This window comes from Streptomyces sp. A18 (assembly GCF_059026065.1).
Window position 1 is genome coordinate 1 of record NZ_JBWLKL010000004.1, and the last position, 56,857, is coordinate 56,857.

Sequence of the window (56,857 nt, forward strand, 5' to 3'; positions counted from 1 at the left end):
CGGTCGCGTCGGCTGCGCCGATTCCGCTGCGCTCCACCCTTGACACCCGTCCCTCCACCGCGCGAGGGAAGACGACCGGACGGCCCAGGAAGCGGGGCTATGGGGAAGGTGGGCTGGGTCATCCGGCCTCGCTGCCGGGCGCGGCCCGGATCTTCTGGAGTGACCGTCAGGGGACGGGGCGCGCGGTCGCTCCAGGGGTGGACACCGGTCTCGTCAAGCGTCTGCCGACCGGATCTTCCGGGGTGGCTGTCTCGGGCTGGGGTGACGAGGGCGCACTGGGGACGGGTGTTGGTCTTGTCGCGCGTCTGCGGCCCGGACCTTCTGCCTTCTGGGGTTGGGTCCTCACGGGGAGGGTGCGCGGGAGCCCCGGAGACGGGTGCCGGTTTCGTCAGGCATCCAGCAACCGGATCTTCTTGCAGGCCCAGCCTGCACCGGCCGGCCAGCACGGCGCGGTGCTTGCAGGAAGGTCTCAGGCAAGGAGGCGTGCGGGCCGGGTTCGGTGGGACTTTGCTGCGGTCCGGGGGAGGGGACCTACTTTTGCAAAGTTGTGTTCCCGCAGAAGGGGGGCGCGCGCTTCGCGCAATGCGCCTGCGCCTTCGTGGGAACAAACGCCCCAGCCCTCACCCCTCCGCCCTCGCCCCGTTCAGCAGTCACCGCGGGGCAATCGGGGTGGGGAGGCATGTTCACGCACCCGCAGGTGCAGGGTGCCGCATCCGCCCCCCCGGCTCAGGGTCAGCGCACCGCCCCCGGGGAGCCCCAGACCCCCGGAATATGGACGCCGTTTGCGTACAGCAGTGAAAGGGTTCCACAATCCTGACAGGGTCCATTACCTTGGACGAGGCAGTCCAGGTGAATGGACTGGTCGAGAGTGGAGAAGTGGAAGGGTTGGCTGTGGACGCGTCGAGGAGTGGTCAGGAAGCCGCACCCAGCGGGCGCTGGGGTGCCCTCGGGCCCGTCGGGCTGGTGCTCGCGGGCGGCATCTCCGTCCAGTTCGGTGGCGCCATCGCCGTGAGCGTGATGCCCAAGGCCGGGGCCCTCGGCATCGTGACCCTGCGGCTCGCCTTCGCCGCTCTGGTGCTCATGATCGTCTGCCGGCCCCGCCTCCGCGGGCACTCGCGCGCCGACTGGGGGACCGTCGTCGCCTTTGGTGTGGCCATGGCCGGGATGAACGGGCTCTTTTATCAGTCCGTCGCTCGGATCCCCATGGGGCCCGCCGTGACGCTTGAAGTGCTCGGGCCTCTCGCCCTCTCCGTCTTCGCCTCCCGCCGCGCCGTGAACCTGGTGTGGGCCGGGCTCGCCCTCTGCGGTGTCTTCCTGCTCGGCGGTGGGGGTGGATTCAGTGGGCTTGATCCTGTCGGTGTCGCGTACGCCCTCGGCGCCGGCGCCATGTGGGCCACGTACATCATCTTCAGCGCCCGTACGGGGCGTCGCTTCCCGCAGGCCGACGGGCTCGCCCTCGCGATGGTCGTCGCCGCGGTCCTGTTCCTGCCGCTCGGCCTCATCGAGTCCGGGGACAAGCTCGTACGGCCCGAGGTCCTCGCGCTCGGCGCGGCCGTCGCCGTGATGTCCTCCGTGCTGCCCTACACCCTCGAACTGCTCGCCCTGCGGCGCCTTCCCGCCTCCACCTTCGCGATCATGATGAGCCTGGAACCGGCCATCGCCGCCGTCGCCGGATTCCTCGTACTGAATCAAGCCCTTTCCGTGAACGAGGCCCTGGCCATCTCGCTGGTCATCGCCGCCAGCATGGGCGCCGTCCGGACCCAGGTCGGGCGCGGGCGTGCCCGCAGTGGGCGTGGGCGTGCGAACGGGGGTGTCGTGTCGGGGGCCGCTCCCGACGCCGCCCTGCTGGTTCCCAAGGGAGAGGGCCAGGAGGGCCAGGGCGTAGACGAGCCCGTTCCGGAGACGTCCGGAAAGTAATGCAAGCACGCTTGCTTGTTTCTCCGGGCGCTGCCATGCTCCGGGGCACACCGCCGTGCCCCGAGGGGAGCGCTCCGTGTCCGAAGCTGTGCCCGTACTCGACGATCTGCGCCGTGAGAGCGAGGAACTCGACCAACTGGTCGAAGGGTTGAGCGAGAAGCGCTGGGCGCTTCCCACTCCCGCCGACGGGTGGACCATCGCCCATCAGATCGCCCATCTCGCCTGGACCGACCGCGCCGCGCTGACCGCCGTCACCGACGGCGAGGCCTTCGGGCAACTGGTCGAGGAAGCGCTCGCCGCCCCTGACTCCTTCGTCGACGACGGGGCCGCGGAAGGTGCCGCGCTGCCGGTCGGCGAGTTGCTCTCCCGGTGGCGTGCCGGGCGCGATGCCCTCCTTGAGGCCCTTGCCGCCGCGCCTCGCGGCACTCGTTTCCCCTGGTACGGGCCTCCCATGTCCGCCACATCCATGGCCACCGCCCGGCTGATGGAGACCTGGGCCCACGGCCAGGATGTCGCCGACGCGCTGGGCGTCGCGCGGGTGCCCACGGACCGGTTGCGGCACGTCGCTCATATCGGCGTTCGGGCCCGGGATTTCTCGTTCGGTGTACGGGGATTGAGTGCGCCGGGGGTTTCCTTCCGCGTCGAACTGGTGCTTCCCTCCGGTGAGTTGTGGGTCAGTGGGCCCGACGATGCCGCACAGCGCGTCACCGGCCCCGCGCTCGACTTCTGCCTCCTCGTCACCCAGCGCGCGCATCGCGACGACCTCGCCCTGCGTGCGGAAGGCGCCGACGCCGAGCGGTGGCTGGGCATCGCGCAGGCCTTCGCCGGGCCCCCGGGGCGCGGACGGCCCGCCAAGGCCGGGGAGAGCGGGCGGTGACCGCGCCGCTGCGGGTCGGGAACGCTTCCGGGTTCTACGGCGACCGCTTCGACGCCATGCGGGAGATGCTCACCGGTGGGCCGCTCGACGTTCTCACCGGGGACTACCTCGCCGAGCTGACCATGCTGATCCTCGGGCGCGACCGGCTCAAGGACCCCTCGCGCGGCTATGCGAAGACCTTCCTGCGGCAGCTGGAGGAGTGCCTCGGGCTCGCCCAGGAGCGGGGCGTCAAGGTCGTCGCCAATGCCGGCGGGCTCAATCCCGCCGGACTCGCCGACGCCGTCCGGGTGTTGGCGGGGAGGCTGGGGGTCGGAGGGCTGCGGGTCGCCCATGTGGAGGGGGATGATCTCGGGCCTCGTTTTCCTGGTGCGCTCACCGCCCATGCCTATCTCGGTGGCGCCGGGATCGCCGCTTGCCTGCGGGCCGGGGCCGATGTCGTCGTCACGGGGCGCGTGACCGATGCCGCCCTCGTCACCGGGCCCGCCGCCGCGCACTTCGGGTGGGGCGGTGGTGAGTACGACCGGCTCGCGGGGGCCGTCGTCGCCGGGCACATCCTCGAATGCGGGACCCAGGCCACCGGGGGCAACTACGCCTTCTTCGCCGAGCGCGAGCAGCGTGAGCTGCGGCACCCCGGGTTTCCTGTCGCCGAGATCCACGAGGACGGGTCCAGCGTCATCACCAAGCACGACGGCACAGGCGGGTTCGTCGACGTCGGTACGGTCACCGCGCAGCTGCTGTACGAGACCGCAGGCGCCCGGTACGCCGGGCCCGACGTCACCGCCCGGCTCGACACGGTCACCCTCACGCAGGAGGGGCCCGACCGGGTCCGGGTCGCCGGGGTGCGGGGCGAGCTTCCGCCGCCCGATCTGAAAGTGGGGCTGAATCGGCTCGGTGGCTTCCGCAATGAAGTGGTCTTCGTGCTCACCGGGCTTGATGTGGAGGTCAAGGCCGATCTTGTCCGGGCGCAGGTGGAGGACTCCCTTGAGCGGGCCAAGTCCCGGCCGCAGGAGGTGGCGTGGGAGCTCGTCCGTACCGATCGGGCCGACGCATCCAGCGAGGAAGCCGCCTCCGCTCTGCTGCGGCTAGTCGTGCGCGACCCGCAGCAGGATCCCGTCGGGCGCGCTCTGAGCGGCGCCGCGATCGAGCTGGCCCTCGGCAGCTACCCCGGCTTCCACGTGACGGCGCCCCCGGGCAAGGGCGCGCCCTACGGAGTCTTCGACGCCGCGTACGTCGGGCGCGGCACCGTCGAGCACACCGCCGTACTGCCCGGCGGTGAGCGGATCGCCGTCGGAGCCGCCCCCGGTGACAGTCTCGCACTCGAGGACCTTGACCAGCCGCCCCTTCCCCCGCCACTCCCGCCAGGTCCCACCCGCCGCGCGCCCCTCGGTCTCGTCGCCGGGGCCCGCAGCGGCGACAAGGGCGGGGACGCGAACGTCGGCGTATGGGTGCGCACGGACGACGCCTGGCGGTGGCTCGCCCATGAGCTGACCGTCGAGCGGTTTTGTGAACTCCTTCCCGAGACACGGGAGTTGGACGTTGTGCGGCATGTGTTGCCCAATCTACGGGCCCTGAACTTCGTCGTCGGCGGGATCCTCGGCGCGGGCGTCGCGTCCCAGGCCCGCTTCGACCCGCAGGCCAAGGGCCTCGGCGAGTGGCTGCGCGCCCGCCACATCGACATACCGGTCGCACTCCTCGAAGCGAGAGAAGCGAGAGAAGCGAGAGAAGCGATGCAAGCGACAGAAGCGGCCGAAGCGATCGCACCCACGGAGGTACACCCGTGACCGTCCTCGTCTCCGCGCTCGACCCCTTGAGCGCCGAGTACGCCGAGCACCGCGAGGCCATGCTGGACAAGCTCACCGAACTCGACGCCGAGCAGGCCAAGGCCCTTGAGGGCGGCGGCGAGAAGTACGTCGCGCGGCATCGGGGGCGCGGCAAGCTGCTCGCCCGGGAGCGGATCGAGCTGCTCCTCGACCCCGATACGCCGTTCCTGGAGCTGTCGCCGCTCGCCGCCTGGGGGAGCGACTATCCCGTCGGCGCCTCGATGGTCACCGGCATCGGCGTCGTCGAGGGCGTGGAGTGTCTGATCACCGCCAACGACCCGACCGTGCGCGGCGGGGCCAGCAATCCCTGGACCCTGAAGAAGGCCTTTCGCGCGCACGAGATCGGGCATGCCAATCGGCTGCCCTCCATCCACCTCGTCGAGTCGGGGGGTGCCGATCTTCCGTCCCAGAAGGAGATCTTCATTCCGGGCGGTGCGCTCTTCAAGCACCTCACCCAGTCGTCGGCCGCCGGCATTCCGACCGTCGCCGTCGTCTTCGGCAATTCGACGGCAGGGGGTGCCTACGTCCCCGGCATGAGCGATCACGTGATCATGGTCAAGGAGCGCGCCAAGGTCTTCCTCGGTGGTCCGCCGCTGGTGAAGATGGCCACCGGCGAGGAGAGCGACGACGAGTCGCTCGGCGGTGCCGAGATGCACGCCCGTACCTCCGGCCTCGCGGACTATCTCGCCGAGGACGAGCGGGACGCGCTGCGGCAGGCCCGGCGGGTCGTCAAGCGGCTCAACTGGCGCAAGGCGTATGCCGATCCGGTGGCCGCGGTCGCGCCCCCCAAGTACGACGAGGACGAGTTGCTCGGCATCGTGCCCGGCGATCTCAAGGTGCCCTTCGATCCGCGCGAGGTCATCGCCCGCATCGTCGACGGCTCCGACTTCGACGAGTTCAAGCCGCTGTACGGGGCGAGTCTGACGACCGGGTGGGCCTCCCTGCACGGCTATCCCGTCGGGATCCTGGCCAACGCGCAGGGCGTGCTCTTCAGCGAGGAGTCCCAGAAGGCCGCCCAGTTCATCCAGTTGGCCAATCAGCGCGACATTCCGCTGCTCTTCCTGCACAACACCACCGGCTACATGGTCGGCAAGGAGTACGAGCAGGGCGGCATCATCAAACACGGCGCGATGATGATCAACGCCGTGTCGAACTCGCGCGTGCCGCACCTGAGTGTCCTGATGGGGGCCTCCTACGGCGCCGGGCACTACGGCATGTGCGGACGCGCCTTCGACCCGCGATTCCTGTTCGCCTGGCCCAGCTCCAAGTCCGCCGTCATGGGGCCGCAGCAGCTGGCCGGGGTGCTCTCGATCGTCGCCCGCGCCTCCGCCGCCGCCAAGGGGCAGCCCTACGACGACGAGGCCGATGCCGGGCTGCGCGCCATGGTCGAGCAGCAGATCGAGTCCGAGTCGCTGCCGATGTTCCTTTCGGGCCGTCTCTACGACGACGGGGTCATCGACCCCCGCGACACCCGCACGGTCCTCGGCCTGTGCCTGTCCGCGGTCCACACCGCCCCTTACGAGGGCGCGCGCGGTGGCTTCGGCGTCTTTCGGATGTGAGGACCTCAATGACCCCCGTGACCCCCATGACTCCCATGAGCCGTCCCATCAGTACCCTGCTCGTCGCCAACCGCGGTGAGATCGCCTGCCGCGTCTTCCGTACCTGTCGTGAACTGGGCATCGCCACCGTGGCGGTGTACTCCGACGCCGATGCCGACGCGCTGCACGTCCGTGAGGCCGACTCCGCCGTACGGCTTCCTGGGTCGGCGCCCGCCGACACCTATCTGCGCGGCGAACTCATCGTGAAGGCCGCGCAGGCGGCCGGCGCGGACGCCGTCCACCCCGGCTACGGCTTCCTCTCCGAGAACGCGGACTTCGCCCGCGCCGTTCTGGACGCAGGGCTCGTGTGGATCGGGCCGCCGCCCGAGGCGATCGAATCCATGGCATCCAAGACGCGCGCCAAGGAACTCATGGCCATCGCGCCGATGGACGTGGACGACGTCGGTGAGGGCGATCTGCCGGTCCTGGTGAAGGCGGCGGCCGGTGGTGGCGGGCGCGGCATGCGCGTAGTACGTGAACTGAGCGCCCTGAAAGGCGAGTTGGTCGCCGCGCGCGCGGAGGCGGCCCGTGCCTTCGGGGACGGCGAGGTCTTCGTCGAGCCCTATCTGGAGGGTGGGCGGCACGTCGAGGTGCAGATCATGGCCGACGCGTACGACACCGTCTGGGCGCTCGGCACCAGGGACTGCACCCTCCAGCGCAGGCACCAGAAGGTCATCGAGGAGTCCCCGGCGCCGGGACTCGGTGCCGGTCTCGTCGAGGAGCTGCACGCGCAGGCCGTGCGTGCGGCGCGCGTGACCGGGTATCGCGGGGCGGGCACGGTGGAGTTCCTGGTCGCGGGCGACCGGGCGCAGTTCCTGGAGATGAACACCCGGCTCCAGGTCGAACACCCGGTCACGGAGGCCGTGTTCGAGGTCGACCTCGTGGCGCTGCAGATCCAGGTCGCGGAGGGCGCACGGCTCGCGGAGGAGCCGCCCGCCGCGCGCGGACACGCCGTCGAGGCCCGCCTCTACGCCGAGGACCCGGCGGCCGAGTGGGCCCCGCAGACCGGCACGCTGCACCGGCTATCGGTGCCGGGCGTGCGGCTCGACACGGGGTACGTGGACGGCGACTCGATCGGCGTGCATTACGACCCGATGCTGGCCAAGGCCATCGCGTACGCCCCCACGCGCGCGGCGGCCCTGCGCTCACTGGCGGGTGCGCTGGAGCGTGCGGTGGTCCACGGGCCCGTCACCAACAGGGAGTTGCTCGTCCGTTCCCTGCGGCATCCGGAGTTCGTCGACACCCGCATGGACACCGGTTTCTACGACCGGTACGTCACCGAACTCGCCGCCCCCGCACCCGATCCGCACGCCCCGCTGGCCGCCGCCCTGGCCGACGCTCACGGGCGCTCGCGGTTCGGCGGCTGGCGCAACCTCGCGTCGCAGCCGCAGGTCAAGCTCTTCAGGAGCGAGCCGGACGGCGCCGAGCACGAGGTGCGCTACCGGCACACGCGGGAAGGGCTCTGCGCGGAAGGCGTGCGGGTGCTCTCCGTGGCGGGTGATCTTGTCGTGCTCGAAGTGGGCGGTGTGCGGCGGCAATTCAGGGTGAGCCGGTACGGCGACGATCGCGTGTACGTCGGCAACACCGCCCTCACCGCGCTCCCGCTGCTCCCCGAACCCACCACCCGGCAGTCGCCGGGCTCCCTGCTCGCCCCGATGCCGGGCACGGTCGTGCGCCTGGCCGACGGGCTCGCGGAGGGGGCGCGGGTGACCGCCGGGCAGCCCCTCGTCTGGCTGGAGGCCATGAAGATGGAGCACCGCATCTCCGCTCCGGCCTCCGGCACGCTCACCGCTCTGCACGCCGCTCCCGGCCACCAGGTCGAGGTCGGCGCCCTGCTCGCAGTCGTAGACGTCGCACAGGAGGAACAGTCCGTATGAGCACCGTCCTCGAGACCGAAGAGCACCAGGCCCTGCGCGCGGCGGTCGCCGCACTCGGAAAGCGCTACGGCCGCGAATACCTCACCCGTGTCGTCCAAGGCGGCGGCCACCCCGACGAACTGTGGGCCGACGCCGCCAAGCTCGGCTACCTGGGCGTGAACCTGCCCGAGGAGTACGGAGGAGGGGGCGGCGGCATTGCAGAACTCTCCATCGTCCTGGAGGAGTTGGGAGCCGCCGGCTGTCCCCTGCTGATGATGGTCGTCTCGCCCGCGATCTGTGGAACGGTCATCGCACGCTTCGGCACCGAGGAGCAGAAGCAGGCGTGGCTGCCCGGCCTCGCGGACGGCACCCGCACCATGGCGTTCGGCATCACCGAACCCGACGCGGGCTCCAACTCCCACCGCATCACGACGACGGCGCGCAAGGACGCCGCGAGCGGCGACTGGCTCCTGACCGGCCGCAAGGTGTTCATCTCGGGCGTCGACATCGCGGACGCGACGCTGATCGTGGGCCGCACGGAAACTGTGTCTGACAACGGCGTGAGGACCGGCAATCTCAAGCCCTGTCTCTTCATCGTCCCGCGCGAGACGGAGGGCTTCCAGCGGCGGCAGATCGAGATGGAACTCCAGTCGGCGGAGAAGCAGTTCGAGCTGACCCTGGACGACGTTCGGCTGCCGCCCGAGGCCCTGGTGGGCGACGAGGACGCGGGGCTGCTCCAGCTCTTCGCCGGGCTCAACCCCGAGCGGATCATGACGGCGGCGTTCTCGCTCGGCATGGCCCGGTACGCCCTTTCCCGGGCCGTCGGATACGCCAAGGAGCGCAGTGTCTGGAAGAGCCCGATCGGCGCCCACCAGGCGATCGCGCACCCTCTCGCGCAGTGCCACATCGACATCGAACTGGCCCGCCTGATGATGCAGAAGGCGGCCCGGCTCTACGACGAGGGTGACGACATGGGCGCCGGTGAGGCCGCGAACATGGCGAAGCTGGCCGCTGCCGACGCGTGCGTGAAGGCAGTCGACCAGTCGGTGCACACATTGGGCGGCAACGGCCTGACGAAGGAGTTCGGCATCGCGTCGCTGATCGTGGCGTCGCGGGTGGCGCGGATCGCTCCCGTGAGCCGGGAAATGATCCTCAACTACGTGTCGCACCAGACCCTTGGCCTGCCCAAGTCGTACTGAGCCCTCGCTCGCGCCGTCAACTGCTGGAGTTCATATGGGACTTGTGAACGCGCCCCAAGAGCGCGGCATCGTGACGCTCACCCTGGACAACCCCGCCAACCGCAACGCACTCTCGGCGGGGCTCCTGTCCGGGCTCGCGCAGGCGCTCGACGACTGCGGCAAGGACCCCGACGTACGAGCGGTCGTCCTCACGCACACCGGCTCGACGTTCTGCTCGGGCGCCGATCTGCGTGAACCGCCGGACCCCGCCGTGTTCGTGGGGCTGCTCCGGCAGATGGTGGAGCTGCCGAAGCCGGTGGTGGCGCGGGTGGACGGGCATGTGCGGGCCGGCGGGCTCGGGCTTCTCGGCGTGTGCGACATGGCGGTCGCGGGGCCGGGAGCGTCGTTCGCGCTGACGGAGGTACGGATCGGGGTGGCGCCCGCGGTGATCTCGATGCCGCTGCTCGCCCGCCTGGACCCGAGCGCGGCGGCACGCTACTTCCTCACCGGGGAGCGCTTCGGCGGGGCGGAGGCGGCGCGGATCGGCCTGGTGGCGGTGGCGGGCGACGACGTGGACGCGGAGCTTTCACCCCTCGTCGAAGGGCTGCGGAAGGGGGCGCCGCAGGCCCTGGCGGAGACGAAGAAGCTGCTCACGGCTAGGGTGCTCGACGCATTCGACCACCACACGGACTCCCTCATCGCCCTGTCCGCGCGCCTCTTCGCATCGGCGGAGGCCCGGGAGGGGATGGGGGCGTTCCTTGAACGACGGGAGTGCCCATGGGTGCTGTGACGGCGGCCGACCGCGCCGACCGCTCGCCCAAGCAGGACCGCAGCCGTGCGACGCGGCAGCGGCTCCTGGAGGCGGCGGTGGCGTGCCTCGCCGAGAGCGGCTGGGCGGGGTCCACGGTGTCCGTGGTCGCCGAGCGGGCCGGTGTCTCGCGGGGTGCGGCCCAGCACCACTTCCCGACGCGGGAGGACCTTTTCACGGCGGCGGTGGAGTACGTGGCCGAGCAGCGGTCCACTGCGCTGCGGGCGCTTCCCGCGCAGGACCGGGGGGCTGTAGTGGCTGCCCTGGTCGATCTCTACACGGGTCCGCTGTTCCGGGCGGCGCTGCATTTGTGGGTGGCGGCGTCGAATGAGCCCCAACTCGGCTCCCGGGTGACGGAGCTGGAGGCGCGGGTGGGCCGCGAGACGCACCGGATAGCGCTGCAGTTGCTGGGCGCCGATGAGTCACGCCCCGGGGTGCGGGAAACGGTCCAGGGGCTCCTGGACATGGCGCGAGGCCTGGGCCTCGCGAACCTGCTGACGGATGACGCGGCTCGGCGGGAGCGGGTGGTGCGGGAGTGGGCGAAGCTGGTGGAGGGGGCGCTGCGCTGAGCGGCCTCGAACGCCGGCCGGGCTGATTGGTTTCAGCCCGGCCGGCGTTCGAGGACGAACTCGGCGAAGCCGGTGATGACGGCGCCCAAGGCCCCCCTAGCGCGCGATGTCCCCGTACCCCTCGACCGCACGCGGGTCCCGCGTCCCGGGCCCGATGTACCGCGCCGAGGGGCGGACAAGCCGCCCCGTCCGCTTCTGCTCAAGAATGTGCGCCGACCATCCCGCAGTCCGCGCGCACGTGAACATCGACGTGAACATGTGCGCCGGCACCTCGGCGAAGTCGAGGACGATCGCCGCCCAGAACTCCACGTTGGTGGCGAGGACGCGGTCAGGGCGGCGGGCGTGCAGCTCGTCGAGCGCGGCCTTCTCCAGCGCCTCCGCCACCTCGAAGCGAGGAGCGCCGAGCTCGCGCGCCGTACGGCGCAGGACCCGCGCCCGCGGGTCCTCGGCCCGGTACACCCGGTGGCCGAAGCCCATCAGGCGCTCGCCCTTGTCCAGCGCCTGCTTCACGTACGCGACCGCGTCCCCCGTCCGCTCGATCTCCTCGATCATGCCGAGGACACGAGAGGGCGCGCCCCCGTGCAGGGGGCCGGACATGGCGCCCACGGCCCCGCTCAGCGCCGCCGCCACGTCCGCGCCCGTCGACGCGATGACGCGGGCGGTGAACGTGGAGGCGTTCATGCCGTGCTCGGCGGCCGACGTCCAGTACGCGTCGACGGCCTGGACGTGCTTGGGGTCGGGCTCGCCGCGCCAGCGCTTCATGAAGCGCTCGACGACCGTGTCCGCTTTGTCGATCTCGCGCTGCGGCACCATCGGCAGGCCCTGGCCGCGGGCGGACTGGGCGACGTACGAGAGGGCCATGACGGCGGCGCGCGCGAGGTCGTCGCGGGCTTCCTGCTCGCTGATGTCCAGGAGCGGTTTCAGGCCCCACACGGGGGCGAGCATCGCGAGCGCGGACTGGACGTCGACGCGGATGTCCCCGGAGTGCACCGGGATCGGGAACGGCTCGGCGGGCGGCAGGCCGGGGTTGAAGGCGCCGTCGACCAGCAGGCCCCAGACGTTGCCGAAGGAGACGTGGCCGACCAGATCCTCGATGTCGACGCCGCGATAGCGAAGCGCGCCGCCTTCCTTATCCGGTTCGGCGATCTCCGTCTCGAACGCGATGACTCCCTCAAGTCCGGGTACGAAGTCGGACATCAGGCGGCTCCTCGTGATGTGTACGACAGATGGTGGTGACAGACAGCTCGTGACCATGTGTCAGAAGTGGGCATTCTCGGTCCGGTTCCGCGGTCTGCCGGTACCTCTCTGGCATCCGGTTTTCGACTCGCGGTCCGGATCGGTCACCCCGGTGATGCCCCGCCCGGCTGGTGGTCACCCAACCGATTCGGCAGCGGAACGATATCCCTTGGTGCCACCCTTGGCGATGGTATGCGGCACTCAGTGCCACACGTCACCCTCCATGGTGCACGACCGCCCGTCGACCGTCCCTTCGTATACGGCAGGATGACCGCGTGACCGATCGAGCCGCCGCCTCCGCAGCAGCCTCCTCAGATGCCGTGCCCGCCTCCTCCGCGTCCTCTGCCTCCGATCCCGCCGCGATCCGTGCCCACTACGGCATCGACGGACTCGTCGAGACGGAGCTGCCCGCCACGCCCGTCGAGATGTTCGCGCAGTGGTTCGCACAGGCGCTCGGGGCGGCCGGTGACGGCCTGCTCCACGAGCCGAACGCGATGGTCGTCTCGACGGTGGACGCCGGAGGCCGCCCCAGCTCGCGCACGGTCCTCCTGAAGGGCTTCGACGAGCGCGGCTTCGTCTTCTTCACCAATTACGAGTCCCGCAAGGCCCGCGAGCTCGCCGCGAACCCGAACATCGCGCTGCTCTTCCCCTGGCACCCGATGGCACGCCAGGTCATCGTCACGGGCACGGCGATGCGCGTCGCCCGGGAGGAGACGGTGGCGTACTTCCGCACCCGCCCGCACGGCTCCCAGCTCGGCGCCTGGGCCAGCGCCCAGTCATCGGTCATCGCCACGCGCGATGAACTGGACCGTGCGTACGCCGACTTGGCGGAGCGCTATCCGGAGGGCGAGCAGGTGCCCGCGCCCCCGCACTGGGGCGGCTTCCGGGTCGAACCGGAGAGCGTGGAGTTCTGGCAGGGCAGGGCGAACCGCCTGCACGACCGTCTGCGGTACGCACGCGCCGAGCAGGGCCGCTGGTCCGTGGAACGGCTCAGCCCTTGAAGGCGGCTCCTGGTCGGTCCCTGGCGGTCCCTGGCACCCCCTGGTAGTCCCCGAGGGCCGTGCGCTAGCCCGTCAGGACCCCGTCCAGGAACGGCTGGATCGCCTCGCGCCAGGCCTCCGGCTGGTCGTAGTGCACCAGGTGGCCCGCGTCGGCCACCTCCGCGTACGCCCCGCGGGGCAGCACGCGGACCATTTCCTGGGACTCCGCGCGGCCCAGCTCGCCGTCCAGGCCGCGGACGACCAGGGCGGGGCACTGGACCTGGGTGAGGTCCTCCCAGTGGGCGTCGTACACCCACGTCTCGCGGGACTTCAGCATCTGGTCGTGGTCGAAGACGGGGCGCCAGCCGTCCGGGCCCTCGGCCATGACCTCGGCGAAGAACTCGCCGCGTGAGGGGTTGGGGCGCTCGACCCAGGGATCGTCCTCGCCGAACCACTTCCGTACGTCGGCGAGCGTGGCGAAGGGCACGGGCCAGGCCTTGAACCAGTCCTCCCACTCGCGCTGCGAGGCGGCGCCGAGCGCGGAGGCCCGCATGTCGCAGATGATCAGGGCGCGGACGAGGTCGGGGCGCTTCGCGGCGAGCTGCCAGGCGGTGAGCGCTCCCATGGAGTGGCCGATGAGGACGGCGGGGGCGAGACCGAGCTGGACGAGCGCGGCCTCGGCGTCGTCCACGTAGGCGTCGCGGGTGAAGGGGCCCTCGGGGGGCTTGTCGCTCTGCCCGTGCGCGCGCTGGTCGAGTGCGACCGCGCGATGTCGTTCGGCGAGCCAGCGGGCCGTGCCCGCCCAGTGGGATGCCCGGCCCATCAGGCCGTGCAGTAACAGGACACCTCCGGGCGGCCCGTCGGCCTCCCTGGACTTGGGAGGATCGGCGAACTCCCAGGCGGCGAGGCGTACGCCACCCGCGCCCGTCACGTCAATGCGCCGCACCATGGTTCCTGGCACCCCCCTTGAATCCTCTCGGGCTGAACGCCTGGTTCTGTCTCGCACCCCCGCACGCTATCGAACTCCCTTTCGAAAGCGGTCTGATCGCCGGCAACACCCCTCGTTCGAGTGACCACGCTCAAGGATTGGCCGCCGCAGCCGAGGGGAGATCTTCATCGGGAGGCGGGCCGCTCGGGGAAAACGGTCCGAGGGGGATGACCCTGGGAGCTCGGGGCTCCGGGTCAGAACAGGGGAGGACGGGCCCCGGCGCTCAAGGGCGCCGGGGCCCTCAGTGTGTAAGGGGCGTGCGGATACGCCCCGCTTGCCCACGCGCTCCCGCTCACCAGATGGGCACATCCTCCTGCCCCCTCCCACGGCCGTGACGGCCAGACCCGGCGCCGACACGGACAAGAGCCCTCAGGTCATATGCCTCTCGCGACAGCCTCGCACGCAAAACGTCCGGGCGCTGCGATTCCGCACACTGAATCTTGGACCCCATTCCATCCCGGAGTCTTCACAACTGCCCAACAGTTACCGCTAGTTGACGCGAACTCCCGGTAACGGGAGCCGGATTCCGCCGTCGCCCGGGGTCGTGGACGTCACCGCCCGGTCCTGCCTGCCTCAGCGCTTGGCCACGAAGACGTGCGAGGCGACCCCCGCGTCCAGCTCCGCGGCCTCGCCGCTGCTGCCCACGAGCACCCCGCCGGCGGACTCCGTCACGCTCACCACGGAGCCGGGCTGCACGCCCGCGCGCCGCAGCGTGTACATCAGCTGCGCGTCCGTCTGGATCGGTTCGCCGATGCGGCGCACCACGACGGTCTTGCCCTCCGCGCCCGGGTCGAGGTCCACGAGGGAGACCATGCCCTCGTCCAGGAACGGGTCCGCCCCGTCCTTCTCGCCCAGCTCCTCAAGGCCCGGGATCGGGTTGCCGTACGGAGACTCGGTGGGGTGGCGCAGGAGCTCCAGGACGCGGCGCTCCACCGCCTCGCTCATCACGTGCTCCCAGCGACACGCCTCCGCGTGGACCTGCTCCCACTCCAGGCCGATCACGTCGACAAGGAGGCACTCCGCGAGGCGGTGCTTGCGCATCACGCGGGTGGCGAGCCTGCGGCCCTCCTCGGTCAGCTCCAGGTGACGGTCGCTCGCGACCGCCACCAGGCCGTCGCGCTCCATGCGCGCGACCGTCTGGCTCACCGTCGGCCCGCTCTGGTCGAGACGCTCGGCGATCCGGGCGCGCATGGGCACCACACCTTCCTCCTCCAGTTCGAGGATGGTGCGCAAATACATCTCAGTGGTGTCAATCAGCCCCGACATGGGTGCCCCTCAGATTTCTCTCGTGCGGCCGGCCCTGCCCCCAATTCTGACGCATACCACTGACAACCGGATCGCGCCGGGGGAAAACCCGGCCCAGACGGTCTCGACGGGGTGCTCGGGCCGTATTGACAGGGCACTGGTCCAGACCGCACCGTGATCCGCGGCACACGGGAAATACGTGCAGGAAATACGTACAAGACATACGTACCCGGAAAGGTTCCTCGGCGCATGGGCTCGAAGAGCGACAGCAAGCTGGCCGGTCAGTACATCGACGCCGCGATCGGCCTGCTCGGCCGCGTGCGCGACGAGGAGGGCGGGAACGTCGAGGCGGCGGGCACGCTCCTCGCCGACGCGGTCGAGGCCGGCGGCAGGCTCTTCGCCTTCGGCGCCGGGCACTCCTCGCTCGCCGCCCAGGACGTCGTCTACCGCGCGGGCGGCCTCGCCCTGATGAACCTCCTCGCCGTCCCCGGGGTCGTCGGCATCGACGTCATGCCCGCCACGCTCGGCTCCGCCCTGGAGCGGGTCGACGGGCTCGCGGGCGCCGTCCTGGACTCCTCGCCGGCCCGCCCCGGCGACGTACTGGTGATCATCTCGCTCTCCGGGCGGAACTCCCTGCCCGTGGAGATGGCGATGAACGCCCGCGCGCTCGGCCTGAAGGTCATCGGGGTGACGTCGGTGGTCTATGCGACGGAGACGAAGTCGCGGCACAGGTCCGGCACCTTCCTGAAGGACCACTGCGACGTCGTGATCGACTCCAAGATCGCTCTCGGCGACGGCGAGCTCAGCATCGACTCCGTCGAGGCGCCCTTCGGCCCCGCATCCAGCGTCGTCTCGAACGCGATCATGCAGGCGATGGCGGCGACGGCCGTCGAGCAGCTCGCGTCCCGGGGCGTCGAGCCGCCGCTGCTGCGGTCGGCGAACGTGGACGGCGGTCACGAGTGGAACGGCCGGGTCTTCGAGGAGTACGGCGACCGGATCTTCTACCGCCGCTGAGCCACCGCCGCCGGCTACCTCCGCCGAGGCCCTTGCGGGTCCGTGGGGAAGCGCACCCGCACGCTGAGCCCGCCCCCCGCCTCGTTCGCCTCGGCGGTCGCCTGCGCCTCGTGTGCGCGGGCGATCGCGTCGACGATGGACAGGCCGAGGCCCGAGCCTTCCCCGCGCGCGTGCGTACGTTCCCGAAGGCGCCGGAAGGGCTCGAAGAGGTGCGGGACGGTCTCCGGCGGGACCACGGGGCCGGTGTTGGTGACCTCGACGCCGTCGGGGCCCGTGCGCACGTCGACCCGGCCGCCCTTGACGTTGTAGTGCAGGGCGTTCGCCACCAGGTTGTGCACGAGACGGTCCAGGAGCACCCCGTCGCCGAACACGGTGAGCGGCTCCGCGTGCAGGACGAGGGTGACGTCGAGCTCGGCCGCCTGGCCCGCGAGCCCCTCCGTCACCGCGTCGGCGATCACGTCCAGCGCGATGGGCTCCCTGCGCTCCAGACCCCGCTCCGAAGTCGCCAGGAGCAGCAGCCCCTCGATCAGATGTTCGCTGTCGTCCGCGACGGAGATCAGTTTCGTACGGATCCGGGCCACCTGCCGCGCGTCGGGCTCACCGGCGAGACCGATCTCGGCGGCGGCCCGCTGGACGGCGAGCGGGGTGCGCAGCTCGTGGGCGGCGTTGGCGGCGAACCGCTGCTGCGCGCTGACCAGTTGCTCTATCCGTCCGAGCATCTCGTCGAAGGTGTCGGCCAGCTGCTTCAGCTCGCCGGGCGGGGCGTCGAGCGCGATCCGCTCGTGCAGGTTCTCGCCGGACAGGCGGCGCGCGGTGCCGGTGATCACGGCCACGGGGCGCAGTACGCGGCCCGCCATCCACCAGGCGAGGAGGATGGAGAGCGCCGCGTACACGAACAGCACGATGACGGAGACGGTGAGCAGCCTGCTGAGGGCCGCCTGCTCGGCGACATCGCTGATCTTCGTGACGGCGAGCCCCTGCGCGATGTCGGCGGACGTGACGCCGTCGGTGGGCAACGTCCTGGCGACCGAGGCGGACGGAGTCGGACTCGGCATCTGCCAGGGCGGACTCAGCCGCCGGGCGGGGACCGCGGTCGTGACGGCGGTACTGATCGAGGAGTACAGCCCTTGCCGTACGAGGAAGTAGACGAGCCCGGTGAGCAGCCCGCCCGCGAGGACGAGCATGCCGCCGTAGAGGGCGGTGAGGCGGGCGCGCTCGCTGCTGAGGCCGCCGACGCGGAAGCCGCGGCCCCCGGAGCGCGCCTCGCCGAAGCGCCTCACGCCGACCAGCCCGTGATCCGGTAGCCCGCGCCGGGGACCGTCTCCACCACCGGGGGCTCGCCCAGCTTGGTGCGGAGCTTGGAGAGGGTGACGCGGACCGCGTTCGTGCGGTAGCTGGTGTCCTCCTCCCAGACCTGTTCGATCAGGTCGTCGCCGCTGACCACCGCGCCCTCCGCCCGCAGCAGCGCCTCCAGGACCGCGAACTCCTTGCGGGAGAGCGCCAGATGACGGCCGTCGCGGCTTGCCTGGCGGCGGGCCGTGTCCAGGACGACGCCCGCGCGTTCGATCACCGGCGGGAGCGCGGGGCGCGTGCGGCGGCCGAGGGCCAGGACACGGGCGAGGAGTTCGTCGTACGCGAAGGGCTTGGTCAGGTAGTCGTCGGCGCCCAGACCCAGGCCCGCGACCCGGTCCCGGATCGTGGCCGACGCAGTCAGCATCAGGACCCGGGTGAGCAGCCGCTGCCCCACCACCCTGCGGCACACCTCGTCGCCGTGCAGGCCCGGCAGGTCCCGGTCCAGGATGACGACGTCGTACTCGCCGAGCTGGAGCTTGCGCAGCGCCGTCAGGCCGTCGGCCGCGACGTCGACCGCGAGCGCGTCGCGGCGCAGCCCGTCGGCGATCATCTCGGCCAGGAATTCCTCGTCCTCCACCAGCAGTACGCGCATGCGGCCCTGTGTACCTGAAGTGCACCTTTCGTCGGTGTAAGCGTCTCCGTTGAGAGAAACGAAACCTCCCTTCCCGTCAGCCTGTGCGCGTCGACGTGACAACGCGACTACGCGACCAGTGAAGGGGACGTCATGAGGACTCGTACGCGTTCAACGGCCATCGCAACGGGATTCGCCGCACTCGCCCTGTTCGCCGGAGCCTGCTCGTCCGGCGGCGGCGACAGCAGCCAGGACAAGGCCGACGGCGGCAAGGGCAAGCAGGCCGACGCCGCGTTCAAGGAGCGCGAGTGCCTGCGCAAGCACGGCCTCAAGGTGTCCGAGCCCAAGTCCGGCCAGGACACCCACGGGATCACCATCGGCGGCGACCTGAGCAAGGAAAAGATGGAGGCCGCCATGAAGGCCTGCAACTCGGGCAAGAGCGGCGGCGCGGGCGGCGGCTCCGTCTCCCAGGCCGACAAGGACAAGATGCTGAAGTACGCCCGGTGCATGCGCGAGAACGGTTACAACATGCCCGACCCGAAGTTCGACGGCGGCGCCATGGAAGCCCAGAAAATGCCCGAGGGCGCCGAGAAGAAGAAGATGGAGAAGGCCGCCAAGGCGTGCAAGGACATCGTCGCGTGAGGCGCCGCACCGCCGTCGTCGCCACCGTCGTGGCCCTGCTCGCCATCACCGGCGGCGGCGTCGCCGTCACCGCCCTCGCCGACAACGGCAAGGACAAGTCCGTCAGCCGGGACACCGGACTCCCGCCGGCCACCGCCCCCGTCGAACGCGGCGACCTCAGCAGCGGCACCCAGACCGACGGCACCCTCGGCTACGCCAAGGAGAGCAAGATCAACGCGGGCACCACCGGCACCCTCACCTGGTCGCCGGGCAGCGGCTCGACCATCGAGCGCGACGGACGCCTGTACGAGGTCAACGGCGCCCCGGTGCGCCTCATGTACGGCACCGAGCCCATGTACCGCACGCTCAAGACCGGCGACGAGGGCAACGACGTACGGCAGCTGGAAGAGAACCTCCAGGCGCTCGGGTACGGGGCCGGGCTCGCCGTCGACGACGAGTACACGGCGGGGACGGCGGCCGCCGTCAAGCAGTGGCAGAAGGCGCACGAGCGCAAGCAGACGGGGCGCGTCGGCCCCGACCAGATCGCCTTCTCGCCGGGCGGCGTCCGCGTGAAGTCCACCGAGTCGTCCGTCGGCGACCAGGTCGCGCCGGGCAAACCGGTGCTCAGCACGACCGGCTCCGAGCGGGTCGTACGGTTCCAGCTCGACGTCGCCGAGGGGAAGCTCGCCAAGGTGGGCACCAAGGTCACCGTGGACCTGCCGGACGGCACGACGGTCAAGGGCGAGGTCGCTTCCGTCGGCAAGACCGCCAAGCCGGGCGACGACCCCGCCGACAAGACCCCCAAGATCCCGGTGACCGTCTCCTTCGACGACCCCGGCAAGGTCGACGGCTTCGACCAGTCCCCGGTGACGGTCAACCTCACCGGAGAGACCCGCGAGGACGTCCTCTCCGTCCCCGTCAACGCCCTGCTCGCACTGCCCGGCGGCGGCTACGGCGTCCAGGTCGTCGAGAACGGCCGCGCCCGCCAGGTGAAGGTCGAGCTCGGCATGTTCGGGCAGGGGCGGGTCGAGGTGACCGGCGGCGGTCTGAAGGACGGAATGAAGGTCGGGGTGCCCAAGATATGAGCGCCGTCGTGGAGTTGGGCGGGGTCACCAAGGAGTACCCGGGCGGGGTCGCCGCCCTGCGCGGCGTGGACCTGAGGATCGAGGAGGGCGAACTCCTCGCCATCGTCGGCCCCTCCGGGTCCGGCAAGTCGACGCTGCTGCACATCATCGGCACCCTCGACCGCCCGTCGGAGGGCTCGGTGGCGATCGCCGGACACGACGTCGCCACGCTCGCCGACCGCAGCCTCTCCGCGCTGCGCGCGCGGCACATCGGCTTCGTGTTCCAGGCGTTCCATCTGGTGCCGGGGATCAGCGCGCGCGACAACGTGGCGGAAGGGCTCCTGTACTCCGGGCTCTCGCGCGGAGAGCGTCGCGCGAGAGCCGCGGAGGCGCTCGACCGCGTCGGCCTCGCGGACCGAATGAAGCACCGCCCGCACGAACTCTCAGGCGGTCAGAAGCAGCGCGTGGCCATCGCACGTGCGGTGGTGGGAGCGCCGGACCTGCTCCTGGCCGACGAGCCGACCGGGGCGCTCGACTCGGCGTCCGGCGAGGCGGTGATGGAGCTGCTGCACGATCTCAACGCGGAGGGGGCGACGATCGCCGTCATCACGCATGACACGGAGATCGCGACACGGCTGCCGCGGCAGGTGCGGATCCGGGACGGGCAGGTGGTCGCGGATGTGCGTGCCGCGCCTTGTGAGGGGGTGCTCGCCGGATGATCCGTACGAAGAAGATCAGGAACCCGCGGTTGAAGGCGGCGCGGCTCGGGCCGAGGGACGTCCTGCACGTCGGTTCGGCGGGGCTGCGCAGCCGTCCCGTGCGGGTCGTGCTGTCCGCGCTGGGAATCGCCATCGGGATCGCCACAATGATCGCGGTGGTAGGCATCTCATCCTCCAGCAAGGCGCAACTCATGCGTGAGCTGGACGAGTTGGGCACGAACATGCTGGTGGCCTCGCCGGGGGAGCCGATGTTCTCCGGGGAGAAGGTGGTGCTCCCGCGGGACGCGGCGGGCCGGGTCTCCCGGGTGAAGGGCGTGGAGGACGTCGGCGCGACCGGTGACATCGACCGCACCGTGCGGCGCAGCGAGAAGATCCCCGAGGACGAGACCGGCGGCATCTCCGTCAAGGCGGCGACCGAGGGGCTCCTGAAGGTGCTGCGCGGGGAGATGGGGCACGGGACGTGGTTCAACGCGGCCAACAGCCGCTACCCGTCGATCGTCCTCGGCCACGTCGCGGCGGACCGCCTCGGCATCACGCGGGCCGGCCAGCAAGTGTGGGTGGACGACCGGTACTTCACGGTCGTCGGCATCCTCGACCCGCTGCCGCTCTCGCCCGACGTGGAGCGCTCGGCCCTCGTGGGCTGGGGGGCGGCGAAGAGCGAGCTCGGCTTCGACGGCCGTCCGACATCGGTGTACGAGCGGTCGACCGACGCCTCGGTGCACGAGGTCCGCAGCCTGCTCGCGGCCTCGATCGACCCGGAGAACCCGCGGAACGTCCAGGTCACCGACCCGTCGTCGGCGCTCAAGGCGAAGGCGGCGACGGAGGGAGCGTTCTCCACGCTGCTGCTGGGCCTCGGCGGGATCGCGCTGCTGGTGGGTGGAGTCGGGGTGGCCAACACCATGATCATCTCAGTCCTGGAGCGGCGGTACGAGATCGGCCTGCGCCGCTCGATGGGCGCGACGAAGGGGCAGATCCGGATCCAGTTCGTGACGGAGTCCCTGATGCTGTCCGGCCTCGGCGGCCTGGCGGGCATCGCGCTGGGCGCGGCGGCGACGGGCGCGTACGCGGTGTCGGGCGGACTTCCCTGGGTGGTCCCCCTGTGGGCGGTGAGCGGCGGCTTCGGGGCGACGCTGGTGATCGGGACGGTGGCTGGGCTGTACCCGGCGGTACGGGCGGCGCGGCTCTCCCCGACACTGGCACTGCACGCGGCCTAGCCGCCGGGCGGGCGGGTTTCAGGCCGTTTGCCCGGCAGCGGGCGATCACCCACCCGATGTACCGCGGGGCAATCGGGTGGGTGGGCGGGAAAGATCCGCCGCGCAGCGGCGGCCTTGAACACCCGCCCACCAACCGGCAGAAACGCGGCGGCCTTGAACCCCCGCCCACCAACCGGCAGAAACGCGGCGGCCTTGAACACCCGCCCACCCGCAGGGAAGCCCTCCCGGCAGAGAAGCCCTCCCGGCAGGGAGCCCCCCCCCCCCGCAGGGAAGCGGCCCCCCGGCGGGAGCCGTCAGCCGCGGCCCAGCGTGTGGGCCAGGTCGAGCGATGCCGCAACCCTCGCTGCGACGCTCTCCGCGTACACCGCATCCGCCCGTTCGAACTGCGTCCGGCTCGCGCCCCGCAGAAACGTCACCACCCCCAACGTCCGCCCCCGACTACGCAGCACCGCGCACAGCGCATGCACGGAGTCTTCCGGCCACTGCCTCGCCGCCGCCCACTCACGGGCGCGCTCCGGCGGTGCGGTGCCCGCGCTGGCCCGTACGGAACCCACCCGGTCCACGCACTGCGGGGCAGGGTGGCCCTCCAGGTAGCGGACGGGCAGGCCCGCCCTGGCCACCGGAAGGCAAGGGCCGGGAGCGCCCGCGGGCGTGGCCGCGGCACGCACGAGCCGCACCGGATCCCCCTCGCCCGCCACCAGATCGATCAACGCATGGTCGGCGAAACCGGCCAGTGCGAAGTCCAGTTGGACCGTCGCCGCCTCCGTCGGATCCTCGCACTCGCCCGCCGCCCGCGCGGCCCGGTGCAACTGCTGCGAGCGGAAGCGCAGTTGCGCCGCGTCCTGCTCGGTCTGCTTGGCCTCCGTCACGTCCAGGAAGAGCCAGGCCACCCCCAGCGGCACCGGCTCCTCCGCGAGCGGCGAAGCGAGCCGCAGGAAGCCGCTGCGCCAGCAACGCCGCTCCGGCTCACCGCTCTCCGTGGCCCGCACGGAGACCCACATCTCGGCGGGCGCAGGCGGCGCGCCCTCCGCGAGCACATGGGTCAGCGCACTCTCCAGCTCCTCCACACCCTGCCCGAGCAGCTCACCCAGGGGCCGCCCCAGCAGAGCCGTACGCCCCATCCCCAGCGCCCGCGCGGCGTGTTCGTTCGCCACGGCGGGACGCAGATCGGCGTCGACGAGCACCACACCCCACGACGCGCTGTCGAACAGGGCCTCGCTCAGCGCGATGGACCGCTCCAGGTCGATCTGCGCGTGGACCTCGCTGAACGCGCAGTACACCCCGGAAGGTTTCCCGTCCCCGCCCCGCACGGCCGCGGACTGGGTCCGCACGAGTACCCGCCCGCCGTCCTTCGTCAGGAGCGCGAACTCGTGCACCTGCCGCCCGCGGGCCTCCATGGCCGACAGGAGCCGTGCCTGGACCTCCTCGGCATCGGCGGTCCGCACCGCCCACCCCGCGAACCCCTGCCGCCCGACGGCCTCCGCCGCCGACCACCCGAGAATCCGCTCGGCCTCACGATTCCAGTGCGTCACCACTCCATCGGAGTCGAACGCGCACAGGGCGGCGTCCATCCCGTCCAGCAGTGCCGCGAGCAATTCGGCCCCACCGGGCTCGGGTTCTTCGGGCCCCAGCTCGTCGGTGGTTCCGCTACGCCGGGAAGCACTCACCTGGCACCCCCTGCAGGCCGTGTCCTCATGAGCTGCATGTTCTGCGAGTTCTGCATGTACCGCACGTCAGATCATTCAACTCGAACGTGACGCAGCCCACAGGCACTTCCCGGAAGTTGGACGAAATCGTTGCCCGCGAAATGTGGGGAGCGGGCGCGGTGCCCAGAATCAGACGCACGTCCAAAGATTCGCACGAATGGCTGTCGTCGGGTGATCCAGCCGTTGATGCCGTGCCTCCCTGCCCGCGCCCGCGAGCTGCTCAGCGCTGGTCACGCCGTGGTCCATCGGCACGGCCCTTCACCATCCGGCTGAAGGACCGCACGCGCGTCGACTCGGAGACTCGAAAAACCGGTTGAGCCGAGCCGACCCGGTTTCCTATGGTGTGAGTCATCACGGAGAGGAGGTGGTTCGGCAGATGTATCGAAACCGGACGCGTGAGGTGACTGCGGGCTAGTGGCCCGTCGTCGCAACTCGATTTCGGCGCCGGACCAGCACGTGTGATGTGCGTGCAGCCGGCCCAATCCCAAGCAGTCACCCGACCCGCGAGCCGCCGGTGAGTCCGGCCGGCTTCCCGCCGTTCCGTACGGCGGGGACCACGGCTCGCGGGTCGTCTGCGTTCCAGGGCCCCGCGGACCCTCAGCCCTTGCTGACCGCCGTCAGGATCTCCGGCAGCCGCCGCGCCACCCTCGGCGCCGCGAGCCGCAGGCCGAAGTGCGTGATCACCGTTCCGTAGACCGCGCCCAGCGGGAGCAGGACCCAGGACCAGTCGCTCGCGCCCGAGACGTGCAGCCAGATCGTGAAGGCAAGCACCGGGGCGCAGAGCAGGGCCGCGGCGACCATTCCGCCGAAGATCGAGATCCAGGCCAGGCCCGCCTGCCCGGGGGCCACGTTCTTGTAGCCCTCCTGCGGGATCGAGTAGGGGAAGCGCGCCGAAGACCAGGCGCCCGTCGCCAGCATCGCGCCGAGCAGCGCGAAGGAGAGGCCGAGGGCTTCCGCGAGGCCCGTCCAGTCGCCCAGGACGGCCGCCGTGACGACCGTCACCAGCGTCGCGTACGGGAGGGTGATCACCAGGAGGGCAAGGGCGCGGGCGCGGAGTTCGACGTAGGCGTCGTACGTCGACGAGATCGTCATCGCGACCATCCAGAACGCCGAGGTGTCCTGACCGAACTGGTTGTACATGAGGACGCCGAGCATCCCGGCCGCGAAGCACGCGAAGTAGATCGATCCCGTGCCCTGCAAGGCGTTGAAGAGCGGCACGATGAGGCCGATGGCCAGGGACGTCACCCAGGCGGCCTTCGTCTTCGGGTCGCGCCACACGTAGCGCAGGCTGCGCTCCATGACCGTGCCGGTGCGTCCGCCGGGCAGCAGCCTGCCCAGGCCGCGCGTCGAGCGGGCCTTGGTGGGTTCCGCCGCCGCGAGCGTCGAGCCGTCGGGGGCCGTCATCAGGTGGGTGAGGCTGCGCTGCCAGAGGGCGAGGAGGCCCGCGAGAGCCGCCGCGCTCAGGGCGAGTCGGGCGATCCCGGCCGCGTACGCACCCTCGCTCACCGAATCGACGGCGGCGATGGCCGACGCGGGCGGGATCCAGCTCACGACGTCCGCCGCCGGGTCGAGCTGCGAGAGCCCCGACGAACCGAGCCGCTGCGCCCCGAAGTTGACGACCTGTGCGCCGACCGCGATGACGAGGCCGCTCAGAACGGCCAGATCACGCCCCTTGCGGCTGGTCAGGAGGCGGATGTTGGCGGCGGCGACGGTGCGCGCCAGGGCCACGCACACGAGCAGGGTGAGTGCGATCGCCAGGACTCCGGTGACCGCCGCTGCCGCGCCGTGCGCGAGCGCGATCACCGAGCCGAGCGCGAGGCAGAGGGTGAAGAGCGGGCCGATGCCCACGAGGGACGCCACGAGGAGTGCGCGCACGAGGGGCCGCGGGCGCAGCGGCAGCATGACCAGGCGGGTGGGGTCGAGGGTCTCGTCGCCGCTGGCGAAGAAGAGCGGCATCACGGCCCAGCCGAGCGCGAGGACGGCGGTGAGCAGGACGGAGACGGTGGCGGCGTGTTCGTTGCCGCGCAGGGCGATCAGGCCGAGGAGTTGGAGAGCGGCGACGAGGAGAGCGGCGACGACGGACGCGATGTAGGCGGCTCGGCGGCCCGTCGACTGGTGCAGGCCGTTGCGCAGGAGCGAGAGCTTCAGCCGTACGAAGACGGGGGTGACCGAGGGGGACGTAGCCGTGCTCATCGGGTGCCGCCGCCCAGCCAGTCGAGGTGCGAGCCGGTGTCGCGGCCGTTCGCGCCGACCAGCTCCAGGAACGCCTGCTGCAGCGAGGGCGATGCGCCGCGCACCTCGGCGAGCGTTCCCTGGGCGCGGATGCGCCCCGCCGCCATCACGGCGACCCAGTCGCAGAGCGATTCGACGAGCTCCATGACGTGGGAGGAGAAGACGACCGTCGCCCCGGATGCCGTGTAGCGCTCCAGGACGCCGCGGATGGTCTGTGCGGAGACGGGGTCGACGCCCTCGAAGGGCTCGTCCAGGAAGAGGACTTCGGGGTTGTGGAGCAGAGCGGCGGCCAGGCCGATCTTCTTGCGCATGCCCGTCGAGTAGTCGACGACGAGTTTGTGCTGGGCGCCCGCGAGGTCGAGTACGTCCAGGAGTTGGGTGGATCTCTTGTCGACCTCGTCGCCGGGGAGCCCGCGCAGCCGTCCGGTGTACGCGAGGAGTTCGCGTCCGGAGAGGCGCTCGAAGAGGCGCAGCCCTTCGGGCAGGACACCGATGCGGGCCTTGACCTGGACGGGGTCGGACCACACGTCGTGACCGACGACCTCCACGGATCCCTGGTCCGGCCGCAGGAGGCCGGTCACCATGGAGAGGGTGGTGGTCTTCCCGGCGCCGTTCGGGCCGACGAGGCCGATGAACTTGCCTGCGGGCAGGGTGAGATCGATCCCGGCGACGGCGATCTGTTGGCCGAAGGCCTTCCACAGTCCCTGCACTCGTACCGCGGCGGGTACCGCCTCCGGTGCTGCCTCGCTCACCGTGTCCGCCTTTCGTCGCCGTTTCCGCACGATACGTCGGGGAGCGGCACAAACGCCGGACGGGCTGGAAATCCAGCCCGTCCGGCGTCCGAGTCCCCGCGGTGCGCTACCGCCGCGCCTCGCGCCCGCACGCGTACGCCAACGGCGAGATGATCTCCTCGGCGTCGGGCAGCCACCGGTTGGCCGCGGTGGGGCGGCACGCCCACTGCACGGCGCCCGACGCGCCGAAGCGGGTCGGGGGAGCGGCGACGTACGTCCCCTCGCCCAGTGCCACGAGGTCGATCGCGGCGGGCGGCCAGCCCAACTTGCGTACGAGGTCGGGGACCTTCGCGGCGGCGCCGGGGAGGACGAAGAACTGCATCCGGCGGTCGGGCGTACAGGTGACCGGGCCGAGGGTCAGCTCCATGCGCTCCATGCGGGCGAGCGCGAGGAACCCCGCGGTCTCCGGCACGTCGATCGCGTCGAACGTACGGCCTGTGGGCAGCAGGATCGAGGACTTCGGCTGCTTGTTCCACAGCCTCCTTGCGACGGTCGCGCTCCCCGTCGCCTGCGTGGCCCAGTCCTCGCGCGCCGGGTGCGAACCGGGCGTCGTGCACGCCGTGTCACCGCACGAGCAGATTTCGGCCCCCTCGACGGACTCGAGCCACGTCCCGGGGAACACGTCCCAGTGGCGCTCTTCCGCGTATCGCACGGCCGTGTCCAGCAAGGATTCTCCGCGCTGCTTCGGGATGTGCGCGGCTGACGTGACTCCCATGGTCTCTTCCACGGACTTCTCAACTCCGCCCGCCACCTACGGTTACGGCTGTCGCGTGCGCTGGGGCGGAGCATCGATCCTGCATGTGGGGCGCATGGGTGCACGGGCGGGGGCGCGCATGGGGAATGGGTTCCATGTGCGGGTAGCCAAGACTGTGGCACTCCGAAGATGCCCAGTTGCTGACTTATCGTCCGTTTGTGGTGCATCTTCCGTTTGTTCCAAGGGCATTGATCATCTGGGGTGGCTGATTCCGGCCCCTCCGTCCAGATGAACCACGGTGCACATCAGGGGGTACGCCATGGCCGCAAGGCCGCTCGTCGCGCGGCAGCCCAACGAAAGGCTGCAGGCACTCATTCAGGAAGCGGGCTGCTCGAACGCGGGCCTGGCCCGCCGGGTCAACATGTGCGGCGCGGAGCACGGTCTCGATCTGCGCTACGACAAGACATCGGTCGCCCGGTGGCTGCGCGGTCAGCAGCCGCGCGGCAGGGCGCCCGGCATCATCGCCGAGGCACTCGGCCGCAAGCTCGGCCGGACCGTCACGATCGACGAGATCGGCATGGCGAACGGCAAGAACCTCGCCTCCGGCGTCGGCCTGCAGTTCTCGCCCACCGTGCTCGGCGCCATCGAGCAGGTCTGCGAGTTGTGGCGCAGCGACGTGGGGCGGCGGGACTTCCTGTCCGGCTCGTCCGTCGCCGCGTCCGCGCTCGTCGAGCCGAGCCGCGACTGGCTGATCTCGTCCCCGGACGCGCAGGTCGGCCGGATGGCCGGGCCGCGGGTCGGGCTCTGTGACGTGGCGGCGGTGCGGGCCATGACGGAGGCGCTGACGCAGCTCGACCACCAGTACGGCAGCGGGCATGTGCGGCCGGTCGTCGTGCACTACCTGAACAGCGTGGTCTCCGGGCTGCTCGCCGGTTCGTACCGCGAGGCGGTGGGGCGCGAACTGTTCGCCGCCGTCGCCCGGTTGACGGAGCTCGCCGGGTACATGGCGGTGGACACGGGCCAGCCGGGCCTTGCGCAGCGCTACTACATCCAGGCACTGCGGCTCGCGCAGGCCGCCGGAGACCGGGGGTACGGCGGGTACGTACTGGCCGCGTCCATGAGCCATCTCGCGGCGCAGCTCGGAAACCCGCGGGAGATCGCGCAGTTGGCGCGGGCGGCCCAGGAGGGGACGCGCGGGCGGGTCACCCCGCGCGCCGAGGCCATGTTCTACGCCGCCGAGGCCAGGGGACACGCGCTGCTCGGGGACGGACGCTCGACGCAGGTCGTCGCGGGCCGTGCGGTCGAGGCGATGGACCGGGCGTCCGGGGAAGCGGAATCGGGCGACGACCCGGTGTGGATCAAGCACTTCGACCACGCCTATCTGGCCGATGAACTGGCCCACTGCCACCGCGACTTGGGGCAGGCGGACGCGGCGGCGCGCAGCGCGGAGGAGTCCCTCGCGGGGCATCCGCAGACGCGGGCGCGGCGGCGGGCCATCGGTCTGGTCCTGCTCGCCACGGCGCAGGTGCAGCGCCGGGAGGTCGAGCAGGCGTGCAACACGGGCCTGAAGGCGGTCGAACTGCTCGGCACACTGCGGTCGAACCGCGGCGCCGAGTATCTGGAGGACCTCCAGCAGCGGCTCGAGCCGTACCGCGAGGAGCCGGTGGTAAGGGAGTTCGGGGCGCGGATGGACGTCCAGGCGGCTTGAGGGGCGCGGAACCGGTGCGTGAAGGGTTTGTGATGTGTGTCGCGCACCGGTGAACGTGGCCCGTCCCCGCCCTTTCCGCACCGTGAACAGCCAACTCCCGTACGCGACCGATCCGGCAGGTGACGTAATCAGCGTTTCGCGGAGAGCTTTTGTTACTTCTGCGATTGAGGCGGCCCCGGAGGTTTGAGCTGCGTGGCCGACGGCTGTGGCGACCCGGTAGCGTGAGCCGACGGTTCCGTAGGTCCCCCATTCGTAGGAGTCCCGGTGACGCAGCAGAGCGGGCAAGGTGCCGCTTCCTCCGATCCGCATCCCGCGGACCGGCACGCGCACGAAGGCATCGTGCTGCCTGCCGACGGAAGCGAGCCCCTGATGCCCGGCACCACCGGTGACCAGGTGGCCCCCGCGGGCGGCAGCCCCTGGGGCCAGCCGTGGGGCCCCGCCCCCGCGGACCCGCCGCCCGGCTCCGGCCAGCCGTGGGACTCCGCGCAGGGCCAGCAGCAGACGTACGGCGCGGGCGCCCCGCTGCCCGCCGATGGCGAGCAGCACCAGGGCTATCCGCAGGGCGCTTCGTACGGGGGCGGACCCACGGGCCAGCAGCTCCCCGGCGACCCGTACGGCCAGCAGTCCCCGAACCCCGCTTACGGGGGCCAGGCGCAGGGCGGCCCTTACGGGCCGGCACAGAGCACGGGCGCACCGTACGCGGGCCAGCCGCAGGGTGGGTACGCGGGCCAGCCGCAGGGCGGCCAGTACCCGGGCCCCGCTCACGGTGGGCAGCACGCGGGTCAGCCCGCCGCCGATGTGCCCTACGCCGGGCCCGGCTCGGGTGGGGCCCACGCGGGGCGGCCCGCACTGGGCGCGCACGCGAGACCTGCGGCGGGCGGCGCCCACGCGGGTCAGCCCGCCGACGCGCCGTACCCCGGGCAGGCTGCCGATGCCTCGTACCCCGGACAGCCGGGACAGCAGGGACAGCCGCTTCCGACGGCGGGACAGCCGGGCCAGGCCGGGCAGCTGCCGCCAGCCCCTCAGGCTCCGGGTTCCGGGGGCGGCGTGCCCTTGCCGCCCGTCGCCGGAGGCCTCGCACCGCTGCCGCCCGCCGCCGCGGGTGACGCCGACGCGACGCAGTACATACCCGCGATGCCCGGCGTAGGCGCGGGCGTCGACGAAGGTGCCACCCAGTACATACCCCCCGTGGCCCCCGGCGCCCTGCCGCCCGAGGCGCCCGCCGGGGAGGCCACGCAGTTCCTCGGACACGGGCCCATGCCCGGAGCGGCACCCATGCCCCCGGCGGCCGGTTCCGACAACGAGCCCACGCAGTTCATCGCCCCCGTGCCCGCCGAGCCCGGCAAGGCGCCCTTCGGGATACGGCCCGGCGCTCCGGGTGACCGGCAGCCGCCCGCCGAGTTCGACAGCCTCTTCCGTACCGAGCAGCCGGAGTCCGAAGGCCCGGCCTCGACCCAGCAGATGCCCCGCTTCGAGCCGCCGCAGGCCGCGGCCCACGGCCAGGGCGACGGCGGCGGCAGGGCCGCACGCCGTGCCGCCGCAGCCGCTCCCGCGCCGCGCGGCGGGGGCCGCACCGGCTCGAAGGTGCCGCTCTTCGTGGCCGCAGGCGTCGTCATCGCGCTGATCGGCGTCGGCGCGGGCGCCCTCCTCAGCGGTGGCGGCGGTGACGAGGAGAAGGATGATCCCAAGACCGTCTCCGACTCCGCGCCCGCCGACGAGAAGCCCTCGCCCTCCGTCGACCCGGCCAAGGAACAGGCCGTCGCCCTGGACAAGCTCCTGGCCGACAGCAACAACAGCCGTGCCTCGGTGATCGTCGCCGTACGCAACGTCGGGAAGTGCGCCGACCTCAGCAAGTCGGCCACTGATCTGCGCAACGCGGCCAAGCAGCGCAACGGCCTGGTCACGCGTCTGTCGACCCTCTCCGTGGACAAGCTCCCGGCCAACGCCCAGCTGACCGCGTCGCTCACCAAGGCCTGGAAGGCGTCCGCATCGGCCGACAACCACTACGCCGCGTGGGCCGGTCAGGTCGCGGGCAAGAAGGGCTGCAAGAAGGGCCACGCCCGCACGACGCCGCACACGAACGCGGCGAACAAGGCGAGCGGCGAGGCGACCACGGCCAAGCAGGAGGCGGCCGGGCTGTGGAACGCCATCGCCAAGCAGTACGGGCTCACCACGCGCGACAAGTCGCAGCTGTAGGGCGACCGGACCCGACCGGAGCGGGGGGCGGGGGAGCGGGCTACTTCACCCGCTCCAGGGTCTTGGAGACGTTCACGAACCCCTTGCGCGCCGACACCAGACGGCCGTCCCGCACCGTCTGGAACGTGACGTCGGCGTTGACCAGGCGCGGGAAGTCGCTCGCCGCGAGCATGTCCTTGAAGCGCCAGCTCAGGGTGGGCGTGAGCCCGCCCGTCTCGACCTTGAGCCCCTGGTCGAGGGCCTTGCGCACCGTCCGCGCCGAGACCTCGCCGCCGTCGAGCGACTCGACGGTCTGCTTCAGGACGGTGTAGGCGATCCACGTCGTCTGCACGCCCGCATCCGTCGGGTCGATCCGGTTGTCGCCGAAGGCCTGCTGCCGGATGGCCTCGCGCATCTCGCCCCAGCGGGGGTCGCCGGCCGTCGGGTACCAGCCGGTGAGGTAGGCGCCTTCGTACGGTCCGTTGGCGCCGCCCGTGCGGTCGACGAGGGACTGGTCGACGCTGCCGAGCACGGAGGAGATCTTCGCGGTCGGGTACGCGTCCTCGGTGCGCCGGTAGGAGTCGTAGAACGTGTCCGTGCGCTCGCCGAGCGCGGCCGTCACACAGCCGCCGGTGCCCGCGTGCTCCAGTGCCTGCTCCGCCTGGGCCGTGAAGTCGGTGCCGTCCTCGGGCGCCCGGACGTCGGAGGAGGACCGGCTGTGGCCCTCCGCGAGGCCCGCGTCCAGGAGGTTGGGGAGATCGTCGCCGGCGATGGTGTCGGGGCGTACGAGGGAGACGTGGTCGCAGTCGGCGGCGAGCTGGCGGCCGTTGCCCGCCATGAGCGCCGGTGTGCCGCCGTTGACGGGGTACGACAGAGGGCTGCTGAACTCCTCGTTGGTGATGCCGTACCCGCCTATGTACGGGATGCCGGCGACCTGGAGGGGCGAGAGGAAGGACTGGCCGTGCTGGCTGTAGGAGCCGACGACGGCGGCGACCTCCATGTCGACCGCCTTGCGGGCGCAGTCGGCGGCGCCCACCGGGTCGTTGTGGTCGTTGCAGGTGATGACCTTGAGCTTGCGGCCGTCGAGGCCGCCGTTCGCGTTGACCCAGCGCGCGTAGGCCTGCGCCATCGCGGGGATGCCGGGCTTGTTGGTCGCCTTGGTCTTCTCCGGGGCCCAGGTCATGACGGTCACGGGGTCCTTGCTGGATCCCCCCGTGGAGCCTGGGATGACCCCGCACGCGGAGGTCACGGACGCACATGCCGCCAGCAGGGCGGTCGCGGTGAGTGCTGCGGACTTGGAGGGGCGGGGGAACACGGTGCGTCGCGAGACGGGCATGGTCCTGCACGATTCCGCCGCAGTGCCAACCATGGAGTGACGCGCTCTCAACGCATGGTGACAAGAAGGTGAATGGCAGGGGCCGGTTCGGCTGCGCGAAAGGGGAACGTACGATCGATGACCGTGCAAGGTTCGGAGAACTCTTCCCGTCGTGGCCGTCGCTCAAGCACCATGGGCGGCATGCCAACGAACGACATGCCATGGTGGCGCTGGCGCAGCAACGTGCGCTCGGCGCTGCACATGCTCTCCGACCCGGGGTTCCAGCGTGAGTGCTGGCTCGCCGGGCGCGACGAGTACGGGGACGTGACCGACGCCGTGTACCGCCTGGTCGAGGACACGTGGCTCGACAACTGGTCCGCCGAGAAGTACGTCGGGACGATCTTCCGCGACGCCGAGGAGGCGACCCTCGTCGACGCGGCGGTCCTGCGGGTGCTGCGGATCATGCACGAGGTGGGACCGGACGCCCTGGTGTCCGCCTATCTCGATCACCCCGGGTGGCCGGAGGCGGTCCGGGCCGCGCGGGACGCCCATGTGCGGCTCTCCGTCAGCGACGGGGACGACCCCGATGTGCCGCCGCGGACGCTGGAGATCCTTCGGATCATGACGCGGGCCGGGAGCTGAGCGGGCACCTGGCGGTCCGCGGGGGGCGCTGGTTGTGGGAACCTTGGGCGCATGACTGAGAAGGTCCCCGCCCCCGCTGAGCAGTACGTCCTCACCCTCTCCTGCCCGGACAAACAGGGCATCGTGCACGCCGTGTCGAGTTTTCTCTTCATGACCGGGTGCAACATCGAGGACAGCCAGCAGTTCGGCGACCACGACACCGGCCTTTTCTTCATGCGCGTCCACTTCTCGGCGGAGCCGCCGGTGACGGTGGAGAAGCTGCGGGCGAGCTTCGCGGCGATCGGTGACTCCTTCCACATGGACTGGCAGGTGCACCGCGCCGACGACAAGATGCGCGTCGTCCTCCTGGTCTCGAAGTTCGGGCACTGCCTGAACGACCTGCTCTTCCGCTCGCGGATCGGCGCACTGCCGGTCGAGATCGCGGCGGTCGTCTCGAACCACACGGACTTCGCCGAGCTGGTCGCCTCGTACGACATCCCCTTCCACCACATCCCGGTGACCAAGGACAACAAGGCGCAGGCCGAGGCGCAGTTCCTGGAGCTGGTGCGCGCCGAGAACGTGGAGCTCGTCGTCCTCGCCCGCTATATGCAGGTGCTCTCGGACGACCTCTGCAAGCAGCTCAGCGGCCGGATCATCAACATCCACCACTCCTTCCTGCCGAGCTTCAAGGGCGCGAAGCCCTACCACCAGGCGCACGAGCGCGGTGTGAAGCTGATCGGCGCGACCGCCCACTATGTGACGGCGGACCTCGACGAGGGCCCGATCATCGAGCAGGAGGTCGAGCGGGTCGGCCACGACGTCACGCCGAACCAGCTGGTCGCGATCGGCCGTGACGTCGAGTGCCAGGCACTGGCGCGCGCCGTGAAGTGGCATGCAGAGCGCAGGATCCTGCTGAACGGGCGCCGGACGGTCGTCTTCACCTGACCCCGGGTGCTTACATCCGGCTCAGCGAAGCCGCCGCGAACAGCACGTCCCTGATCGCCTCGCGATCCCCGTCCTGCCCCGCTGCCGCCTCCTCCGGCGACACGTGGCCCGCGGCGAGGCGGCAGAACTCGACGCCGTCCAGTGCGACGTGGGCCACCTCACGGTCCGCCGACGCGTCGGCGGCGGGGGAGTCGAGCGGGATGAACCACTCGCCGCCGCCCATGCCCTCGACCTCAAGGCGCAGGCTCCGGCCCGGAGCGCCCGCCGCCACCAGGCCGCGCGACGGGGACGCGATCCCCGAGCGGCGGCGGTCGGCCAGCGTGCTCGGCAGCAGCCGGGCGGCGAGGTCGATCATGCGGTGCAGATGGCGCGGGGACGGCGGTTCGTACGGATAGTCCACCGCGTCCGCGATGTCGCCCGCGTGGATCCAGCACTCGAAGGCGCGGTCCAGCATCGAGTCCCGCAGCGGCAGCTCGATGCGGCGGCCCTTGTCGTCCGGGGCGCTGTACGGGACGGTGAGGCCGCCCGAGCCGGAGCCGTGCGTGCCGCCCGCCGTGAAGGACACCGTGCGGATCAGCTCGTGGGTCTGCTCGCGCCAGGGGCCGCGCACCGCGCGCGTGGGCGGGAAGTACGAGGCGCGCCAGTAGGCCTCGGTGCGGTGTCCGGGGTCGGAGTGCGGGGGCGTCTGCCGGCCCAGCGGGTCGTCGAGGCCGAGGGCGAGCGCGACCAGGCCGTCGACGGCGAGCAGGTGGGCGATCACTCCGGCCACCGTCGTCTTGCGGCTGACGGGGTTGTCCTCGTCGAACCACCTCAGGCGCACCGGAGCGTGCCACTCGGAGTCGCCGATGTCCCGCAGGAGCGCGTCGAGCCGGGCGGTCTCCGCGTCGTACGGAATGGCCCACTCGGGCACCGGGATGCGCGGCGGGCGCCGCCCGAGGCAGCTCTCGATGACGCGGTTGCGCAGGCCCGGGTCGAGGTCGAGGCTCTCCTCCTGATGCAGCAGGCCCACGGCGTCGCGCAGCCGCAGGGCCTCTTCCGCGCAGGGGCCGCAGTGGCCCAGGTGCTCCTCGACGGCTATCGCCTCGTCGACCGAGCAGGCGGCGAGGGCCCAGGCCCCGAGGAGGGACTTCAGGACGCGGTGGTCGAGGGCGAGGGGAGGATCGGGCAAGGGGTTTCCGGTGTCTTCTATGGAGGCGCGCGGCATCGGTATGCGGGGAGGCCGGCGGGAGTCCTTCTGCTCGTCCTCGCGGTCCTTGCCCGCCGCGCCGTCGCCGCCGCCGTTCTCCGGGCGGTCCGGTTCCTCGAACGGTTCCTGCCGGTCGGGGCCGCCCTTCACAGCGCTCTCCCGTAACCGGGATGCGGGCCCGGCGCGGGGTGCTCCGCCGGTGCCGCCGTGTCGTTCGCCGTGGAGAGCAGCTGCAGGCCCAGGCGCAGGCGGCGGCGCGCCTCGTCCTCCGTGACGCCGAGGTCGGCGGCCGTCTGGCGGTAGTCGCGCCGCTGGAAGTAGGCGAGTTCGAGGGCGGCGCGCAGCGGGGCGGGCATGGCCGTGACGATGTAGTCCGCGCGGGCGGCGGCGGACGCGCGGCGCACCTTGCGCTCCAGGTCCTCCGTGGTGCCCTCGCCGCCGCGGGCCAGGGCGGCGGACTCGGTCTGGCGGAGGCGCCGGACGGCTCGCTGGTGGGTGAGCGTGGCTACCCAGGAGCGCAGGGGGCCCTGCTTGGGGTCGTACGCGTCGGGGTTCTCCCAGATGTGGGCGAAGACCTCGCGGGTGATCCGGTCGGCGGCCTCCTCGTCCCCGAGCACGCGGTGGGCGAGGCCGTGCACGAGCGAGGCGAAGCGGTCGTACAGCTCTCCGAGAGCGGCCGCCTCCCCGTGCGTCAGTCGCTGCTGCATGCGGCGGTCCCAGCGACGCGGCGCGTCCTTCGCCATGCGGCCCCCTCTGCGCGTGCCGTCCTTACCCGTGCCGTTCTCTGCCCGTGAACCTCCATCGAATGTAGTCGCCACCACCGACAACGCACTCCCCTTTACGGCAAAGTGCGGCCGTGCCCGGCCTCGGATGATAGGGAGCGGCATCCTGGTGTTTCATGGAGAAGAGGTGGGGCAGCCGCGACGTAGGAAGCGTAGGGAAGGCTTCCGCATCGGCGAGCTACGAGCGAGCGGTTTCAGCGAGCGAGAGGCGTGCGAGTGACGCTGCAGGTGGCCGTGGACGAGCAGGACGGCTGGGCCGTCCTGCGGGTGTCCGGCGAGATGGACCTGGTGACCTCGCCGATCGTGCGCCAGGGCGTGCACGACGCGGTGGCCGACGGCCGCCACAGTCTCGTCCTGGACCTCTCGGACGTCCTGTTCTGCGACTCCAGCGGCGTCGGCGTGCTGATCGCCACACGCCGCCTGTTCCGCTCCTGTCAGGGGCGCCTGCGCCTGATACTGCCCGCGAAGGGCGCCGAGGACGGCTCCCACGTGAACCGCGTCCTCGCGGCCCTCGGCGTACGGCGGCTCTTCGAGGTCTTCCCGGACGTGGCTGCGGCGGTGGACGACGAGGCCGTGCCGCTCTCCGCGTGAGGCGGCCCCGGTGATCATCCAGGGGCGACTCCTGGTAGAACCTCTCTTGTCCCGGTCTTGGCACAAGCGCCGGCTTCCCGCCTCCGGGCGGTCGCCGAACACGTACGCTCGCTGCCAGAGACACCCGGGGAACCCCCAGTGCACACGCACCCAACCGCAGAAGTGAGGCGGCCCGAACACCATGGACAGTGCCGAGTACGAGCGTAAGATCGCGGCCCGTTTCGCCACCTTCGACCAAGACGGCAACGGCTACATCTCCCGTGAGGACTTCAGCACGGCGGCCGCCGCCCTGCTCACCGAGTTCGGCGCCACGGCACGCTCCGAGAAGGGGCAGGCCCTCTACATCGGGGCCGAGGCCTTCTGGCAGGGCATGGCCGGTATCGCCGACCGCGACGGCGACCAGCGCATCACCAAGCCGGAGTTCGTGGGCGGCGCGGTCAAGCGACTGCGGGACAACACCGACCGGTTCGCCGAGATCGCGCGGCCGTTCCTTGACGCCGTGATCGCCGTCGCGGACGGCGACGGGGACGGCGCGGTCACCCCTCAGGAGGCCGAGCGCGTCCTGAAGGCCCTCGGCGTCCCGGCGGACGTGGCCACGGCGACGAGCGGCTCGCTCGACTCGGACGGGGACGGGCGCGTGACGGAGGAGGAGATCGTCGCGGCGTTCGCGGCGTACTTCACCGTTCCCGAGTAGGTCGTCCCGGGTAGGTCGTCCCGGGTAGGTCGTCCCGAGTAGGTCGTTCCCGGGCAGGTCATCCGACCACTCAGCCGCGCGTGAAGCGTTCACGCAGCTTGTACTTGAGCACCTTGCGCAGCGTCTCGTTGCGGGGAAGGGCCTCCACCACCTCCAGTTGCTCCGGCAGCTTGTACGTGGAGAGTCCTTCCCCGCGCAGATACGCGGTCACGGACTCCAGTGTCAGGGCGGCACCGGTGGCGTCGGTGTCGTGGGCCCCCGACCGCTGTTCGATCACCGCGCAGACCCGTTCGCCCCGTTCGGGGTCCGGGAGGCCGATGACCGCCGCGTCCCCCACGGCCGGGTGCCGGTGGAGCAGGTCCTCGATCTCCTTCGCGGAGATGTTCTCGCCCTTGCGGATGATGATGTCCTTGGCCCGGCCGGTCAGGACCAGGTGCCCGGTCGTCCGTACGTGCCCCAGGTCCCCCGTGATCAGGAAGCCGTCCGCGTCGAAGACCCCGGCGCTCTGCTCGGGGTCCAAGTACCCCTGGCAGACGGCTTCCCCGCGCAGCCGGACCTCCCCGTCGACCCCGGCGGGCACCTCCTTGCCCTCGGCGTCAGTGACCCGGATCTCCATCCCGTCCGGCGGCAGACCCTCCGTCGCCGCCAGGTTCTCCGCGGTGTCGTCCGGTGCCCCCATGGTGATCATCGGCACCTCGGTCATGCCGTACCCGTGGGTGAGTTGGCAGCCCATCTCCCGTACGACGGCGTGATAGATCTCCGGCGGCTTCGGCGCGCCACCGCCCGCCAGGAGGCGCAGGGTGGGGATGAGCTTCTCGCTCTGCGCGAGCTTCCGCTGCTCGGCGAGGAACATCGAGTAGAACGCGGTCGATCCGCCCGCCACCGTCACGCCGTGTCGCCGGTAGCCGTCGAGCGCGTCCGGCAGCGCGAAGAGCTCGAACATCACCGCGGGGAAGCCGTACAGGAGCAGCATCACCGTGTAGTCGGGGCCCGCGATGTGCGCGAAGGGGAATGCCATCGAGCCGATGTCGTCCGCCGAGAGGTGCAGCGCGTGTGCGAGGCACGAGCCGCCCGCGATCAGTGAACGGTCCGTGTGCAGCACGCCCTTGGGGTCGGACGTCGTGCCCGACGTCCAGTAGATCCAGCGCACCGATGTGCCGTCGGAGGGCGGGGGCGGCAGTACGGACGGGTCTCCGTCCGGCAGGTCGTCGTATTCGTAGGCCTCGAACACGCCCCGCGCGCCGAGCCGTTCAGCCATCTCCGTGTGGTCGAAGCCGCGCCACACCCCCGGCACGGCGAAGAACTCGGCCTTCGACTCCCGTAGTGCGAAGCCGACTTCGCGGTCGCGGTAGAAGGGGATGACCGGCGACTGGACCGCGCCGATGCGGGCGAGCGCGAAGGAGAGCAGGGCGGTCTCGATGCGGGTGGGCAGCTGCCAGGCCACGACGGTGCCGGGGCGCACGCCCATGCGGTAGAGCCCCGCGGCAACGCGCTCGCAGCGGTCGCGCAGCTCGCCGAAGGTCAGCGTCCGGTCGTCGGCCGCGTCGGGGGCGGCCTGGATGAAGACGGTGGCGTCGGGGGTGAGCCGGGCGCGGCGTTCGATGAGCTCCCAGAGGGTGCGCGATGCTCCCAGTTCGTACGCGGTCTCGTTCTCCGAGGTCCTCATGCGATCCCCTCATGGACGGCCCTGAACTGACGGGGAGTCAGATCGTGCCGAGAGCGTAAGCCTCACCGCCTTGTCGGTCCAGAGGCGCGCGGCTAGCCTGCTTTCTGACGGGTCATCAGATTGCCCGGAGGGACCGGAGGGATGACCGGAGGAGACACCATGACCGAGCTTCCTCGGATCGTCAGCGTCGACGACCACGTGATCGAGCCCGCGCACCTCTTCGACACCTGGCTGCCCGCCAAGTACCGCGACCGCGGGCCCAAACACCTCACGGCCGGCATCGGTGAACTCGCCTATGTGGGCGGCAAGTACCAGATCACCATGGACCCGGAAGGACCGCCCACCGACTGGTGGATCTACGAGGACCTCAAGTCCCCCTACAAGCGGAACATCGCCGCGGTCGGCTTCGACCGCGACGAGATGACGCTCGAAGGCATCACGCGCGAGCAGATGCGCCGCGGCTGCTGGGATCCGGCCGAACGCCTCAAGGACATGGACCTGAACCACGTCGAGGCGTCCCTCTGCTTCCCCACCTTCCCCCGCTTCTGCGGCCAGACCTTCGCCGAGGCGCACGACAAGGAAGTCGCCCTGGCCTGCGTGCGCGCGTACAACGACTGGATGGTCGAGGAGTGGTGCGGCGACAGCGGCGGCCGTCTCATCCCGCTCTGCCTCATCCCGCTGTGGGACATCGACCTGGCCGTCGCCGAGATCAATCGGAACGCGGCGCGCGGGGTGCGCGCGGTCACCTTCTCCGAGATCCCGACCTACCTCGGGCTGCCCTCGATCCACTCCGGTTACTGGGACCCGTTCTTCGCGGTCTGCCAGGAGACCGGCACGGTCGTCAACATGCACATCGGGTCCAGCTCCCAGATGCCCGCCGCCTCACCGGACGCCCCGCCCGCCGTCCAGGCCGCGCTCTCCTTCAACAACGCGATGGCCTCGATGATGGACTTCCTCTTCAGCGGGGTGCTCGTGAAGTTCCCCCGCCTCAAACTGGCCTACAGCGAGGGCCAGATGGGCTGGATCCCGTACGCCCTGGAGCGCGCCGACGACGTCTGGGAGGAGCACCGCGCCTGGGGCGGCGTCCGCGACCTGATCCCCGAGCCCCCGTCGACGTACTACTACCGGCAGATGTTCTGCTGCTTCTTCCGCGACCGGCACGGGGTCGCGTCGCTGGACGTGGTCGGGCGCGACAACGCCACCTTCGAGACCGACTATCCGCACGTCGACTCGACATGGCCGCACACCAAGGAAGTCGCCCTCGACCACGTCAAGGACCTGGACGACGAGACGATCTACAAGCTGATGCGCGGCAACGCGATCCGCATGCTCGACCTGGACCTGGACCGGGGCCTGAACCGGGACAAGCGGGCCTGACGTGGACCTCACGTACACGGAAGCAGAGGAAGCCTTCCGGGCCGGACTGCGCGAGTGGCTGACCCGGACCCTGCCCCAACTCCCGCCCCGCCCCGACCCGTTGGACTGGTCGGGGCGGCGCACGTACGACATGGGGTGGCAGCGCAGGCTCTACGACGCCGGCTACGCGGGCCTGCACTGGCCCGTCGACGCGGGCGGCCGGGGCGCCACCCCCACCCAGCACCTCATCTTCCTGGAGGAGACGGAGAAGGCGGGCGCGCCCTACGTGGGCGCGAACTTCGTCGGCCTGCTGCACGCCGGGCCGACCATCGCCTCCGAGGGGACGGCCGAACAGTGCGCCCGCTGGCTGCCGCCGGTCCTGCGCGGCGACGAGGTGTGGTGCCAGGGGTTCAGCGAGCCGGACGCGGGCTCGGACCTCGCGTCACTGCGCACGCGCGCGTGGCGCGACGGCGACGACTACGTGGTGAGCGGCTCCAAGATCTGGACCTCGCATGCGGAGGTCGCCGACTGGTGCGAACTCCTCGTGCGTACGACACCGGTGAGCGAGGACGTGCCCAAGCACCGCGGCATCACCTGGCTCGCGATGCCGATGGACGCCCCCGGGATCACGGTGCGTCCGCTGCGCACACTCGCCGGATCGACCGAGTTCGCCGAGGTGTTCCTCGACGAGGTGCGGGTGCCGGCCGCCAACCGGGTCGGCGCGGAGAACGACGGCTGGCGCGTGACGATGGTGACGCTGTCGTACGAGCGGGGCACGGCCTTCGTGGGCGAGGTCGTCGCCTGCCGCCGCGTCCTGGGCGAGCTCGCCCGCGAGGCCCGCAAGAACGGGCGCTGGGACGACGCGGTCCTGCGGCGCAGGCTCGGCAGGCTGAGCGCGGAGTTCGGGGCGCTGTGGCGGCTCACGCAGTGGAACGTGAGCGAGTCGCAGCGGGCGGGGAGCGGGGTGCCGGGGGTCGGCGGTTCCGTCTTCAAGCTGCGCTACTCGCACGCGCGACAGGAGCTGTACGAGGCCGCGGGCGAGGTGCTTGGGGCGGGCGGCGCGCTCGACCTGGACCACGCGTGGACCCTGGACCGGCTCTCCTCCCTCTCGTACACGATCGCCGCCGGGACCTCGCAGATCCAGCAGAACATCGTGGCCGAGCGGATACTCGGCCTCCCGAAGGGCCGGTGAGGGTGCGCATGGACTTCCAACTGACGGAGGACCAACGGGCGTTGAAGGGTGGTGTGCGGGACCTTCTTGAGGGGCGGTTCGACGGAGCCGCGTTGCGGGCGGCCGCGGACTCCGGGGCGCCTTCGCTGGACCGGGGGCTGTGGCGGGAGCTCGGGGACGCCGGCTTCTTCTCGCTGCGGGTTCCGGAGGGGGACGGCGGGGTCGGACTGGGGCTTCCGGAGGCCGTGTTGGCCTTCGAGGAGGCGGGGCGGGCGCTGCTTCCCGGGCCGCTGGTGGCGACGTTCCTCGCGGCGGGTGAGGTTCCGGGGGCCGCGCAGGGGGCGACCGTGGTGACGGAGCCCTCGGGAGGGCTCGTGCCCTGGCTGGAGGCGGCGGATGTGGTCCGGGGGGAGGCCGGGGGTGCTGTTCCGCTGCGGTCCGTCGATCCGTTGACGCCACTGCACCGGGTGCCCGGCGGTGAGGACGAGGGCGGGGTGACGGCTCCGGAGGCGGACCTCCTGATCGCCGCCGAGCAGCTCGGCAGTGCGGGGAAGACGTGCGAGGCAGCCGTCCGGTATGCGCGAGAACGTACGCAATTCGGGCAGGCCATCGGGGCCTTCCAGGCCGTCAAGCACCTCTGCGCGCAGATGCTCGTACGGGCCGAGGTCGCCCGCGCCGCCGTGTACGCCGCGTCCGTCACCGGTGACGTGACGGAGTTCGCGGGGGCCAAGCTGCTCGCGGACGAGGCGGCGGTGCGCAACGCGCGGGACTGTCTTCAGGTGCACGGCGGGATGGGGTTCACCTGGGACGCCGATGTGCATCTGCACCTGAAGCGGGCCTGGGTGCGGGCAGGTCTCGGGCGGTCGGCGGCTCGGGCGGAGGAGGAGCTGGCGGCGGCGCTGTGAGGCCTGTGGGGCCCGTGGGGCGGTGGAATCGCCCTGGGGCAGATGTGCGGAGAGTGATCGACTTGCCGGGCTCCCGAAGTGGAGGGAGGCTACTGAGCGTCGATACCGGGTTGTGTCCTATGCGTGACTCGTCACGGCACGGAGTCGGGGTTCCGCTCCGGTACCTTGTGTGAGATGCGAGTGGTTCTGAAGTCGAGCCATGCCGGTGTTGCCCCTGAGGCGGCGCCGGGCCCGGCAATGCGTGCCGCTCGCAGTGCAGGAAGGGGCTTCATGCCCGCCTGTTCGACCCCCCGCAGTGCGCGTCGCACAGTATGCCGCACGCGTACTCCTTCGCGCTGGAATATGCCTGAAGCGCTTGTTGGGGTGACTGAACGTCAACCATGCTGTCTCTCAAGGGGATCACGTTCCGTGACCCCGTGGAGTCGCGAGGCGATGTGTCCGCCGGTTCGGATGGTGTGAGCGGTGCAGGTGCTTCAAGTTCAGCTGGAGGTCAGGCCCGACCCCGCCGAGGTGGGGCGGGCCCGAAGGTGGGCGCGTTCGCGGCTCGCCGGTTCCGGGATAGAGGTCGATGAGCCACTTGCCGAGACGCTGATCCTGCTGATCTCGGAACTGGTCACCAACGCGGTGGTGCACACCGGCTGTCCGGCCGTCCTGCGCATGCGGCTCCCGGACGCCCCCGATGTCGCCGAAGAGGCCGCGGGTGCCGCGGGAGCGGGTCCCGGCACGGTCCGGGTCGAGGTCGCCGACGCCAGCGCACGCCCGCCGAGGCCGCGGCGGGCGGCGGGCGAGGAGACCAACGGCCGTGGACTCGAACTCGTCGACGGCCTCGCCGACCGCTGGGGCTGGCAGACCGAGGGTGCGGGCAAGAGCATCTGGTGCGAGGTGGACCGGTGCGAGCCGGGGGGCGCGGCGGTCGCGTTCGACGGCACGACGTACGAAGACGTCGCGTACGAAGCGGTCTGAGCCCTACGCGCTTGCGGCGGGCGCCGGTATGCGCCGCCGCATGCCACGATGCGCGGCCGTGCGCGGTTGGTGCAAAAGCGGCATAATTCATTAATCACCGGACGGGTGTTGACGTACCGTGTCCGATTGATCACGCTTGTGTGCAGCGATTCGCCGCGAGGGGACGACGAGGGACGGTGGTCCATGGTCCGGGGTCTGTGCCCGGGGTCTGTGACCGTTCGGTCCTCGACGAGAAGTGGGTCGCCGTCGGCGTCGGTCCCTTCGTGGCCGCAGAGGCAGGACTTGTGCGCCGGAGCCGGATGGCGGCGCGTGCGGCATCGCGCTCGGGGCGGGAGTCGGGGCGCCGCCATCCGATGGCTCAGAGGGCTCTCAGGGGGGTCCCCGGGATTCTCCGGGGCTCTCGGCGAGTTCTTGGGGAGTTGCTCTCCGGGCGGGCCTCGTTCCGCTCACAGCACCGCGACGGGGGCCACGGGTGTTCCCGTGCCGCCGATGAACGGCTCGGGCATCGCGGAGAGCAGGAAGCTGTAGCGGGAAACTTCTGCACAGGCTGTGGACAACTTTTCCAGATTCCAGTTCTGGCCCTGCAACATCCCCATCTCGACGAGGTGGAGCGCGTGCACGGGCAGCCACAGATTCTCGATCTCGGGCGGGAAGATCTCGAAGGTGAGGGTGTCGTTGGCGACCGCCGCGACGTCGCGCGCGTGGAACCACTCCGGGGTGCGGACCGAGAGTCCGGGGGACGGGTAGCCGTACGCGTGCTTGTCGCCCGCCAGGTAGGTCTGGATCTGCCCGGTGCGTACGAGGACGATGTCGCCGGCGCGGACGGTGAGCCCCGCGAACTCCTCGGCCTCCGCGAGGTCTTCGGGGGTGACCGCGTGGTCGCCGGGCAGCCGGTCGACGCCCTTGGCGCGGGCAACGTCGAGCAGGACGCCGCGCGATACGAGGTGCGGCACCTTGTCGATGCCGCTGAACCTGGCGCCGGTGTGGGCGGTGATGGTGTCCGCCGGGCGGCCGTTGTAGATCTTCCCCGAGTGTGAGACGTGGGTGAGGGCGTCCCAGTGGGTGGCCGTCTGCAGGCCCATCGTGACCGCGTCGTCGCTGGTGGCGACCGTGCCGGGGCCGAAGAGCTCGTGATTGATCTGCACCATCGTGTGGAGGGGGTTGACCCGGCCGGGTATCAGGCCCGTCTGGACGCCGTCCTCCTTGAGGGGCAGGGCGAGCGGGATGCGGCGGCCGGTCCTGATGGTGGCGGCGGCCTCGCGTACGACCTCGTCGGTGATGAGGTTGAGCGTGCCGGTCTCGTCCTCGGATCCCCAACGCCCCCAGTTGTTCACGCGTTTGGCGATGTCGTGGAACTCGGGCGGCAGGGCGGGGTGGGTGGATTGGGCGGGGTGTTCGGAGTGGGTGGAGTGGGCGGCATCTGTGGGCGGTGAGTCTGACATGGGGCCTTCCCGGGGCTTGTCTTTGGGTATCTGACGGGTCATAGAATCTAACGGTCCGTCAGAAACCGCGGGAAGGGGCCGGACGTGGGGAACTTCTTGGCAGGCAAGGTGGTGGCCGTGACCGGTGCCGGGCGTGGCATCGGCAGGGCGGTCGCGCTCGCCGCCGCAGCCGAGGGCGCGAAGGTCGTCGTGAACGACTACGGCGTCTCCATGGAGGGTGCGGAACCGACCAGTGAGATAGCCGACGGCGTGGTCAAGGAGATCCAGGCGGCGGGCGGCGAAGCCGTCGCGGTCGCCGACGACATCTCGACCATGGCGGGCGGGCAGCGGATCGTGGACACCGCGCTCGCCCAGTACGGACGTATCGACGGTGTGGTGTGCGTCGCCGGGATCCTGCGCGAGCGGATGCTGTTCAACATGTCCGAGGAGGAGTGGGACCCGGTGGTCGCCACGCACCTGAAGGGCACGTTCACGGTCTTCCGGGCCGCTTCGGCGGTCATGCGGAAGCAGGGTACGGGCACGCTGATCGGCTTCACCAGCGGCAACCATCAGGGGTCGGTCGCGCAGGCCAACTACAGCGCGGCCAAGGGCGGGATCATCTCGCTGGTGCGGAGCGCGGCGCTGGGTCTGAACAAGTACGGGGTGACGGCGAACGCGGTGGCGCCGGTCGCGCGGACGCGGATGTCGGCCAACGTACCCATGGAGCTGAAGGAGATCGGGGAGCCGGAGGACGTCGCCGCACTGGTCGTCTACTTGCTGAGCGAGCGGGCGCGGGCGGAGAAGATCACCGGGCAGGTCTATACGGTCGCGGGCCCGAAGATCGCGGTCTGGGCGCAGCCGCGTGAGCTGCGGGCCGGGTATGTCGAGGGCGGCTGGACCCCGGAGAAGATCGCCGACTTCCTGCCGGGGACGGTGGGGGTCGACCCGATGCCGTTGCTGACGCAGTTGGAGGAGATGGCGAAGGCTGCTGCTGCCAAGGGGCGGCCGAACGCGTAGGGGGGGCGGTGGAGTTCGGGTTCGGATGTGTGGGGGTTCGGATGTGTGGGGGGGGGGGGCGGGGGCGTCGGTCCTGGGGCTGGAGCGAGTGCTCCGACTCCGCAGCGGAACATCATCGCCGAGCGCGTGCTCGGCCTGCCGAGGGAGGCGAAGGCGCGATGAGGGGTGTCGTTTTCGACAGGAGCAGGGCCGAGGGGAGCGGGGGCCGAGGGAGCGGGGCCGGGGCCGGGAGCGGGGTCGAGGTTGTCGATGACCTTGAGGTGCGGGGCCCGGGGCCCGGGGAGGTGCTGGTCGCGATCAAGGCCGCTGGGCTGTGCCACAGCGACCTGTCCGTGATCGACGGGACGATTCCCTTCCCTTCGCCTGTGGTGCTCGGGCATGAAGGGGCCGGGGTGGTGGAGGCCGTCGGTGCGGGGGTGACGCACGTGGCGGAGGGCGATCACGTGGCGCTCTCGACCATCGCCAGCTGCGGGACCTGCGGGGAGTGCAACCGGGGGCGGCCGACGATGTGCCGACGCGCGATCGGCATGCCGGACCAGCCGTTCTCGCGGGGCGGGAAGCCGATCCATCAGTTCGCGGCGAACTCCGCGTTCGCGGAACGGACCGTGGTGAAGGCCGTGCAGGCCGTGAAGATCCCGGAGGACATTCCGCTGACGTCGGCCGCGTTGATCGGGTGCGGCGTGGTGACGGGGGTCGGCGCCGCGTTGAACCGCGCGAAGGTGGACCGCGGGGACAGCGTGGTGGTGATCGGGACCGGGGGCATCGGCCTGAACGTGCTGCAGGGGGCGAGGATCGCCGGGGCGACGCGGATCGTGGCCGTGGACGCGAACCCTGAGAAGGAGGGCGTGGCGCGGCAGTTCGGCGCGACGCACTTCTATGGGGCGGCGGATGCGGAGGGGGTGCGGGAGCTGCTGCCGACGGGGGCTGATCACGTCTTCGAGTGCGTGGGGAGGACTGAGCTGATCCGGCAGGCGATCGATCTCCTGGACCGGCACGGGCAGGCGATCCTGCTGGGGGTCCCGCCGGCCACGGCCGAGGCGTCGTTCCTGGTGTCGTCGCTGTTCCTGGACAAGTCGATCCTGGGCTGCCGGTACGGGTCGGCACGACCGCAGAGGGATTTCGCTCTGTACGCGGAGCTGTACCGGGAGGGGCGGCTGCTGCTTGACGAGCTGGTGACGGAGACATATCCGGTGGAGGACTTCGCGAAGGCGGTGGGGGATGCGGAGGCGGGGCGGGTGGCGCGGGGGGTTCTGACGTTCTGAGGGCCGCTGCGGGTCCCGGCGGGGCCCGGGGGGTCCCGGCGGGGCCAGGGGGAGAGCGGGGGCTAGGGGCGGCGGGTGAAGGTGCGGCGGTAGGCCGTGGGCGTTACCCCCAGAGCCGCCTGCAAGTGCCCCCGCATGGACTGGGCCGTGCCGAAGCCCGCGTCCCGGGCGACCTGGTCGACGGACAGGTCGCTGGACTCCAGAAGGTGCCGCGCCCGCTCCACTCGCTGCTGCGCAAGCCACTGGCCGGGGCTGATCCCCACCTCCTCACGGAAACGGCGCGTGAAGGTGCGTACGGACATGGACTCCTGATCCGCCATGTCGCGGAGCTGGATCGGCTCGTGGAGCCGGGCGAGCGCCCAGGCCCGCGCCGAAGTCGTGGTCGCGAACTGCGGCTCCGGGACGGGGCGTTGGATGTACTGGGCCTGACCGCCCTCCCGGTGCGGAGGCACCACCGTACGGCGGGCGACCTCGTTGGCGACCGCCGATCCGTGGTCGCTGCGTACGACATGGAGGCAGAGGTCGATGCCCGCCGCCACACCCGCCGAGGTGAGGACGTCCCCGTCGTCGATGAACAGCACCTCCGCGTCCACCGTGATCTGGGGGAACAGCCGCTGGAAGTGCTCCGCGGACGACCAGTGCGTCGTGGCGGTGCGGCCGTCGAGATAGCCCGCGGCGGCGAGGACGTAGCTGCCCGTGCAGATGGAGATCATGCGCGTGCCGGGCTTGATGTGGGCGAGCGCCGCGGACAGTTCCTCGGTCAGGACGCCCTTCTCGTGGACCGGCCCCAGTTCGTACGAGGCCGGGATCACGACCGTGTCGGCACCGGCCAGGCACTCCGGGCCGTTCTCCACCAGGATCGCGAAGTCGGCGTCCGAACGCACCGGGCCCGGGGGACGGACGGAGGCGGTCATGACCTCGTACAGGAGCTCGCGGGCGGCGGTCCTCGCGCGGCCGAAGATCCGCTGCGGGATGCCGAGCTCGAAGGGGATGACGCCGTCCAGAGCCAGGACCACCACCCGGTGGCGGGGGGTCCTACGGGTGGTGGTCGCTGAGGTCATGGCCCGATCCTAGTCAATGATGGCCTTTGGGCCACTCGATGGAGCATTGCGGGATCCGGATGCTTGTTGTCGTGACCCAGACAGACGTGAATCAGGCAGTCGAGCCGTCCCCGGCGGCGCCGCGGCCGCGGCGCCGCATCCACCGGGCGTGGTTCGTCGCCGCCGTGACCTTCGTGACGATCATCGGCGCCGCGGCGTTCCGGTCCCTGCCGGGCCTGCTCATCGATCCGCTGCACCAGGAGTTCGACTGGTCGCGCGGCACGATCGGCCTCGCGGTCTCCATCAACCTCGCGCTGTACGGGCTCACCGCACCCTTCGCCGCCGCCCTGATGGACCGCTTCGGCATCCGGAGGGTGGTTGCCGTTGCCCTTGTAGTGATCGCGCTCGGCTCCGGGCTTACCGTCTGGATGCAGTCCGCCTGGCAGCTGATGCTGTGCTGGGGGCTGCTCGTCGGGCTCGGCTCGGGATCCATGGCGCTGGCCTTCGCCGCCACCGTCACCAACCGGTGGTTCACGAAGCGGCGCGGACTCGTCACCGGCATCCTCACGGCGGCCTCCGCCTCGGGACAGTTGATCTTCCTGCCCGCGCTCTCCTGGATGGTGGAGACGTACGAGTGGCGGCCCGCAGCGGTGACGGTCGCGCTGGCCGCGCTCGTCGTCGTCCCGTTCGTGTGGCTGCTGCTGCGCGACCACCCGGCGGACGTGGGCCTGAAGCCGTACGGGTCCGAGGAGTTCGTGGAGAAGCCCCCGCCCGCCACCGGGGCCGCGCGGCGTGCGGTCACCGTGCTGTTCAAGGCGGCCCGTACCGGCCCGTTCTGGCTGCTCGCCGGGACCTTCGCCATCTGCGGCGCCTCGACGAACGGCCTGATCCAGACGCACTTCGTGCCCGCCGCGCACGACCACGGCATGCCGATCACGGCGGCTGCCTCGCTGCTCGCCGTCATCGGCATCTTCGACGTCGTGGGCACGATCGCGTCCGGCTGGTTCACGGACCGCTTCGACGCGCGGCGGCTGCTCGCCGTCTACTACGCGCTGCGCGGCATCTCGCTGCTCTTCTTGCCGCTGCTGATGGCGCCGACCGTGCAGCCGCCGATGATCTTCTTCATCGTCTTCTACGGCCTCGACTGGGTGGCGACCGTGCCGCCGACGCTGGCCCTCTGCCGCGAGCAGTACGGCGACGACAGCGCCATCGTCTTCGGCTGGGTGCTCGCCTCGCACCAGGTGGGTGCCGCACTCGTGGCCGTCATCGGCGGTGTCGTGCGGGACACCTTCGGGTCGTACGACGTGATGTGGATCGCCTCGGGCGCGCTGTGCGCGGCGGCGGCGCTGATGGCGCTCGTCATCCGGCGGGTCGGCGAGGAGGAGAAGGTGGTGGCGGGGGCGCTCACGTAGTGGTGAATCCGCCGAACCTGCCTCGGTGGAAGAGCAGTGGGGCGCCGTCCTCCGTGGCGCCCAGGGCTTCCACGCGGCCGACCACGATCAGGTGGTCGCCCCCGGTGTGCACCGCCTGGATCGTGCAGTCGATCCAGGCCGGTACACCGGCCAGGCGGGGGGAGCCGGTGACGGGCGCGGCGTCGTGATCCACCCCGGCGAACTTGTCGGCGCCGCTCACCGCGAAGCCGCGGCACAGCGGGCCCTGGTCGGCGCCCAGGACGTTCACGCAGAAGACGCCCGCGCGCGCGATGCGCGGCCACGTCGTCGACGTACGCGCGACCATGAACGAGACGAGGGGCGGGTCCAGGGAGAGCGAGGAGAAGGACTGGCAGGCGAACCCGGCCGGGCCCGGATCGCCTTCGCGTGCCGGTGCCGTGACAACGGTCACGCCGGTCGCGAAGTTCCCCAGTACGCGCCGGAATTCACCCGGGTCGAGCGGTGCCCGCTCGTCCTCGCCGACCGCCCGCAGCTGCGGGCGCGGGAGGGCTTCGACCGGGCCTGTGGTGGTCGGCGCGCCGACCGACCTGAGGTATCGGACGGCTGTGGCCGCCATCCCTGCATGTCCCATCACATCAACCATTGAAGCTGACGGTTCGTCAGATTGGAAGGGTGCGGAGTCGGGCGGCGATTATCAACGGCCTTCGTACGAAGGCGAACGGCGCTCCACGAAGCTCGCCACGCCCTCGTTCGCGTCCGCCGTCGTCATGTTGATCTCCTGAGCCGCCGCCTCCGCCGCGAACGCCGTCGCGCGGTCCGATTCGAGGGCAGCGTTGACCAGGTGCTTGGTCATGGCGATGGCGCGGGTCGGCCCCGTCGCGAGGCGTTCCGCCCAGGCGCGGGCTGTCTTCTCCAGTTCGTCGGCGGCCACGACGCGGTTGACGAGGCCGAGCCGCTCGGCGTCCGCGGCCGGCATGGAGTCCCCGAAGAACATCAGCTCCTTGGCCCGCTGCGGGCCGATGAGGCGGGGCAGCAGATAGGCGCCGCCGCCGTCGGGGACCAGGCCGCGGCGCACGAACACCTCGATGAACTTGGCCTGTTCGGCGGCGATCACCAGATCGCAGGCGAACGCGAGATGCGCGCCGATCCCGGCCGCTGTGCCGTTCACCGCGGCGATCACCGGCTTCTCGCAGTCCAGGACGGCCGCGATCAGACGCTGTGCGCCCAGCTTGATCGTGCGGGCCACGTCACCGGGCACCCGCTCGGCGGCGCTCGGGGCTCCGCGCAGATCGGCTCCCGCGCAGAATCCCTTGCCGGTCGCGGTGATCACGATGGCGCGGACGGCGGGGTCGGCGGAGGCCTCGGCGAGGAGGGAGATGACGCGTTCGCGCTGGTCCCAGGTGACGGCGTTCATGGCTTCGGGGCGGTTGAGGGTGATCCAGGAGACGGAGTTGTCAGTGGTGTGGAGTACCAATGAGTCGAGGGGATCAACCGGGGTTTCGGGGGAGGTAGTCATGGGTGGGTGGACTCCATTCCGCTGCGGGGTGCTCGGGTGGGTGGGCAGGAAACATCCGCCGCGAAGCGGCGGTCTTTTGCGCCACTCACCGGCAGACGGCAAGGGCGTCCAACGCAACGGCCCCCTGCCCCTGGGGCAGCACCATCAGGGGGTTGATGTCCAGCTCGGCGAGCTCACCCCCCAGTTCAAGGGCCATCCTCTGCACCCTCAGGACGACTTCGACGAGCGCATCGATGTCGGCAGGGGGCGCCCCCCGAACCCCGTCCAGCAACGCACGCCCCCGCAATTCGGAGAGCATCGCGGAGGCCTGGTCCTCCCCGAAGGGCGGCACCCGCACGGCCACGTCCCGCAGGACCTCGACCAGCACCCCGCCGAGCCCGACCGTCACCGTCGGGCCGAAAAGATCGTCCTGCGTCACGCCCACCACCATCTCGACGCCCCGCGCCACCATCTGGCAGACGAGTACGCCGTCCAGGGCGATCCCTTCGTAGCGGGCGATGTCGGTCAGCTCCCGATAGGCGTCGCGCACCTGGCTGGCCGAGGTCAATCCGACCTTCACCAGGCCCAGTTCAGTCTTGTGGGCGAGCCGCGCCCCGGACGCCTTCATCACCACCGGGTAGCCGACGAGCCCCGCCGCCCGCACTGCGGCAGCCGCACTGGTCACCAACTGCTCGCGCGGTACGCGAATCCCGTACGCGCGCAGCAGCTGCTTCGCCGCGTGCTCGCTCAGCTGCTGGCCCGACCGCATCAGGGCCTGGGCCTTGCGGAAGGAAGGCGAGGCCGTGCGCGGGGCCTCGTCGAAGGGGGAGCGGTAGCGGGTGGTGAACCGATGGTGGTCCAGATAGGCGCGCACCGCAGTGATGCAGTTGGCGAAGGTGCGGAAGGTGGCGACGCGCGACGAGCCGAGCAGCGTCGTGCGGTAGGCCTCCTCGGTGCCGACGGGCGAGCCCCACACCACGCAGACCAGCTTGTCCGTCTGCTCCGCCGCGTCCACCAGGTCCTGCGCCAGCTTGTCGCTCATCGGGGGAAAGGGGCCGGTGATGGGACAGATCAGTACCCCCACCTCCGGGTCGTCCAGGATCGCGTCGATGATCTTCCGGCCACGCCAGTCGCCCACCGGGTGCCCGCCGTTGTCGACGGGGTTGGCGACGTTCAGGTAGTCCGGTATCCACTGGTGCAGCTCCGCCTGCTTGGCGTCCGAGAGCGCGGGAAGCCGCAGCCCCGCCTCGGTCGCCAGGTCCGAGAAGTGCGCGCCCGTGCCGCCCGAGATCGAATACACGACGACGCCTTCGGCCCGCGGCGGCCTCGCGCGCGCCAACAGGGCGGACGTGTCCTGCAGTTCGTCGAGCCCGTCCACGCGGATCACGCCGTACTGCCGCATCGCCGCGTCGACGACGGCGTCGGCGCCGGTGAGTTTGCCGGTGTGTGAGGCGGCCATGCGGGCGCCGGTCTCGGTGCGGCCGACCTTGACCGCGACGACGGGCACGCCGCGCCGGGCGGCGCGGTCGGCGGCGAGCAGGAAGGAGCGGCCGTCCTTGAGGCCCTCGACGTAGCAGGCGATGGCGCCGACCTCGGGGCGCTCCGCGAAGTAGGAGATGAAGTCGGAGGTCTCCAGGTCGGCTTCGTTGCCGGTGGGCGCCCAGTGTGAGAGGCGGACGCCGATCTCCTGCATCGTGAAGACGGGGCGGCCCTGGTGGCCGGACTGGGTGATGAGGGCGATCGCCGGTCCTTCGAGGTCGTCGCGGAACTTCTCGAAGGCGTTGAGGTTGGTGTTGGGCCCGAGCAGCCGCAGCCCCGAGCGCTCCACGGAGGCGGCGAGGCGGGCCTGGGCCGCGGCGCCCTCCTCGCCGGTCTCGGCGAAGCCGGAGGCGAACGCGACGGCGAACTTCACCTTGGACTCGGCGAGTTCCTCGATGACGGGAAGGGGGTCACTGACGAGCAGAACGGCCAGATCGACCTGTTCCGGCAGGTCCGCGACGGAGGGGAAGCAGGGGGTGCCGAAGACGGACCGGCGGGTCGGGTGCACGGGGTGCAGCCGGGCGCCGACCCGCTCGGCCCAGTCCATGAGCTGACGCGTGATGCCGGTGTTCGGCCGGCCCTCGGCGTCCGACGCGCCGATGACGGCGACGGATTCGGGGCGGAAGAACCGGTCCAGATCCGGTACGTCGGAGTGCAGGGGGCGTCCACTCACGTCCAGGTCGTCCGCCGTGGCGGCCTGCCCGTGGACTGCGGGCGCCGGGGCTTCGCCGCAGGCCACAACACGCGCGCGGCGGGGGTCTGTGGTGAAGGTGCCGTAAGTCGATCCAAGCATCGGTCCACCCGCTCCTGTGTGACAGCAACTCAACTGACGCATAGTCAGATTACTGAACTGACGCTGTGTCAGGAACAGTGCTGCACGCAAAGCCTGAAGCGGGCCCCGCAGGGGCTCCGCCGTCTCACCCGTACCCAGGTGCACCGGCGTACTACCCCGCCCCGGTGGCCGGGGCGGGGAGTTCAAGCCACTGCGGAGGGCTAGGCGCCCAGGCGCACGAGCTCCGCCTCCGAGGGCACGCCCGTGCTGTCCACCACGATCACGTAGTAGTCGCCGGGCGGCGCGGACGCCGGGTTGGCGGGGACGGCCACGTTCAGCTCCCAGCCCGTTTCGGTCTCCCTGCGACCCCTGACGTCGAGCCAGACGTAACGCTGGTCCATCTCGTTGCCGTGGGTCGTGGAGCCCAGGCGGACGATGGCGACGCGGGTGCGGTCGTCGACACTCGACCCGGCGACGGAAAGGGTGAAGTCGCCGCGGTAGCGCAGCACTTGCTTGCCGCCGCGCGAGGCGTCGCCGCCCCCCGATGTGATGTCGCCGATCGAGGCGCGCGGACCCCGCCAGAGGTAGGGCGGGTAGAAGCGCTCCGCGTCGGTGTGCACGGACGTCCACTTGTAGCCCTTGCCGCCAGGGTTCCGCTCGTCGCCGAAACCGCCGGTGCTGCCCGCCTTGAAGAGGGTGCCGTCCGGCTGGAGGAGGGCGGTGGAGTGGTAGCGGCGATCGGTGAGGTTGCTCCCGGCCGGGGAGAACTTCTCCGTCTCGGGGTCGAAGATCTCGGCCTGCTTGACCGGGTTCTTGTTCATGTCGCCCCAGCCGTTCGCCGAGCCACCGCTGACCAGCACGCTGCCGTCGGCGAGGAGGGTCGCGTCGCACAGCACACGGCCGTGTGCGAGGTCGCCGACCCGCCGCCACGGCTTCTGCCTTGCGAGGTCCTGCGAGGTGTCGATGTCGAGGATCTCCGCCGTGGCGGTGCTCGGCTGGTCGGCGCTGAGCGTGCGGTGGTCGGTCTGCGACTCGTGCTGGCCGCCTACGGCGAGGATCCGGGTCCGCGGGCTGTCGGCGCGGAAGGGGAGCAGCACCATCGAGCCGTACGTCGGGTAGCTGCGCGAGCCGAGCGTGCGCATCCGGTAGACGCGGTCGGCGCGCTGGAGCGGGGTGTCGGAGTCCCGGACGTACTCGTACAGCCAGGCCCTGTTGGACTCGACGAGCGCGATGGCGGCGCCGTCGTCCGGCCCCTTGGGCAGGACGTAGACGTACGGGTAGGTGGCCAGCGACTCCTTCTTCCCGAGCTTCTCGGTGTCGATGAGACGCACGGTGGCGAGGCTGACGAGCTGCTCCGTGGCGGGGTCGAAGATCTCGTAGCTGTTGCCCGAACTGGTCCAGAAACCGTCGGCGTCACCGTCGTTGCCGTTGCCCTCCAGGACCTTGCGCGACCCCGATGTGATCAGCATGCGGCCGTCCGGCAGGCAGGTCACCGTGGGATACCACCGGACCTGCTCCATGGGCTGGTCGATGAGCGTCCAGCCACCGGTCTTAGTGGGGTCGTAGATGTGCATGTGGCCGCCGTTGCTGGTGTGGCCATGGTGCGCCATGCTCGGCGGAATGACATGGCCGCCCGCGACGAAGAGCCGTCCGTCGGGGAGATGGGCGCTGCCGCCGCAGAAGATGTTCTGCCGGTCGGGGCCGCCGTGTGCGTCCATGACCCGGTCGGTCGTGGTGAGCTTCGCGACATCGAGTGCGCGGGCCTCCATGTCGTCGAGCCCGTAGATGTTCCACAGCCACTGGCCCTTGCGGCCGGGATCGGCCTTCGGCGAGCCGTCCTTGTTCCGCTTCCGCGGCGAGGACCACATGATGATCTCCTGGCCCGCCCCCTTGCGGAGCTGGGCCGCGTGCACGGCGACGATGCCGAGGTCGAGCGCCTTGTCGTCGTGCCCTGCGTGCCGCCACTCCCCGGCGGTCGGCTCGATCCAGACGGCGACGGTCGTCCCGTCGTGCACGGAACTCACGTCCAGCTGGTCGGCGGGTCCGAACGGGTCGCCCGTCTTCTTCGGGACCACCCAGACGACGGCGTCGTTGTCGGCCGAGACCTTGACCGTCACCTTGGCGCCCTGGCGGCCCCTTGGGCCTGCCCCCACGGTGGTGCGTCCCGTCGTGCTGGACACGTCGACCGAGAAGGCCTTCTCGCTCGACGTGGAGAGGGTGAGGGGAACGGGCTCGGCCGTCGGCCCGAGCTTCATGCGCAGCAGTTCACGGTCGACGCGCAGGACGGGGTCGTCGGGCCCCGCGCCGAGAGGCCGCGAGGGTGCGGAGCCCACGGCGTGAGCGGTGGGGGCGGGGCCCGCGGCCACGAGAGCGCCGGCGGTGGCCGCCGTCGCGGCGAGTACCGTACGTCGCGGAGGGTTACATGGAGTGGAGTTTTCGTCACTCAGAGTGTTCTTCACGGTCGCATGCAACCATGATCGTCCACTGGGCGCGGGACTGTTGCGTCCCGGGCGCGCTCCGATCGCAGGGCCCGCAAGGGATCAAGAGCATTGCGCGATCGAGTGTGTTCGGGAGTCAGCGGGTTTACGGCCCGCCGCCCGTCAGTGCGTCCGGTTCCGGCCCGCCACCGCCTTCGCGATCTTCTCCGCGTCCCGGGCCATCTCGCGCAGCATTCCGCTGATGGGGTTCGTGAAGCCGGTGAAGTAGAGGTCGGGGGCCGACTTCGAGGTGCGGGCGCCGCGGACGAGCGGGGTGCCCTTCGTGTCGAGTACGCCGAGGTCGCCGAGGAGCGGCTCCAGGGCGCGGCGGTAGCCCGTGGCCGCGATGACCGCGTCGGGGGCGATCCGCGTGCCGTCGGCCAGGACGACCTTGCCGTCCTCGAACGACTCGACGGCCGCGACCGGTTCGACCCTGCCCTTGCGCACGGCGTCGATCAGGCCCACGTCCTGGACGGGGATCGCGCCCTCCTTGACCCGGGAGTACAGGCCGGTCGCGGGGCGGGGCAGCCCCTGCGCCGACAGGTCGGGGACGCTCACCTTGGCGATCGGGCCCGCGAGGCGGTCCACGAGCGAGACGGGCAGCCTGCGGCAGAGGATGCCCGTGCGCTGCGCGGGCCACCCCGCCGTGGAGCGGCGGACGATGTGCGGCGCGGTGCGCACGGCGAGGCGTACGCGGGCGGCGCCGCCCTCGACGAGGTCTACGGCGATCTCGGCGCCGGTGTTGCCGACGCCCACGACCAGGACGTCCTTGCCCTCGTAAGGGCTCGGTTCGCGGTAGTCACTCGCGTGCAGGAGTTCGCCCGCGTACGTGTGGCGGTGCGGCCAGTCCGGCAGGTGGGGCGTGTGGTTGTAGCCGGTGGCGATCACCACCGCGCTGCCGGTCAACTCCCGTCCGCCGGTGGCGTGCAGGAGCCATCCGGTGCCGTCGGTCGCGCGCTCCAGGCGGTTGACCTCGACGCCGGTGACGATCTCCAGCTCGTGGAACTCGGCGTACTTCTCCAGGTAGCGCAGCACGTTGTCACGTGACACCCACCGTCCGAAGGCCCGCGGTATCGCGAGCCCCGGCAGTGCGGAGAGGTGGCGCGTCGTGTGCAGGCGCAGTCGGTCGTAGTGCGTGCGCCAAGAGGCGCCGACGCGGTCGGACTTCTCGAGCACGACCGCGCGTACGCCACGTGCGCGCAGGGCTGCCGCCACGGAGAGGCCGCCGGGTCCGCCGCCGACGACGTACACGGGGCGGTCCTGGTGTGGCGTTTGTGGGGGAGTGGTGTCGGCCATGAATCTGAGAGTAATCAC

At 71.1% G+C, this 56,857-nt stretch carries 47 protein-coding genes; 27 read left to right on the forward strand and 20 right to left on the reverse strand.

Annotated elements, in window-relative coordinates; genetic code table 11:
- Positions 1–885: 885 nt before the first annotated feature.
- From AC5P1C_RS08110 to AC5P1C_RS08145, 8 genes are all read left to right on the forward strand, one after another.
- Complete coding sequence (locus AC5P1C_RS08110; RefSeq protein ID WP_493865360.1) at positions 886–1,917, forward strand: EamA family transporter; 1,032 nt, start codon at positions 886–888, stop codon at positions 1,915–1,917.
- 76 nt (positions 1,918–1,993) lie between these two features.
- Positions 1,994–2,794, forward strand: coding sequence for a TIGR03084 family metal-binding protein (locus tag AC5P1C_RS08115; protein WP_493864996.1), 801 nt, complete (start codon positions 1,994–1,996; stop codon positions 2,792–2,794).
- A gap of 56 nt (positions 2,795–2,850) precedes the next feature.
- Positions 2,851–4,575, forward strand: coding sequence for an acyclic terpene utilization AtuA family protein (locus tag AC5P1C_RS08120; RefSeq protein WP_493865361.1), 1,725 nt, complete (start codon positions 2,851–2,853; stop codon positions 4,573–4,575).
- A complete protein-coding gene (locus AC5P1C_RS08125) occupies positions 4,572–6,173 on the forward strand; it encodes an acyl-CoA carboxylase subunit beta (protein ID WP_493864997.1) in 1,602 nt (533 codons plus the stop codon). Before AC5P1C_RS08120 ends, AC5P1C_RS08125 begins: the two co-directional genes overlap by 4 nt.
- Positions 6,174–6,208: 35 nt before the next feature.
- Positions 6,209–8,089, forward strand: coding sequence for an acetyl/propionyl/methylcrotonyl-CoA carboxylase subunit alpha (locus AC5P1C_RS08130; protein ID WP_493864998.1), 1,881 nt, complete (start codon positions 6,209–6,211; stop codon positions 8,087–8,089).
- Positions 8,086–9,267, forward strand: a complete 1,182-nt coding sequence (locus AC5P1C_RS08135; RefSeq protein WP_493864999.1) for an acyl-CoA dehydrogenase family protein — start codon at positions 8,086–8,088, stop codon at positions 9,265–9,267. The genes AC5P1C_RS08130 and AC5P1C_RS08135 overlap by 4 nt, the downstream gene beginning before the upstream one ends.
- 34 nt (positions 9,268–9,301) lie before the next feature.
- Complete coding sequence (locus AC5P1C_RS08140; RefSeq protein WP_493865000.1) at positions 9,302–10,036, forward strand: enoyl-CoA hydratase family protein; 735 nt, start codon at positions 9,302–9,304, stop codon at positions 10,034–10,036.
- A complete protein-coding gene (locus tag AC5P1C_RS08145; protein WP_493865001.1) occupies positions 10,024–10,623 on the forward strand; it encodes a TetR/AcrR family transcriptional regulator in 600 nt (199 codons plus the stop codon). The genes AC5P1C_RS08140 and AC5P1C_RS08145 overlap by 13 nt, the downstream gene beginning before the upstream one ends.
- Before the next feature lie 96 nt (positions 10,624–10,719).
- Here the strand turns inward: AC5P1C_RS08145 and AC5P1C_RS08150 are convergent, their stop codons facing one another.
- Positions 10,720–11,820, reverse strand: a complete 1,101-nt coding sequence (locus AC5P1C_RS08150) for a citrate synthase 2 (RefSeq protein WP_493865002.1) — start codon at positions 11,818–11,820, stop codon at positions 10,720–10,722.
- A 314-nt stretch (positions 11,821–12,134) separates the two neighbouring features.
- Here AC5P1C_RS08150 and pdxH point away from each other — a divergent pair, with 314 nt between their 5' ends.
- Positions 12,135–12,860 carry a pyridoxamine 5'-phosphate oxidase gene (pdxH, locus tag AC5P1C_RS08155; RefSeq protein ID WP_493865003.1) on the forward strand — a complete coding sequence of 242 codons (726 nt, stop codon included), beginning with the start codon at positions 12,135–12,137 and terminating at the stop codon, positions 12,858–12,860.
- 64 nt (positions 12,861–12,924) lie between these two features.
- Here pdxH and AC5P1C_RS08160 read toward each other — a convergent pair whose 3' ends face one another.
- Both AC5P1C_RS08160 and AC5P1C_RS08165 read right to left on the reverse strand, forming a co-directional pair.
- Positions 12,925–13,788, reverse strand: a complete 864-nt coding sequence (locus tag AC5P1C_RS08160; protein ID WP_493865004.1) for an alpha/beta fold hydrolase — start codon at positions 13,786–13,788, stop codon at positions 12,925–12,927.
- Between the two features lie 612 nt (positions 13,789–14,400).
- Positions 14,401–15,093 (reverse strand): iron-dependent transcriptional repressor DtxR, encoded by a 693-nt coding sequence (locus AC5P1C_RS08165; protein ID WP_493865005.1) that lies wholly within the window; start codon positions 15,091–15,093, stop codon positions 14,401–14,403.
- 228 nt (positions 15,094–15,321) lie between these two features.
- Between AC5P1C_RS08165 and AC5P1C_RS08170 the strand changes: the two genes are divergently transcribed.
- Positions 15,322–16,086 carry an SIS domain-containing protein gene (locus AC5P1C_RS08170; RefSeq protein WP_493865006.1) on the forward strand — a complete coding sequence of 255 codons (765 nt, stop codon included), beginning with the start codon at positions 15,322–15,324 and terminating at the stop codon, positions 16,084–16,086.
- Positions 16,087–16,100: 14 nt separating this feature from the next.
- On the opposite strand, the gene AC5P1C_RS08175 is transcribed toward AC5P1C_RS08170, so the two are convergent.
- Complete coding sequence (locus AC5P1C_RS08175) at positions 16,101–17,270, reverse strand: sensor histidine kinase (protein WP_493865362.1); 1,170 nt, start codon at positions 17,268–17,270, stop codon at positions 16,101–16,103.
- A 92-nt stretch (positions 17,271–17,362) separates the two neighbouring features.
- Complete coding sequence (locus AC5P1C_RS08180) at positions 17,363–18,031, reverse strand: response regulator transcription factor (protein ID WP_493865007.1); 669 nt, start codon at positions 18,029–18,031, stop codon at positions 17,363–17,365.
- Positions 18,032–18,163: 132 nt separating this feature from the next.
- Between AC5P1C_RS08180 and AC5P1C_RS08185 the strand changes: the two genes are divergently transcribed.
- From AC5P1C_RS08185 to AC5P1C_RS08200, 4 genes are read left to right on the forward strand one after another with little or no spacing between them, the layout of a single operon-like run.
- A complete protein-coding gene (locus AC5P1C_RS08185; RefSeq protein ID WP_493865008.1) occupies positions 18,164–18,652 on the forward strand; it encodes a hypothetical protein in 489 nt (162 codons plus the stop codon).
- Positions 18,649–19,716, forward strand: a complete 1,068-nt coding sequence (locus AC5P1C_RS08190) for an efflux RND transporter periplasmic adaptor subunit (protein WP_493865009.1) — start codon at positions 18,649–18,651, stop codon at positions 19,714–19,716. The genes AC5P1C_RS08185 and AC5P1C_RS08190 overlap by 4 nt, the downstream gene beginning before the upstream one ends.
- A complete protein-coding gene (locus tag AC5P1C_RS08195) occupies positions 19,713–20,414 on the forward strand; it encodes an ABC transporter ATP-binding protein (protein ID WP_493865010.1) in 702 nt (233 codons plus the stop codon). Before AC5P1C_RS08190 ends, AC5P1C_RS08195 begins: the two co-directional genes overlap by 4 nt.
- Positions 20,411–21,628 (forward strand): ABC transporter permease, encoded by a 1,218-nt coding sequence (locus AC5P1C_RS08200; protein WP_493865011.1) that lies wholly within the window; start codon positions 20,411–20,413, stop codon positions 21,626–21,628. Before AC5P1C_RS08195 ends, AC5P1C_RS08200 begins: the two co-directional genes overlap by 4 nt.
- A gap of 293 nt (positions 21,629–21,921) precedes the next feature.
- On the opposite strand, the gene AC5P1C_RS08205 is transcribed toward AC5P1C_RS08200, so the two are convergent.
- The 4 genes from AC5P1C_RS08205 to AC5P1C_RS08220 form a co-directional block, all read right to left on the reverse strand.
- The gene (locus tag AC5P1C_RS08205) at positions 21,922–23,295 is read right to left on the reverse strand and encodes a PAS domain-containing protein (RefSeq protein ID WP_493865012.1); all 1,374 of its coding nucleotides are present in this window, start codon (positions 23,293–23,295) and stop codon (positions 21,922–21,924) included.
- Between the two features lie 636 nt (positions 23,296–23,931).
- Positions 23,932–25,527, reverse strand: a complete 1,596-nt coding sequence (locus tag AC5P1C_RS08210; RefSeq protein WP_493865013.1) for a transporter — start codon at positions 25,525–25,527, stop codon at positions 23,932–23,934.
- Positions 25,524–26,318: an ABC transporter ATP-binding protein gene (locus tag AC5P1C_RS08215; RefSeq protein WP_493865014.1), complete on the reverse strand. Its 795-nt coding sequence runs from the start codon at positions 26,316–26,318 to the stop codon at positions 25,524–25,526. The genes AC5P1C_RS08210 and AC5P1C_RS08215 overlap by 4 nt, the downstream gene beginning before the upstream one ends.
- Before the next feature lie 106 nt (positions 26,319–26,424).
- The gene (locus AC5P1C_RS08220; RefSeq protein WP_493865015.1) at positions 26,425–27,072 is read right to left on the reverse strand and encodes a bifunctional DNA primase/polymerase; all 648 of its coding nucleotides are present in this window, start codon (positions 27,070–27,072) and stop codon (positions 26,425–26,427) included.
- A gap of 298 nt (positions 27,073–27,370) precedes the next feature.
- Between AC5P1C_RS08220 and AC5P1C_RS08225 the strand changes: the two genes are divergently transcribed.
- Together AC5P1C_RS08225 and AC5P1C_RS08230 are read left to right on the forward strand one after the other, a co-directional pair.
- A complete protein-coding gene (locus AC5P1C_RS08225; protein ID WP_493865016.1) occupies positions 27,371–28,759 on the forward strand; it encodes an NsdA family TPR-like regulatory protein in 1,389 nt (462 codons plus the stop codon).
- A 264-nt stretch (positions 28,760–29,023) separates the two neighbouring features.
- Entirely contained in the window at positions 29,024–30,955 is a 1,932-nt protein-coding gene (locus AC5P1C_RS08230) for a hypothetical protein (RefSeq protein WP_493865017.1), read from the forward strand.
- A gap of 40 nt (positions 30,956–30,995) precedes the next feature.
- Here the strand turns inward: AC5P1C_RS08230 and AC5P1C_RS08235 are convergent, their stop codons facing one another.
- Positions 30,996–32,270 carry an ABC transporter substrate-binding protein gene (locus AC5P1C_RS08235; RefSeq protein ID WP_493865018.1) on the reverse strand — a complete coding sequence of 425 codons (1,275 nt, stop codon included), beginning with the start codon at positions 32,268–32,270 and terminating at the stop codon, positions 30,996–30,998.
- Between the two features lie 117 nt (positions 32,271–32,387).
- Here AC5P1C_RS08235 and AC5P1C_RS08240 point away from each other — a divergent pair, with 117 nt between their 5' ends.
- Positions 32,388–32,891 (forward strand): SCO4402 family protein, encoded by a 504-nt coding sequence (locus AC5P1C_RS08240; protein WP_493865019.1) that lies wholly within the window; start codon positions 32,388–32,390, stop codon positions 32,889–32,891.
- 51 nt (positions 32,892–32,942) lie between these two features.
- Positions 32,943–33,815 (forward strand): formyltetrahydrofolate deformylase, encoded by an 873-nt coding sequence (gene purU, locus AC5P1C_RS08245; protein ID WP_493865020.1) that lies wholly within the window; start codon positions 32,943–32,945, stop codon positions 33,813–33,815.
- A 10-nt stretch (positions 33,816–33,825) separates the two neighbouring features.
- On the opposite strand, the gene AC5P1C_RS08250 is transcribed toward purU, so the two are convergent.
- Together AC5P1C_RS08250 and AC5P1C_RS08255 are read right to left on the reverse strand one after the other, a co-directional pair.
- A complete protein-coding gene (locus AC5P1C_RS08250; RefSeq protein WP_493865021.1) occupies positions 33,826–35,151 on the reverse strand; it encodes a maleylpyruvate isomerase mycothiol-dependent enzyme family protein in 1,326 nt (441 codons plus the stop codon).
- Positions 35,148–35,744 carry a sigma-70 family RNA polymerase sigma factor gene (locus AC5P1C_RS08255; protein WP_493865022.1) on the reverse strand — a complete coding sequence of 199 codons (597 nt, stop codon included), beginning with the start codon at positions 35,742–35,744 and terminating at the stop codon, positions 35,148–35,150. The genes AC5P1C_RS08250 and AC5P1C_RS08255 overlap by 4 nt, the downstream gene beginning before the upstream one ends.
- Positions 35,745–35,999: 255 nt before the next feature.
- Here AC5P1C_RS08255 and AC5P1C_RS08260 point away from each other — a divergent pair, with 255 nt between their 5' ends.
- The gene (locus AC5P1C_RS08260; RefSeq protein WP_493865023.1) at positions 36,000–36,374 is read left to right on the forward strand and encodes an STAS domain-containing protein; all 375 of its coding nucleotides are present in this window, start codon (positions 36,000–36,002) and stop codon (positions 36,372–36,374) included.
- Between the two features lie 181 nt (positions 36,375–36,555).
- Positions 36,556–37,068, forward strand: a complete 513-nt coding sequence (locus AC5P1C_RS08265; protein ID WP_493865024.1) for an EF-hand domain-containing protein — start codon at positions 36,556–36,558, stop codon at positions 37,066–37,068.
- 70 nt (positions 37,069–37,138) lie between these two features.
- Here AC5P1C_RS08265 and AC5P1C_RS08270 read toward each other — a convergent pair whose 3' ends face one another.
- A complete protein-coding gene (locus AC5P1C_RS08270; RefSeq protein ID WP_493865025.1) occupies positions 37,139–38,734 on the reverse strand; it encodes a class I adenylate-forming enzyme family protein in 1,596 nt (531 codons plus the stop codon).
- Positions 38,735–38,893: 159 nt separating this feature from the next.
- On the opposite strand from AC5P1C_RS08270, the gene AC5P1C_RS08275 reads away from it, so the two are divergent.
- From AC5P1C_RS08275 to AC5P1C_RS08290, 4 genes are all read left to right on the forward strand, one after another.
- Entirely contained in the window at positions 38,894–40,111 is a 1,218-nt protein-coding gene (locus tag AC5P1C_RS08275; protein ID WP_493865026.1) for an amidohydrolase family protein, read from the forward strand.
- Position 40,112: 1 nt separating this feature from the next.
- Positions 40,113–41,282 carry an acyl-CoA dehydrogenase family protein gene (locus tag AC5P1C_RS08280; protein WP_493865027.1) on the forward strand — a complete coding sequence of 390 codons (1,170 nt, stop codon included), beginning with the start codon at positions 40,113–40,115 and terminating at the stop codon, positions 41,280–41,282.
- An 8-nt stretch (positions 41,283–41,290) separates the two neighbouring features.
- The gene (locus tag AC5P1C_RS08285; RefSeq protein ID WP_493865028.1) at positions 41,291–42,166 is read left to right on the forward strand and encodes an acyl-CoA dehydrogenase family protein; all 876 of its coding nucleotides are present in this window, start codon (positions 41,291–41,293) and stop codon (positions 42,164–42,166) included.
- Positions 42,167–42,628: 462 nt separating this feature from the next.
- Positions 42,629–43,129 carry an ATP-binding protein gene (locus AC5P1C_RS08290; RefSeq protein WP_493865029.1) on the forward strand — a complete coding sequence of 167 codons (501 nt, stop codon included), beginning with the start codon at positions 42,629–42,631 and terminating at the stop codon, positions 43,127–43,129.
- A gap of 446 nt (positions 43,130–43,575) precedes the next feature.
- Here AC5P1C_RS08290 and AC5P1C_RS08295 read toward each other — a convergent pair whose 3' ends face one another.
- Complete coding sequence (locus AC5P1C_RS08295; protein WP_493865030.1) at positions 43,576–44,571, reverse strand: cyclase family protein; 996 nt, start codon at positions 44,569–44,571, stop codon at positions 43,576–43,578.
- An 84-nt stretch (positions 44,572–44,655) separates the two neighbouring features.
- Between AC5P1C_RS08295 and AC5P1C_RS08300 the strand changes: the two genes are divergently transcribed.
- Both AC5P1C_RS08300 and AC5P1C_RS08305 read left to right on the forward strand, forming a co-directional pair.
- The gene (locus tag AC5P1C_RS08300) at positions 44,656–45,567 is read left to right on the forward strand and encodes an SDR family oxidoreductase (RefSeq protein WP_493865031.1); all 912 of its coding nucleotides are present in this window, start codon (positions 44,656–44,658) and stop codon (positions 45,565–45,567) included.
- A gap of 158 nt (positions 45,568–45,725) precedes the next feature.
- The gene (locus AC5P1C_RS08305) at positions 45,726–46,829 is read left to right on the forward strand and encodes a Zn-dependent alcohol dehydrogenase (RefSeq protein ID WP_493865032.1); all 1,104 of its coding nucleotides are present in this window, start codon (positions 45,726–45,728) and stop codon (positions 46,827–46,829) included.
- Positions 46,830–46,891: 62 nt separating this feature from the next.
- Here AC5P1C_RS08305 and AC5P1C_RS08310 read toward each other — a convergent pair whose 3' ends face one another.
- Positions 46,892–47,890, reverse strand: coding sequence for a GlxA family transcriptional regulator (locus AC5P1C_RS08310; RefSeq protein WP_493865033.1), 999 nt, complete (start codon positions 47,888–47,890; stop codon positions 46,892–46,894).
- Positions 47,891–47,949: 59 nt separating this feature from the next.
- On the opposite strand from AC5P1C_RS08310, the gene AC5P1C_RS08315 reads away from it, so the two are divergent.
- Complete coding sequence (locus tag AC5P1C_RS08315; RefSeq protein ID WP_493865034.1) at positions 47,950–49,281, forward strand: MFS transporter; 1,332 nt, start codon at positions 47,950–47,952, stop codon at positions 49,279–49,281.
- Here AC5P1C_RS08315 and AC5P1C_RS08320 read toward each other — a convergent pair.
- From AC5P1C_RS08320 to AC5P1C_RS08340, 5 genes are all read right to left on the reverse strand, one after another.
- The gene (locus AC5P1C_RS08320) at positions 49,274–49,891 is read right to left on the reverse strand and encodes a flavin reductase family protein (RefSeq protein WP_493865035.1); all 618 of its coding nucleotides are present in this window, start codon (positions 49,889–49,891) and stop codon (positions 49,274–49,276) included. The two genes, AC5P1C_RS08315 and AC5P1C_RS08320, sit on opposite strands and share 8 nt — an antisense overlap.
- A gap of 63 nt (positions 49,892–49,954) precedes the next feature.
- A complete protein-coding gene (locus AC5P1C_RS08325; RefSeq protein WP_493865036.1) occupies positions 49,955–50,776 on the reverse strand; it encodes an enoyl-CoA hydratase/isomerase family protein in 822 nt (273 codons plus the stop codon).
- Between the two features lie 85 nt (positions 50,777–50,861).
- Entirely contained in the window at positions 50,862–53,087 is a 2,226-nt protein-coding gene (locus AC5P1C_RS08330; RefSeq protein WP_493865037.1) for an acetate--CoA ligase family protein, read from the reverse strand.
- A 200-nt stretch (positions 53,088–53,287) separates the two neighbouring features.
- Positions 53,288–55,399 (reverse strand): aldehyde oxidase family protein, encoded by a 2,112-nt coding sequence (locus AC5P1C_RS08335; protein WP_493865038.1) that lies wholly within the window; start codon positions 55,397–55,399, stop codon positions 53,288–53,290.
- A gap of 267 nt (positions 55,400–55,666) precedes the next feature.
- Complete coding sequence (locus AC5P1C_RS08340; protein WP_493865039.1) at positions 55,667–56,839, reverse strand: flavin-containing monooxygenase; 1,173 nt, start codon at positions 56,837–56,839, stop codon at positions 55,667–55,669.
- Between the last annotated feature and the right edge of the window lie 18 nt (positions 56,840–56,857).

Coding starts and splice junctions, on each gene's coding strand:
- AC5P1C_RS08160 (WP_493865004.1), bottom strand. CDS start 13,788: ATGGTGCGGCGCATTGACGTGACGGGCGCGGGTGGCGTACGCCTCGCC.
- AC5P1C_RS08130 (WP_493864998.1), top strand. CDS start 6,209: ATGAGCCGTCCCATCAGTACCCTGCTCGTCGCCAACCGCGGTGAGATC.
- AC5P1C_RS08235 (WP_493865018.1), bottom strand. CDS start 32,270: ATGCCCGTCTCGCGACGCACCGTGTTCCCCCGCCCCTCCAAGTCCGCA.
- AC5P1C_RS08220 (WP_493865015.1), bottom strand. CDS start 27,072: ATGGGAGTCACGTCAGCCGCGCACATCCCGAAGCAGCGCGGAGAATCC.
- AC5P1C_RS08330 (WP_493865037.1), bottom strand. CDS start 53,087: ATGCTTGGATCGACTTACGGCACCTTCACCACAGACCCCCGCCGCGCG.
- AC5P1C_RS08200 (WP_493865011.1), top strand. CDS start 20,411: ATGATCCGTACGAAGAAGATCAGGAACCCGCGGTTGAAGGCGGCGCGG.
- AC5P1C_RS08225 (WP_493865016.1), top strand. CDS start 27,371: ATGGCCGCAAGGCCGCTCGTCGCGCGGCAGCCCAACGAAAGGCTGCAG.
- AC5P1C_RS08135 (WP_493864999.1), top strand. CDS start 8,086: ATGAGCACCGTCCTCGAGACCGAAGAGCACCAGGCCCTGCGCGCGGCG.
- AC5P1C_RS08305 (WP_493865032.1), top strand. CDS start 45,726: ATGAGGGGTGTCGTTTTCGACAGGAGCAGGGCCGAGGGGAGCGGGGGC.
- AC5P1C_RS08150 (WP_493865002.1), bottom strand. CDS start 11,820: ATGTCCGACTTCGTACCCGGACTTGAGGGAGTCATCGCGTTCGAGACG.
- AC5P1C_RS08120 (WP_493865361.1), top strand. CDS start 2,851: ATGCGGGAGATGCTCACCGGTGGGCCGCTCGACGTTCTCACCGGGGAC.
- AC5P1C_RS08265 (WP_493865024.1), top strand. CDS start 36,556: ATGGACAGTGCCGAGTACGAGCGTAAGATCGCGGCCCGTTTCGCCACC.
- AC5P1C_RS08240 (WP_493865019.1), top strand. CDS start 32,388: ATGACCGTGCAAGGTTCGGAGAACTCTTCCCGTCGTGGCCGTCGCTCA.
- AC5P1C_RS08255 (WP_493865022.1), bottom strand. CDS start 35,744: ATGGCGAAGGACGCGCCGCGTCGCTGGGACCGCCGCATGCAGCAGCGA.
- AC5P1C_RS08270 (WP_493865025.1), bottom strand. CDS start 38,734: ATGAGGACCTCGGAGAACGAGACCGCGTACGAACTGGGAGCATCGCGC.
- AC5P1C_RS08295 (WP_493865030.1), bottom strand. CDS start 44,571: ATGTCAGACTCACCGCCCACAGATGCCGCCCACTCCACCCACTCCGAA.
- AC5P1C_RS08165 (WP_493865005.1), bottom strand. CDS start 15,093: ATGTCGGGGCTGATTGACACCACTGAGATGTATTTGCGCACCATCCTC.
- AC5P1C_RS08275 (WP_493865026.1), top strand. CDS start 38,894: ATGACCGAGCTTCCTCGGATCGTCAGCGTCGACGACCACGTGATCGAG.
- AC5P1C_RS08310 (WP_493865033.1), bottom strand. CDS start 47,890: ATGACCTCAGCGACCACCACCCGTAGGACCCCCCGCCACCGGGTGGTG.
- AC5P1C_RS08325 (WP_493865036.1), bottom strand. CDS start 50,776: ATGACTACCTCCCCCGAAACCCCGGTTGATCCCCTCGACTCATTGGTA.
- AC5P1C_RS08210 (WP_493865013.1), bottom strand. CDS start 25,527: ATGAGCACGGCTACGTCCCCCTCGGTCACCCCCGTCTTCGTACGGCTG.
- AC5P1C_RS08340 (WP_493865039.1), bottom strand. CDS start 56,839: ATGGCCGACACCACTCCCCCACAAACGCCACACCAGGACCGCCCCGTG.
- AC5P1C_RS08175 (WP_493865362.1), bottom strand. CDS start 17,270: ATGCTCGTCCTCGCGGGCGGGCTGCTCACCGGGCTCGTCTACTTCCTC.
- AC5P1C_RS08170 (WP_493865006.1), top strand. CDS start 15,322: ATGGGCTCGAAGAGCGACAGCAAGCTGGCCGGTCAGTACATCGACGCC.
- AC5P1C_RS08185 (WP_493865008.1), top strand. CDS start 18,164: ATGAGGACTCGTACGCGTTCAACGGCCATCGCAACGGGATTCGCCGCA.
- AC5P1C_RS08285 (WP_493865028.1), top strand. CDS start 41,291: ATGGACTTCCAACTGACGGAGGACCAACGGGCGTTGAAGGGTGGTGTG.
- AC5P1C_RS08180 (WP_493865007.1), bottom strand. CDS start 18,031: ATGCGCGTACTGCTGGTGGAGGACGAGGAATTCCTGGCCGAGATGATC.
- AC5P1C_RS08140 (WP_493865000.1), top strand. CDS start 9,302: ATGGGACTTGTGAACGCGCCCCAAGAGCGCGGCATCGTGACGCTCACC.
- AC5P1C_RS08315 (WP_493865034.1), top strand. CDS start 47,950: ATGCTTGTTGTCGTGACCCAGACAGACGTGAATCAGGCAGTCGAGCCG.
- AC5P1C_RS08145 (WP_493865001.1), top strand. CDS start 10,024: ATGGGTGCTGTGACGGCGGCCGACCGCGCCGACCGCTCGCCCAAGCAG.
- AC5P1C_RS08320 (WP_493865035.1), bottom strand. CDS start 49,891: ATGGGACATGCAGGGATGGCGGCCACAGCCGTCCGATACCTCAGGTCG.
- purU (WP_493865020.1), top strand. CDS start 32,943: ATGACTGAGAAGGTCCCCGCCCCCGCTGAGCAGTACGTCCTCACCCTC.
- AC5P1C_RS08195 (WP_493865010.1), top strand. CDS start 19,713: ATGAGCGCCGTCGTGGAGTTGGGCGGGGTCACCAAGGAGTACCCGGGC.